General features: G+C 61.2%; 58 protein-coding genes (2 of these 58 running past the window's edge). 51 read left to right on the top strand and 7 right to left on the bottom strand.

Annotation, left to right across the window (positions count from 1 at the left end):
* From murB to N4Q37_RS18070, 5 genes are all read left to right on the top strand, one after another.
* Positions 1-869: the 3' portion of a UDP-N-acetylmuramate dehydrogenase gene (gene murB, locus N4Q37_RS18090; protein ID WP_260960881.1), read on the top strand. The gene continues 151 nt to the left of window position 1, outside the view; the window shows 869 of its 1,020 coding nt (coding positions 152-1,020); its start codon lies beyond the left edge, outside the window; its stop codon occupies positions 867-869.
* 262 nt (positions 870-1,131) lie between these two features.
* Positions 1,132-1,602, top strand: a complete 471-nt coding sequence (locus N4Q37_RS18085; protein ID WP_260960880.1) for a (2Fe-2S)-binding protein — start codon at positions 1,132-1,134, stop codon at positions 1,600-1,602.
* Positions 1,599-3,914, top strand: a complete 2,316-nt coding sequence (locus N4Q37_RS18080) for a xanthine dehydrogenase family protein molybdopterin-binding subunit (protein ID WP_260960879.1) — start codon at positions 1,599-1,601, stop codon at positions 3,912-3,914. The genes N4Q37_RS18085 and N4Q37_RS18080 overlap by 4 nt, the downstream gene beginning before the upstream one ends.
* Entirely contained in the window at positions 3,914-4,885 is a 972-nt protein-coding gene (locus tag N4Q37_RS18075; RefSeq protein ID WP_260960878.1) for an XdhC family protein, read from the top strand. The genes N4Q37_RS18080 and N4Q37_RS18075 overlap by 1 nt, the downstream gene beginning before the upstream one ends.
* Before the next feature lie 17 nt (positions 4,886-4,902).
* Entirely contained in the window at positions 4,903-5,493 is a 591-nt protein-coding gene (locus N4Q37_RS18070; RefSeq protein ID WP_260960877.1) for a nucleotidyltransferase family protein, read from the top strand.
* Positions 5,494-5,609: 116 nt separating this feature from the next.
* On the opposite strand, the gene rne is transcribed toward N4Q37_RS18070, so the two are convergent.
* A complete protein-coding gene (rne, locus tag N4Q37_RS18065; protein ID WP_260960876.1) occupies positions 5,610-8,777 on the bottom strand; it encodes a ribonuclease E in 3,168 nt (1,055 codons plus the stop codon).
* A gap of 699 nt (positions 8,778-9,476) precedes the next feature.
* On the opposite strand from rne, the gene rluC reads away from it, so the two are divergent.
* The 3 genes from rluC to N4Q37_RS18050 are packed head-to-tail and all read left to right on the top strand — an operon-like array spanning position 9,477 to position 12,095.
* Complete coding sequence (gene rluC / locus N4Q37_RS18060; protein ID WP_260960874.1) at positions 9,477-10,433, top strand: 23S rRNA pseudouridine(955/2504/2580) synthase RluC; 957 nt, start codon at positions 9,477-9,479, stop codon at positions 10,431-10,433.
* Positions 10,423-11,085: an HAD-IA family hydrolase gene (locus N4Q37_RS18055; RefSeq protein WP_260960873.1), complete on the top strand. Its 663-nt coding sequence runs from the start codon at positions 10,423-10,425 to the stop codon at positions 11,083-11,085. The genes rluC and N4Q37_RS18055 overlap by 11 nt, the downstream gene beginning before the upstream one ends.
* A gap of 20 nt (positions 11,086-11,105) precedes the next feature.
* On the top strand, positions 11,106-12,095 hold the full coding sequence (locus N4Q37_RS18050; RefSeq protein WP_260960872.1) for a S49 family peptidase: 990 nt from the start codon (positions 11,106-11,108) through the stop codon (positions 12,093-12,095).
* Positions 12,096-12,145: 50 nt separating this feature from the next.
* Here the strand turns inward: N4Q37_RS18050 and N4Q37_RS18045 are convergent, their stop codons facing one another.
* Entirely contained in the window at positions 12,146-12,724 is a 579-nt protein-coding gene (locus N4Q37_RS18045) for a Maf family protein (RefSeq protein ID WP_260960871.1), read from the bottom strand.
* Positions 12,725-12,829: 105 nt separating this feature from the next.
* Between N4Q37_RS18045 and N4Q37_RS18040 the strand changes: the two genes are divergently transcribed.
* The 23 genes from N4Q37_RS18040 to araH all read left to right on the top strand — a co-directional run bounded on the left by N4Q37_RS18040 (position 12,830) and on the right by araH (position 32,882).
* Positions 12,830-13,357, top strand: a complete 528-nt coding sequence (locus tag N4Q37_RS18040; RefSeq protein WP_260960870.1) for a YceD family protein — start codon at positions 12,830-12,832, stop codon at positions 13,355-13,357.
* Positions 13,358-13,370: 13 nt separating this feature from the next.
* Complete coding sequence (gene rpmF / locus N4Q37_RS18035) at positions 13,371-13,553, top strand: 50S ribosomal protein L32 (protein ID WP_003179396.1); 183 nt, start codon at positions 13,371-13,373, stop codon at positions 13,551-13,553.
* A gap of 3 nt (positions 13,554-13,556) precedes the next feature.
* Complete coding sequence (gene plsX, locus N4Q37_RS18030) at positions 13,557-14,567, top strand: phosphate acyltransferase PlsX (RefSeq protein WP_260960862.1); 1,011 nt, start codon at positions 13,557-13,559, stop codon at positions 14,565-14,567.
* Between the two features lie 123 nt (positions 14,568-14,690).
* Positions 14,691-15,629 carry an ACP S-malonyltransferase gene (gene fabD / locus N4Q37_RS18025; RefSeq protein ID WP_260960861.1) on the top strand — a complete coding sequence of 313 codons (939 nt, stop codon included), beginning with the start codon at positions 14,691-14,693 and terminating at the stop codon, positions 15,627-15,629.
* Between the two features lie 16 nt (positions 15,630-15,645).
* Positions 15,646-16,389, top strand: a complete 744-nt coding sequence (fabG, locus tag N4Q37_RS18020; protein WP_260960860.1) for a 3-oxoacyl-ACP reductase FabG — start codon at positions 15,646-15,648, stop codon at positions 16,387-16,389.
* Positions 16,390-16,580: 191 nt separating this feature from the next.
* Positions 16,581-16,817, top strand: a complete 237-nt coding sequence (acpP, locus tag N4Q37_RS18015) for an acyl carrier protein (RefSeq protein WP_260960859.1) — start codon at positions 16,581-16,583, stop codon at positions 16,815-16,817.
* Between the two features lie 109 nt (positions 16,818-16,926).
* A complete protein-coding gene (fabF, locus tag N4Q37_RS18010) occupies positions 16,927-18,171 on the top strand; it encodes a beta-ketoacyl-ACP synthase II (protein ID WP_260960858.1) in 1,245 nt (414 codons plus the stop codon).
* Complete coding sequence (gene pabC / locus N4Q37_RS18005; protein ID WP_260960857.1) at positions 18,171-18,986, top strand: aminodeoxychorismate lyase; 816 nt, start codon at positions 18,171-18,173, stop codon at positions 18,984-18,986. Before fabF ends, pabC begins: the two co-directional genes overlap by 1 nt.
* A 3-nt stretch (positions 18,987-18,989) precedes the next feature.
* Positions 18,990-20,120, top strand: a complete 1,131-nt coding sequence (gene mltG / locus N4Q37_RS18000; RefSeq protein ID WP_260960856.1) for an endolytic transglycosylase MltG — start codon at positions 18,990-18,992, stop codon at positions 20,118-20,120.
* Positions 20,121-20,139: 19 nt separating this feature from the next.
* A complete protein-coding gene (gene tmk, locus N4Q37_RS17995; RefSeq protein ID WP_260960855.1) occupies positions 20,140-20,772 on the top strand; it encodes a dTMP kinase in 633 nt (210 codons plus the stop codon).
* Positions 20,765-21,751, top strand: coding sequence for a DNA polymerase III subunit delta' (locus N4Q37_RS17990; protein ID WP_260960854.1), 987 nt, complete (start codon positions 20,765-20,767; stop codon positions 21,749-21,751). Before tmk ends, N4Q37_RS17990 begins: the two co-directional genes overlap by 8 nt.
* Before the next feature lie 53 nt (positions 21,752-21,804).
* Complete coding sequence (locus N4Q37_RS17985; RefSeq protein ID WP_260960853.1) at positions 21,805-22,161, top strand: PilZ domain-containing protein; 357 nt, start codon at positions 21,805-21,807, stop codon at positions 22,159-22,161.
* 11 nt (positions 22,162-22,172) lie between these two features.
* Complete coding sequence (locus tag N4Q37_RS17980; protein ID WP_260960852.1) at positions 22,173-22,967, top strand: TatD family hydrolase; 795 nt, start codon at positions 22,173-22,175, stop codon at positions 22,965-22,967.
* Between the two features lie 385 nt (positions 22,968-23,352).
* Complete coding sequence (locus N4Q37_RS17975) at positions 23,353-23,991, top strand: TetR/AcrR family transcriptional regulator (protein WP_003204240.1); 639 nt, start codon at positions 23,353-23,355, stop codon at positions 23,989-23,991.
* 137 nt (positions 23,992-24,128) lie between these two features.
* Complete coding sequence (locus N4Q37_RS17970) at positions 24,129-25,097, top strand: GTP 3',8-cyclase MoaA (protein WP_260960850.1); 969 nt, start codon at positions 24,129-24,131, stop codon at positions 25,095-25,097.
* Between the two features lie 173 nt (positions 25,098-25,270).
* Positions 25,271-25,876 (top strand): DUF4823 domain-containing protein, encoded by a 606-nt coding sequence (locus N4Q37_RS17965; protein ID WP_260960848.1) that lies wholly within the window; start codon positions 25,271-25,273, stop codon positions 25,874-25,876.
* A 13-nt stretch (positions 25,877-25,889) separates the two neighbouring features.
* On the top strand, positions 25,890-26,450 hold the full coding sequence (locus N4Q37_RS17960; RefSeq protein ID WP_260960847.1) for a DUF1285 domain-containing protein: 561 nt from the start codon (positions 25,890-25,892) through the stop codon (positions 26,448-26,450).
* A 94-nt stretch (positions 26,451-26,544) separates the two neighbouring features.
* Positions 26,545-27,291 (top strand): FadR/GntR family transcriptional regulator, encoded by a 747-nt coding sequence (locus N4Q37_RS17955; protein ID WP_260960846.1) that lies wholly within the window; start codon positions 26,545-26,547, stop codon positions 27,289-27,291.
* Positions 27,288-28,163 (top strand): SMP-30/gluconolactonase/LRE family protein, encoded by an 876-nt coding sequence (locus N4Q37_RS17950; RefSeq protein WP_260960845.1) that lies wholly within the window; start codon positions 27,288-27,290, stop codon positions 28,161-28,163. The genes N4Q37_RS17955 and N4Q37_RS17950 overlap by 4 nt, the downstream gene beginning before the upstream one ends.
* Before the next feature lie 112 nt (positions 28,164-28,275).
* Entirely contained in the window at positions 28,276-29,112 is an 837-nt protein-coding gene (locus N4Q37_RS17945) for an SDR family oxidoreductase (protein WP_260960844.1), read from the top strand.
* A 176-nt stretch (positions 29,113-29,288) separates the two neighbouring features.
* The gene (locus N4Q37_RS17940; protein WP_260960843.1) at positions 29,289-30,293 is read left to right on the top strand and encodes a substrate-binding domain-containing protein; all 1,005 of its coding nucleotides are present in this window, start codon (positions 29,289-29,291) and stop codon (positions 30,291-30,293) included.
* Positions 30,294-30,359: 66 nt separating this feature from the next.
* Positions 30,360-31,904 (top strand): L-arabinose ABC transporter ATP-binding protein AraG, encoded by a 1,545-nt coding sequence (gene araG, locus N4Q37_RS17935; protein WP_260960842.1) that lies wholly within the window; start codon positions 30,360-30,362, stop codon positions 31,902-31,904.
* A gap of 9 nt (positions 31,905-31,913) precedes the next feature.
* Complete coding sequence (araH, locus tag N4Q37_RS17930; RefSeq protein ID WP_260960841.1) at positions 31,914-32,882, top strand: L-arabinose ABC transporter permease AraH; 969 nt, start codon at positions 31,914-31,916, stop codon at positions 32,880-32,882.
* Between the two features lie 61 nt (positions 32,883-32,943).
* On the opposite strand, the gene N4Q37_RS17925 is transcribed toward araH, so the two are convergent.
* Together N4Q37_RS17925 and N4Q37_RS17920 are read right to left on the bottom strand one after the other, a co-directional pair.
* Complete coding sequence (locus tag N4Q37_RS17925; RefSeq protein WP_260960840.1) at positions 32,944-33,324, bottom strand: Rho termination factor N-terminal domain-containing protein; 381 nt, start codon at positions 33,322-33,324, stop codon at positions 32,944-32,946.
* A gap of 32 nt (positions 33,325-33,356) precedes the next feature.
* On the bottom strand, positions 33,357-33,701 hold the full coding sequence (locus N4Q37_RS17920) for a hypothetical protein (protein WP_260960839.1): 345 nt from the start codon (positions 33,699-33,701) through the stop codon (positions 33,357-33,359).
* A gap of 167 nt (positions 33,702-33,868) precedes the next feature.
* On the opposite strand from N4Q37_RS17920, the gene N4Q37_RS17915 reads away from it, so the two are divergent.
* Positions 33,869-34,351, top strand: a complete 483-nt coding sequence (locus N4Q37_RS17915) for a GNAT family N-acetyltransferase (RefSeq protein ID WP_260960837.1) — start codon at positions 33,869-33,871, stop codon at positions 34,349-34,351.
* 5 nt (positions 34,352-34,356) lie between these two features.
* Here N4Q37_RS17915 and N4Q37_RS17910 read toward each other — a convergent pair whose 3' ends face one another.
* Entirely contained in the window at positions 34,357-34,989 is a 633-nt protein-coding gene (locus N4Q37_RS17910) for a glutathione S-transferase family protein (protein ID WP_260960836.1), read from the bottom strand.
* A 217-nt stretch (positions 34,990-35,206) separates the two neighbouring features.
* Between N4Q37_RS17910 and N4Q37_RS17905 the strand changes: the two genes are divergently transcribed.
* The 5 genes from N4Q37_RS17905 to N4Q37_RS17885 all read left to right on the top strand — a co-directional run bounded on the left by N4Q37_RS17905 (position 35,207) and on the right by N4Q37_RS17885 (position 40,280).
* On the top strand, positions 35,207-36,190 hold the full coding sequence (locus tag N4Q37_RS17905) for a 2-dehydro-3-deoxygalactonokinase (protein ID WP_260960834.1): 984 nt from the start codon (positions 35,207-35,209) through the stop codon (positions 36,188-36,190).
* 17 nt (positions 36,191-36,207) lie between these two features.
* Entirely contained in the window at positions 36,208-36,828 is a 621-nt protein-coding gene (locus tag N4Q37_RS17900; protein ID WP_260960833.1) for a 2-dehydro-3-deoxy-6-phosphogalactonate aldolase, read from the top strand.
* A gap of 50 nt (positions 36,829-36,878) precedes the next feature.
* Complete coding sequence (gene dgoD, locus N4Q37_RS17895; protein WP_260960831.1) at positions 36,879-38,027, top strand: galactonate dehydratase; 1,149 nt, start codon at positions 36,879-36,881, stop codon at positions 38,025-38,027.
* A 79-nt stretch (positions 38,028-38,106) separates the two neighbouring features.
* Positions 38,107-39,417 (top strand): MFS transporter, encoded by a 1,311-nt coding sequence (locus tag N4Q37_RS17890; protein ID WP_260960829.1) that lies wholly within the window; start codon positions 38,107-38,109, stop codon positions 39,415-39,417.
* A 59-nt stretch (positions 39,418-39,476) separates the two neighbouring features.
* Positions 39,477-40,280 carry an IclR family transcriptional regulator gene (locus tag N4Q37_RS17885; protein WP_198797949.1) on the top strand — a complete coding sequence of 268 codons (804 nt, stop codon included), beginning with the start codon at positions 39,477-39,479 and terminating at the stop codon, positions 40,278-40,280.
* 92 nt (positions 40,281-40,372) lie between these two features.
* Here the strand turns inward: N4Q37_RS17885 and N4Q37_RS17880 are convergent, their stop codons facing one another.
* Positions 40,373-42,037, bottom strand: a complete 1,665-nt coding sequence (locus tag N4Q37_RS17880) for an electron transfer flavoprotein-ubiquinone oxidoreductase (RefSeq protein ID WP_260960828.1) — start codon at positions 42,035-42,037, stop codon at positions 40,373-40,375.
* Between the two features lie 543 nt (positions 42,038-42,580).
* Here N4Q37_RS17880 and N4Q37_RS17875 point away from each other — a divergent pair.
* From N4Q37_RS17875 to N4Q37_RS17820, 12 genes are all read left to right on the top strand, one after another.
* A complete protein-coding gene (locus N4Q37_RS17875; RefSeq protein ID WP_260960825.1) occupies positions 42,581-43,330 on the top strand; it encodes an electron transfer flavoprotein subunit beta/FixA family protein in 750 nt (249 codons plus the stop codon).
* Positions 43,331-43,332: 2 nt separating this feature from the next.
* Entirely contained in the window at positions 43,333-44,262 is a 930-nt protein-coding gene (locus N4Q37_RS17870) for an electron transfer flavoprotein subunit alpha/FixB family protein (RefSeq protein ID WP_260960824.1), read from the top strand.
* A gap of 90 nt (positions 44,263-44,352) precedes the next feature.
* Positions 44,353-45,177, top strand: coding sequence for a substrate-binding periplasmic protein (locus tag N4Q37_RS17865; RefSeq protein WP_260960822.1), 825 nt, complete (start codon positions 44,353-44,355; stop codon positions 45,175-45,177).
* Between the two features lie 9 nt (positions 45,178-45,186).
* Complete coding sequence (locus tag N4Q37_RS17860; protein ID WP_260960820.1) at positions 45,187-45,546, top strand: DUF4398 domain-containing protein; 360 nt, start codon at positions 45,187-45,189, stop codon at positions 45,544-45,546.
* Complete coding sequence (locus N4Q37_RS17855) at positions 45,543-46,352, top strand: OmpA family protein (protein WP_260960819.1); 810 nt, start codon at positions 45,543-45,545, stop codon at positions 46,350-46,352. The genes N4Q37_RS17860 and N4Q37_RS17855 overlap by 4 nt, the downstream gene beginning before the upstream one ends.
* Before the next feature lie 197 nt (positions 46,353-46,549).
* A complete protein-coding gene (locus tag N4Q37_RS17850; RefSeq protein WP_260960816.1) occupies positions 46,550-47,992 on the top strand; it encodes an aminotransferase-like domain-containing protein in 1,443 nt (480 codons plus the stop codon).
* An 86-nt stretch (positions 47,993-48,078) separates the two neighbouring features.
* Positions 48,079-48,552 (top strand): translation initiation factor 2, encoded by a 474-nt coding sequence (locus N4Q37_RS17845; RefSeq protein WP_260960814.1) that lies wholly within the window; start codon positions 48,079-48,081, stop codon positions 48,550-48,552.
* Positions 48,553-48,694: 142 nt separating this feature from the next.
* Positions 48,695-48,949 (top strand): YkgJ family cysteine cluster protein, encoded by a 255-nt coding sequence (locus N4Q37_RS17840; RefSeq protein WP_260960812.1) that lies wholly within the window; start codon positions 48,695-48,697, stop codon positions 48,947-48,949.
* Between the two features lie 53 nt (positions 48,950-49,002).
* Entirely contained in the window at positions 49,003-49,611 is a 609-nt protein-coding gene (locus N4Q37_RS17835) for an START domain-containing protein (RefSeq protein ID WP_260960810.1), read from the top strand.
* 135 nt (positions 49,612-49,746) lie between these two features.
* Complete coding sequence (locus N4Q37_RS17830; RefSeq protein WP_260960808.1) at positions 49,747-49,983, top strand: hypothetical protein; 237 nt, start codon at positions 49,747-49,749, stop codon at positions 49,981-49,983.
* A 202-nt stretch (positions 49,984-50,185) separates the two neighbouring features.
* Positions 50,186-50,530 (top strand): ribonuclease E inhibitor RraB, encoded by a 345-nt coding sequence (locus N4Q37_RS17825; protein ID WP_260960806.1) that lies wholly within the window; start codon positions 50,186-50,188, stop codon positions 50,528-50,530.
* 207 nt (positions 50,531-50,737) lie between these two features.
* On the top strand, positions 50,738-51,520 hold the full coding sequence (locus N4Q37_RS17820; protein ID WP_260960803.1) for a transglutaminase family protein: 783 nt from the start codon (positions 50,738-50,740) through the stop codon (positions 51,518-51,520).
* 111 nt (positions 51,521-51,631) lie between these two features.
* On the opposite strand, the gene N4Q37_RS17815 is transcribed toward N4Q37_RS17820, so the two are convergent.
* Entirely contained in the window at positions 51,632-52,444 is an 813-nt protein-coding gene (locus tag N4Q37_RS17815; protein ID WP_260960801.1) for a c-type cytochrome, read from the bottom strand.
* 596 nt (positions 52,445-53,040) lie between these two features.
* On the opposite strand from N4Q37_RS17815, the gene N4Q37_RS17810 reads away from it, so the two are divergent.
* Positions 53,041-54,246, top strand: a complete 1,206-nt coding sequence (locus tag N4Q37_RS17810; protein WP_260960799.1) for an acetyl-CoA C-acetyltransferase — start codon at positions 53,041-53,043, stop codon at positions 54,244-54,246.
* A gap of 27 nt (positions 54,247-54,273) precedes the next feature.
* Positions 54,274-55,645: the 5' portion of an enoyl-CoA hydratase-related protein gene (locus N4Q37_RS17805; protein WP_260960798.1), read on the top strand. 305 nt of this gene lie beyond the right edge of the window; 1,372 of the gene's 1,677 nt are visible here — the first part of the coding sequence; the start codon lies at positions 54,274-54,276; its stop codon lies beyond the right edge, outside the window.

The following is a 55,645-nucleotide window of genomic DNA, read 5'->3' as shown; positions in this document are numbered from 1 at the left end:
TGATCGGTGGCGGCAGTAATCTGCTGCTGACCGGCGACATCGATGCGTTGGTGCTGCGCATGGCCAGCCAGGGTATCCGCCTGCTCAGCGACGACGGCGAACGGGTGGTGATCGAAGCCGAGGCGGGGGAGCCGTGGCACCCGTTCGTCCAGTACACGCTGGCGCAAGGGTGGTCGGGCCTGGAAAACCTCAGCCTGATCCCCGGTACCGTCGGCGCGGCGCCGATGCAGAACATCGGTGCCTACGGCGTGGAGATCAAGGATGTCTTCGCCGGCCTCACCGCGCTGGATCGCCAGAGCGGCGAGCTGCGCGAGTTCAGCCTCGATGAGTGCCGTTTCGCCTATCGCGACAGCCTGTTCAAGCAGCAAGCGGGGCGCTGGCTGATCCTGCGGGTGCGTTTCGCCCTCAGTCGTGTTGCGCATCTGCACCTGGAGTACGGCCCGGTCCGCCAACGGTTGACCGAGCAAGGCATCGACCAGGCAACGCCCATGGACGTGAGCCGGGCGATTTGCAGCATCCGCAGCGAAAAACTCCCCGACCCGGCGGTGCTGGGCAACGCTGGCAGTTTCTTCAAGAACCCGCTGGTGCCGGCCAGCCACGTGGCGTACCTCAAGCAGCAATACCCCGACCTGGTGGCTTATCCACAGCCTGAAGGGCAGATGAAAATCGCCGCCGGCTGGCTGATCGAACGAGCCGGCTGGAAGGGCTTTCGCGAGGGGGATGCCGGGGTGCATAAGTTGCAGGCGTTGGTGCTGGTCAACTACGGCAGCGCCACCGGCCCGCAACTGCTGGACCTGGCCCTGCGCATCCAGAAAGACATTGCCGAACGTTTCCAGGTCGAGCTGGAAATGGAGCCGAATCGGTACTGAACCGCACTTCTTCGCCCGCCCCTGAAAAAGCGCCCTGCACAATCCTGCACACCTTCATTTGTGCAGGATTGTGCAGGGCGTTTTGCTTGAACCTGGGTTAATTTAGCTTCCTAACGATGCGACCATCGTCCTGAAGGCCCGGTGCAGACGCTTGCGTGTGCACAAGAGAGCCCGATCAGCCTGAGCCAGTCTGCGACACCGACCTGTCACCCAAACGGCAGATGGCTCGACCCCATCACTCGAACATTGTGCGGGCGTGCCCATGATTACCCTGAAACTCAATGGAAAAGACCATCAACTGGATGTGACCGAGGACATGCCGCTGCTCTGGGCGATCCGCGATGTGGCCGGTTACAACGGCACCAAATTCGGCTGTGGCATGGGGCTGTGCGGCGCGTGCACCATCCACATCGACGGCGCGCCGGCGCGCAGTTGCATCACGCCGATCGGTTCGGTGAAAGGGCAGGACATCCGCACCATCGACGCGCTTCACGCCGACCCGGTCGGGCAAGTCGTGCAGCAGGCCTGGCTCGATACGGCCGTGGCCCAGTGCGGTTACTGCCAGGGCGGGCAGATCATGTCGGCCACCGCCTTGCTCAAGAGCAATCCCAATCCGAGTGACGAGCAGATCGAGGAGGCGATGGTCGGCAACATTTGCCGCTGCGGCACCTACAACCGGATCAAGACCGCGATCCGCCAGGCCTCCACTCACCTGAAGGAGGCCAAGGCATGAGTCGTTTGCCCAATGATTTTGTACTGAGCAACCTCAGCCGTCGTGGCTTTCTCAAAGGCGCAAGCGCGACCGGTGTGCTGGTACTGGCCGCCAGTTGGGGGTTGCCGGATGCATTCGCCGAGGACAAGAAATTCGGTGCCGAGGGCATGCCCCACGGCGCGGTCGATGATCCGAAGGTCTATGTGAGCATTGCTGCCGATGGCAGCGTGACCGTGATTTGCAACCGTTCGGAAATGGGCCAGGGTGTGCGCACCAGCCTGAGCATGGTGGTGGCCGACGAGCTGGAAGCCGATTGGGCGCAGGTCAAGGTGCGCCAGGCGCCGGCCGACGAGGCGCGTTTCGGCAACCAGGACACCGACGGCTCGCGCAGCATGCGCCATTGGTACGAGCCGATGCGTCGTTGCGGCGCTGCCGCCCGGACCATGCTGGAACTGGCCGCCGCGGCACAGTGGAAGGTCCCGGTGAGTGAGTGCCGGGCGCAACTGCACAAAGTGCTGCACCAGCCTTCCGGTCGCGAGCTGGGCTACGGCGCGCTGGCCGCTGCCGCCGGCGCCTTGCCCGTGCCCGCGCGGGACAGCCTGCGGCTCAAGCAGCCTTCGGAGTTTCGCTACATTGGCAAGGAGGCGACACGGGCCATCGACGGTGCGGATATCGTCAACGGCCGCGCGGTGTTTGGCGCCGACGTGCATTTCGACGGTATGCTCTACGCCGTCGTGGCCCGTCCGCCGGTCTATGGCGGCAAGCTCAAGACCGTGGACAGCAGCGCGGCGTTGAAAGTACCGGGCGTGGTCAAGGTGGTGTCGATCGAAGGGCGCCCGCTGCCCTCCGAATTCCAACCGTTGGGTGGCGTTGCCGTGGTGGCGAAGAACACCTGGGCGGCGATCAAGGGCCGTGAAGCGCTGAAAATCGATTGGGACGATGGCCCGAATGCCGGCTATGACTCGGTCGCCTACCGCAAGGAACTGGAAGCGGCGGCCCTCAAGCCTGGAAAAATCGTGCGCAGCAGCGGCGATGTCGACGATGCCCTGGCCAAGGCCGAGTCGACCCTGGAGGCTTCGTATTACCTGCCGCACTTATCCCAATCACCCATGGAGCCGATGGTCGCCGTCGCCCGCTTCAAGGATGGCCAGTGCGAAGCCTGGGCGCCGAGCCAGGCACCGCAAGTGACTCGGGAACGCATCGCCGAACGCTTGGGCATTCCTTTCGACAAGGTCACGGTGAACATCACGCTGCTGGGGGGCGGTTTCGGACGCAAGTCCAAACCCGATTTCGTCCTCGAAGCGGCAGAGCTGGCCAAGGAGTTCCCGGGCCAGGCCGTGCGGGTGCAATGGACCCGTGAAGACGACATCCATCACTCGTATTTCCACACGGTATCGGCCGAATACCTCAAGGCCGGTCTGAACCAGGACGGTATGCCGTCCGGCTGGTTGCACCGCACCGTGGCCCCGAGCATCACCGCACTGTTTGCGCCGGGCATGACCCACGAGGCGCCGTTCGAAATAGGCATGGGTGTGACCAACATGGCTTACGCCATCCCGAACCTGCGCCTGGAGAATCCCGAAGCGGCGGCCCATGCCCGGGTGGGTTGGTATCGCTCGGTGTCGAACATCCCCCATGGTTTCGCGACCCAGAGTTTCATCGACGAATTGGCCCACAAGGCCGGCCAGGATCCGCTGAAGTACCAGATCAAATTGCTCGGGCCGGACCGTAAGATCGATCCGCGGACCTTGAGTGAAGAATGGAACTACGGCGAATCCCCCGAGCGTTATCCGATCGATACCGCACGGATCCGCACGGTGCTGGAAACCGCGGCGAAGGCCGCCGGTTGGGGCCGCGAGTTGCCCAAGGGGCGAGGGCTGGGGCTGGCGGTGCATTACAGTTTCGTGACTTACGTCGCCGCCGTGATCGAGGTCGAGGTCAAGGACGACGGTACGGTGATCGTGCACAAGGCGGACATCGCCGTGGATTGCGGTCCGCAGATCAACCCCGAGCGCATCCGCTCCCAGTTCGAAGGCGCCTGTGTCATGGGCCTGGGCAATGCGATGGTGGGGGAGATCAGCTTCAAGGACGGCAAGGTCCAGCAGGACAACTTCCACATGTACGAAGTGGCGCGTATGTCCCTGGCCCCCAAGGAGGTGGCGGTGCATCTGGTCACGCCGCCGGGCGAGGTGCCGTTGGGTGGCGTCGGCGAGCCGGGCGTGCCGCCGATTGCGCCGGCGCTGTGCAACGCGATTTTCGCCGCCACCGGCAAACGCATCCGTAACCTGCCCGTGCGCTATCAATTGCAAGACTGGCGGCAGGTCAAGGCTTGATGGACAGCGTCGACCTGAACGTCCTGCGCAGCGTGCTCGAATGGCGCCGCGCCGGGCAGCGTGTGGTGTTGTTCACCGTGGTCCAGACCTGGGGCACCGCGCCAAGGCCGCCAGGGGCGATGTTGGCCCTGCGTGAAGATGGCGTGGTGATCGGTTCGGTGTCGGGTGGTTGTGTCGAGGATGACCTGATCGCCCGGCTGCACGACGGTCGCATTCCAGCGGACGGTCCACCGGTGCAACTGATCACCTATGGCGTCACCCGCGAGGAGGCGGCGCGCTTCGGCCTGCCGTGTGGCGGCACCTTGCGCCTGACCGAAGAGCGCGTGGGCGATCCGCATTGGGTCGCTCAATTGCTGGAGCGCTGCGAAGCCCATGAGATCGTCGCCCGTGAACTGACGGTCGCCAATGGTGATGTGGTCCTGGCCCCGGCCAGCAAGACCGACGCCCTGGTGTTCGATGGACAGGTCTTGCGGGCGATTTACGGTCCACGCTGGCGGCTTCTGCTGATCGGCGCCGGGCAACTGTCGCGCTACGTGGCGCAAATGGCCCGGCTGCTGGACTTCGAAGTGTTGATCTGCGATCCGCGCAAGGAGTTTGTCTACGGTTGGGAAGCACAACATGGTCGCTTCGTCTCGGGCATGCCTGACGAAGCGGTGCTGAGCATCCAAACAGACGAGCGCACGGCGATTGTCGCCCTGACCCACGATCCGCGCCTGGACGACATGGCACTGCTCACCGCCCTGGACTCCAAGGCGTTCTATGTCGGGGCCCTGGGCTCTCGGGTCAACAGCCAGAAACGGCGGGATAACCTGGCTCAGCTAGGCTTGTCCGCAGACGTCATTGAACGCCTGCACGGGCCGATTGGCTTGCACATCGGCAGCCACACCCCGGCGGAGATCGCCTTATCGTTGCTGGCGGAGATCGTGGCGATCAAGAACGGCGTTGAACTGCGGCAGAAAAAACCGCTGTAGACGCGACAGGAGGGCATATGGCGAATTCGATAGGTGTGATCATCCTGGCGGCCGGTTCCGGTCGTCGCTTCCGTCAGGTGGCAGGCCCCGACAAGGATAAATTGCTGGCCGACTGCACGGGGCGTGATGGCGCCGTACGATCAGTGATCGAGCAGGTGCTGGTGAATTTGCCTGCCACCCTGGAAAAGCGCGTATTGGTGACGAGCACGGATCGACCCCAAGCCATTCGCATGGCCCAGGCTTACGGATGCGAGTTCGTGGAACTGGACTCGCCCGGGCTAGGCGACAGCATTGCCGCCGGTGTCCAGGCGTGTCCGGGCCTCGATGGCTGGCTGATGGTGCTGGGCGACATGCCATTTATCCTGCCGTCTAGCATCGAACGCGTCGTGGCAGGGATTCGTGAGGATGGCATCAGTGTGCCGGTGCTTGCCGGCGAATACGGGCATCCCGTGGGGTTTGGCCGTGGGTTTGGGCCGAAATTGATGGCGTTGACGGGGGACCGCGGCGCCAAGGTGTTGTTTGCCGGGGCGAGGGTGGTCGAAGTGGAAGTGGACGATCCCGGAGTCACTTGGGATATCGATGTGCCTGAGGCGCTCACGTTCAAATAGCTGCCGGAGCAAAGCCTCTGTGGCTGTCGGTGATGCTACAGGGCTGTGGATAACTTGAAGGCATGAAAAAGCCCCGCCTGGCATCACCAGGCGGGGCTTTTCATTGCGCGATGGAATCAGGCGTGAGGCTTGGACTCGTGCTCTTTTTCCACTACTTCAGCGTGACGCGGTGCGATTTCTTCAGCGGTGTGCTGAGGCTCATCGATCACCGGAGCCGATTCGCTCGGGGCTTCAGCGACCGGGGCAGGGGCTGGCTCGGCAGCAGGCGCTTGAGCTGCAGCGGCGGCTTGTTCGGCTTCCTTCTGCAGACGCTCAGCTTCACGCTTGCGACGACGCACTTCACGCGGATCGTTCGGCGCACGACCGTTCGGAGTCAGGGCGCTGACAGGGGCAGGCTCTTGCGCTGGGGCGGGTGCTTCGGCGACCACGGGGGCTTCGACCACGGGAGCTGGCGCGACCACTTCTGGTTCGACCGCTTTCACGGGCTCAGGAGTCGGCTCAGGCTCGACCACGGGGGCCGGTGCAGCTGGCTCCGCGGTCCAGTTGAACGCAGTCTGCTCCTCACGGACTGGCGCGGGTGCCTTTTCCTCGGCCGCTACTTCGGCAGCCGGCTCGGCGGCGACGACTGGCGCCTCGACGACCGGCGCAGGCTCGGCGGGGGCTTCGGCTTCAGGCTGGACGTCACGAACCGGTGCGAGTTCCACTTCTGGCGAGGTGGTGGCTTCTACCGGCGTCGTGGCTTCGACCACAGGCGCTTCGACCGGGGTGTTTTCCACAGCTGCGGTGGCGCGTTCGGCTTGCTCGTGAGCCTGGGCTTCGGCCGGGGCGCTGATCACGCTGCTGGCAACGGCCTCGGTCACGGCCAGGCCAGCGGCCAGGTCCGCAGCGCGTGGCGCTTCGGCGTTCTCGGTGGATTCGGATTCCTCCGAACCTTCGATCACATTGCCGTTGGCGTCACGTTGGCGCTCACGACGGTTGCTGCGACGACGCTGACCACGGGAGCGGCGGCGTGGACGATCGCCCTCGGCGTTCTCCTGACCGTCTTCCGGCAGTTGCTCCTCGGCATTGAGCACTTCTTCTTCGCTGGCAGCGGCAGCAGCCTGTTCGACGCGTGGTTGACGCTCTTCACGTGGTGGACGCGGTGCGCGCTCTTCACGAGGCGGGCGAGCTGGACGCTCTTCAGTGCCAGCAACAGTGGCAGCAACGGCTGGGGCGGCATCCAATGGCTCGCGCAGTTCGCGAACACGTTCTTCACGCTCGCCGCGAGGCTTGCGATCTTCACGCGGGGCACGAGGCTGGCGCTCTTCACGCGGCGGACGCGGTGCACGCTCTTCGCGGGCTACGGCTGGCGCTTCCTCGCGGGCTTCACGAGGCTGGCGTTCTTCACGCGGTTCACGCGGCGCACGTTCTTCACGTGGTGCGCGTTCCTCGCGAGGCTTACGCTCTTCGTCGCGACGACCGTTGCGGTTGCGGGTCTGCTGGCGACCGTTGCGGCGTTCTTCGTTGCGGGCCGGACGCTCGGTAGCGGCTGGCTTGGCGACGACGGCCGGTGCGGCAGGCTCTTCCTTGGTGGCGAACAGACTGACCAGGGACTTCACGAGGCCCTTGAACAGGCTCGGCTCAGGCGCGGCGACCGGTGCGGGTGCCGGCGGTGCGACGACCTCGGTCGGAACCGGAGCGCTGGCACGGGGAGGAGCCGTCTTGACCGCGGCTTCCTGGCGAACCAGGGTGCGGGTGGCGGCAGCCGGCTGGGCTTCTTCCACTTCGGCAGCGGCAGCGGCGATTTCGTAGCTGGACTGATTGTTGTGGGCTTCTGGATTGTCGTCGCGCAGGCGCTGCACTTCGAAGTGCGGCGTCTCCAGATGATCGTTCGGCAGGATGACGATACGGGCACGGGTGCGCAGTTCGATCTTGGTGATCGAGTTGCGTTTTTCGTTGAGCAGGAACGCAGCCACCGGGATCGGCACCTGGGCGCGGACTTCGGCGGTGCGGTCTTTCAGGGCTTCTTCTTCGATCAGGCGCAGGATCGCCAGGGACAGCGACTCGACGTCACGGATGATGCCGGTGCCGTTGCAACGCGGGCAGACGATGCCGCTGCTTTCACCCAGGGATGGGCGCAGGCGTTGACGAGACATTTCCAGCAGGCCGAAGCGCGAGATACGGCCAACTTGTACGCGGGCGCGGTCGGCTTCCAGGCATTCGCGGACCTTTTCTTCCACGGCGCGCTGGTTCTTGGCCGGGGTCATGTCGATGAAGTCGATGACGATCAGGCCGCCGATGTCGCGCAGGCGCAACTGACGGGCGATTTCCTCGGCCGCTTCAAGGTTGGTCTGCAGGGCGGTTTCTTCGATGTCGCTGCCTTTGGTGGCGCGGGCCGAGTTGATGTCGATGGACACCAGGGCTTCGGTCGGATCGATGACGATGGAACCGCCCGACGGCAGTTCGACGACGCGCTGGAAGGCGGTTTCGATCTGGCTTTCGATCTGGAAGCGGTTGAACAGCGGGACGCTGTCTTCGTAGAGCTTGATCTTGCTGGCGTACTGCGGCATCACCTGGCGAATGAAGGTCAGGGCTTCGTCCTGGGCTTCGACGCTGTCGATCAGCACTTCGCCGATGTCCTGGCGCAGGTAATCGCGGATGGCGCGGATGATCACGTTGCTTTCCTGGTAGATCAGGAACGGCGCGGAGCGATCCAGCGAGGCTTCCTTGATGGCGGTCCACAGCTGCAGCAGGTAGTCGAGGTCCCACTGCATCTCTTCGCTGCTGCGGCCCAGGCCGGCGGTGCGCACGATCAGGCCCATGTCGGCGGGGGCGACCAGGCCATTGAGGGCCTCGCGCAGTTCGTTGCGTTCTTCGCCTTCGATGCGGCGGGAGATACCACCGGCGCGCGGGTTGTTCGGCATCAGGACCAGGTAACGACCGGCCAGGCTGATGAAAGTGGTCAGGGCAGCGCCCTTGTTGCCACGTTCTTCTTTTTCGACCTGAACGATGACTTCCTGGCCTTCGCTCAGGACTTCCTTGATGTTGACGCGGCCTTCGGGGGCCTTCTTGAAGTACTCGCGGGAGATTTCCTTGAGGGGCAGGAAGCCGTGGCGCTCGGAGCCGAAGTCGACAAAGGCAGCCTCGAGGCTTGGTTCGATGCGAGTAATCCGGCCCTTATAGATATTGGCCTTCTTCTGTTCGCGTGCACCGGATTCGATATCCAGGTCGTAGAGGCGCTGGCCGTCTACCAGTGCAACACGCAACTCTTCGGGTTGAGTTGCGTTAATCAGCATTCTTTTCATGTAGTACCGTCGGTTTCCGGGCTGCCGGAAACGGCGTTCGGCACACACGACTTCTCACGGTCGGTGTCAGGTGCGTCATGGAAGTGGCCGGGCCATTCCAGTGTCCAGCGAGTTCGATCCAAGGATGGCGAAGTCGCGACGGACGCGTCCTGCTTGCTGGTACTCAAGCACTCAGTCAGGAGGAGGAATCAACCGGCGTCTGTGGACGAGATGAAGCGTCTAAATATAAGCCTAGTGCTACACAGTCCGACGGTTGTACATCTCCACCCTACACGTATCCCTGATAATTCGGGTGCTGCCGCGCGCAGAATCCGCAGCGGGTTGGCATTTACCGTGAGCTCCGCAAGGGGAGGTCACGCATCATGGCTAATTCGGGCGTTGTTTCCGAAGCTCTCACCCGGGTCGTTTGCAACTGACTGCACTTTGTGAACTGGCCGTGAATGTGGCACGCAAGGCGAGTCAGAACTCTGCTTTGCGGCGTATTTCAGGCCTCATGTCACCTGCGCTCGTTACACCTGCAAACTCTTCCCGAATCGTGGCAGAAGCCCCGTAGGACGGCCTTTCGTCCTCGTGAATTGCGTTGGTCAGGGCCGGTTTTTGACCGTTAGTCCGCTGTCCAGCCACTTTTGGCGGCGTTCGCGACTATAGCAGCAATGATTAAGTGCTTCAATTCCATAAAAAATTGTTATGATCGCCGCCATGACGACTACTGCCCCTTCGACCCCAGGCGTTCAAATGCTTGAGGTCTCGCCGGAATATGCCGGCCAACGCATCGATAATTTCCTCCTGGCCCGGCTCAAAGGCGTGCCCAAGACCTTGATCTACCGCATCTTGCGTAAAGGCGAAGTGCGGGTGAACAAAGGTCGGATCAAGCCCGAATACAAGCTCCAGGCGGGCGACCTCGTGCGCGTGCCGCCGGTTCGCGTGCCTGAGCGTGATGAGCCGGTACCCGTCGCCCAAGGCCTGTTGCAGCGCCTCGAAGCGTCGATTGTCTATGAAGACAAAGCCCTGATCGTGATCAACAAGCCCGCGGGCATTGCTGTTCATGGGGGCAGCGGCCTGAATTTTGGCGTGATCGAAGCCTTTCGTCAGTTGCGTCCGGAGGTCAAGGAGCTGGAACTGGTCCACCGCCTCGATCGCGACACTTCGGGCCTGCTGATGATCGCCAAGAAACGCAGCATGCTGCGCCATCTGCACGAGCAGTTGCGCGGCGATGGCGTCGACAAGCGCTACATGGCGCTGGTGCGCGGTCGCTGGGAAACCTCCGTCAAGCAAGTCCGTGCGCCGTTGCTCAAGAGCAACCTGCGTTCCGGTGAGCGCATGGTCGAGGTCAACGACGAAGGCAAGGATGCACTCACCGTGTTCAAGGTGCTGCGTCGTTTCGGTGATTTCGCCACCATGGTCGAAGCCAAGCCCGTGACCGGGCGTACCCACCAGATTCGTGTGCATACGCTACATGCCGGGCATTGCATCGCGGGTGACCCCAAATACGGGGACGACGATTTCACCCGGGAGATCCGGGATCTTGGCGGAAAGCGCCTGTTTCTCCATGCTTATATGCTCACCGTGCCGTTGCCTGACGGCGGAGAACTGAAGCTGCAGGCACCCGTGGATGACATGTGGGCCAAGACCGTGGAGCGGTTGAGTGCATCCTGACTACAGATTGTTGATTTTCGATTGGGACGGCACTCTGGCCAATTCCATTGGTCGGATCGTGGAGTCGATGCATATCGCATCCGATCGTATGGGTTTCGCCAGGTGTGATGACCTGGCCGTCAAAGGGATTATCGGGCTCGGGTTGCCAGAAGCGATTCGCAGCCTGTATCCAGAGATCGACGATGATGAGCTGGTCATTTTCCGGCAACATTACGCCGATCACTATATTGCGCTGGACGCCGAGCCTTCGCCGTTGTTCGACGGCGTGGTGCAGACGCTTGAGTGCCTGCGGGGCGAGGGGTACCACCTGGCCGTTGCGACGGGAAAGGCGCGTCGGGGGCTGGATCGGGTGTTGAAAGCCCATGGTTGGGAGGATTATTTCGACATTACCCGTGCCGCCGATGAAACCGCCAGTAAGCCGCATCCGCTGATGCTCGAGCAGATCCTGGTGCATTGCGAGGTGCGGCCAGAGCAGGCGCTGATGGTGGGGGACTCGTCGTTCGACCTGCAAATGGCGCGTAACGCCGGCATGGGGTCCGTGGCTGTCAGCTATGGCGCGCAAACGATCGAGGCGCTGCGGGCGTTCGAACCACGACTGGCGATTGATCATTTTCCTGAGTTGCACGCCTGGCTGAGCCGGCACACCGATTAAAGTCTGTTGAGGATGCATGTATGACCGATGAATGGAAGGCACCGGCCAAGGCGAGCGCTGACAACGGTGACGAAAAAAGCTGGAAACTGCTTGAAAAGACCTTGATGGCCAGTATCGAGGAGCAGCGCCGCGCCCGTCGCTGGGGTGTTTTCTTCAAGGCGCTGGTCTTTATCTATCTTTTTGCCGGGTTGACGCTGTTCTTCCAGGCAATCGACATGAAGAAGAACCCCGGTGGCGGTTCGGCCTACACGGCGGTGATCGACATCGAGGGCATGATCGCCGACAAGGAGGCCGCGAGCGCGGACAACGTCATCGGCAGCCTGCGGGCGGCGTTCGAGGATTCGAAGGTCAAGGGTGTGGTGCTGCGCATCAATAGCCCGGGTGGTAGTCCGGTGCAGGCAGGTTACGTCTATGACGAAATCGTGCGTTTGCGCGCGGCGCACCCGGACATCAAGGTCTATGCGGTGATTTCCGACCTGGGGGCCTCCGGTGCTTACTACATTGCCAGCGCGGCGGACCAGATCTACGCGGACAAGGCCAGTCTGGTAGGGTCCATCGGGGTGACAGCGGCCGGCTATGGCTTCGTTGAAACCCTGGATAAGCTCGGGGTGGAGCGCAGGGTCTATACCGCTGGCGAGCATAAGTCGTTCCTTGACCCATTCCAGCCGCAAAAGCCTGAGGAAACGGCGTTCTGGCAGGGCGTGCTCGACACCACTCACAAGCAGTTCATCGTCAGCGTCAAGAAAGGCCGGGGCGACCGGCTGAAGGACAAGGAGCATCCAGAGCTGTTTTCCGGGCTGGTCTGGTCTGGAGAGCAGGCGCTGTCCTTGGGGCTGATCGACGGGTTGGGCAGTGCCAGCTCGGTGGCGCGGGATGTGATTGGCGAGAAGGAACTGGTGGACTTTACCGTCGAAGAGTCGCCGATCGATCGTCTGTCCAAGAAGCTGGGGGCGAGCATTGCCGAGCACCTGGCAATGTGGATGGGCTTCCGTGGGCCGTCGTTGCGCTGAAACGCCTGTAATGGCACAAGAGGAGGCTTGCTGCGGCAGGCCTCTTGTCTTTAGGGAATCTGTACGCCCTCGGCCAGCAACATGTCCACAAGACGAATCAGCGGCAGGCCGATCAGGCTGGTAGCGTCGGGGCCTTCGGTGCTCTGGAACAGGCTCACGCCCAAGCCCTCGGCCTTGAAGCTGCCGGCGCAGTCGTAGGGTTGTTCTGCCCGCAGGTAGCGTTCGACGCGTTCGGGGTCCAGTGTGCGCATATTGACCGTGAACGGAACGCAATCGATCTGGCAGGCGCCGGTCTGGCTGTTGAGCAGGGCCAGGCCTGTCAGGAACGTGACTTTGGCGCCGCTGGCCGCCAGCAGTTGTTCACGGGCGTTCTCGAAGGTGTGAGGTTTGCCCAGGATTCGCTCGCCGAGCACGGCGACCTGGTCCGAGCCGATGATCAGATGCGCCGGATGGCTGTCGGCCAGCGCCAGGGCTTTCTCCCGGGCCAGGCGTTTTACCAGTTCCACGGGGGACTCTGCGCAGTGCCGGCTTTCGTCGATGTCGGGTGAGCTGCAGACGAACGGCAGTCTCAGGCGGGAGAGCAATTCCCGTCGATAGACTGAGCTTGAGGCAAGTAATAAAGGCAGCATGGGTATCTCCAACAGGCGGATGGGGATTCTATCGAGGCGTGCAAGTGACGGACAGGGCTGAATTTCCTTTGACATGGCCGGGGGCATCCCTATAATGCTGCGCCTATGTTGAATGACCCGATTCCACCTCACGTTGACCCGCGCAAATTGGCTGACCGTGGCGCCACCCTACAAGGTGAACTGCTGCTGGCCGATTTGAAGAGACTCTGCGACCCGCTTTCCGACGACGTCGGTACGGTCCAGGCCAAATTCGTTTTTGAACGAGATGAACGTAAATCTGTGGTGATCCACAGCTTTATCGACACTGAAGTCAAAATGGTTTGCCAGCGTTGTCTTGAGCTGGTCACCCTGCCGATCCACAGCGAATGCACTTACGCCGTGGTGAAGGAGGGTGCGAATACCCAGTCGTTGCCGAAAGGTTATGACGTGCTGGAACTGGGCGAGGATCCATTGGATCTGCAGTCACTGATCGAGGAAGAGCTTTTGCTCGCCTTGCCCATTGTGCCTGCTCATCATCCGGAAGAATGCCAGCAGCCGGCGGGAGCAGATGAGCCCGAGCCGAGCGAGGACGAGGTAACGCGGTCCAACCCGTTCAGTGTATTGGCGCAGTTAAAGCGTGACCCAAACGTTTAGGAGTTAATCAATTATGGCTGTTCAGCAGAACAAAAAATCCCGCTCTGCCCGTGACATGCGCCGTTCGCACGACGCTCTCGAGGCTAGCACCCTGTCCGTAGAAAAGACCACCGGTGAAGTTCACCTGCGTCACCACGTATCGCCAGAAGGCGTATACCGTGGTCGTAAAGTGATCGACAAGGGCGCTGACGAGTAATCCTTGTCCGCTCAAGTCATCGCGATTGACGCAATGGGCGGGGACTTTGGTCCCCGCAGCATTGTTCAGGCCAGCCTTGCTTGTCTGAATGCTACGCCCTCGCTGCACCTGACCCTTGTCGGTCAACCCTCCCTCCTGGAAGAAATGCTCAGCGGCCAATCGGCTGTGGATCGCGCGCGCCTGTCCATTACCCCGGCGTCCGAGGTCATTGCCATGGACGAAAAACCGGCCCAGGCCCTGCGCAGCAAGCCGGATGCCTCGATGCGAGTGGCCCTTGAGCTGCTGCGCGACGGCAAGGTCCAGGCCTGTGTCAGTGCGGGCAATACCGGTGCGTTGATGGCCTTGTCGCGCTATGTGCTCAAGACCTTGCCCGGTATCGATCGGCCGGCCATGGTGGCGGCGATCCCCACCCAGCGTGGTTTTTGCCAGTTGCTCGATCTGGGGGCCAATGTCGATTGCAGTGCCGAGCATTTGCTGCAATTCGCCGTGATGGGCTCGGTGGCGGCTGAAACCCTGGGTATCTCGCGCCCTCGTGTGGCGTTGCTGAACATTGGTACTGAAGACATCAAGGGCAACCAGCAGGTCAAGCTCGCGGCCACCCTGTTGCAGGGCGCTCGGGGGGTCAATTACATCGGCTTCGTCGAGGGTGATGGCCTTTATCGGGGCGAGGCGGACGTGGTGGTGTGCGACGGCTTTGTCGGCAATATCCTGCTCAAATCCAGTGAAGGTCTGGCGACCATGATCAGCGGTCGAATCGAAGCATTATTCAAACGCAGCCTGGCTTCGCGTGCGGTCGGTGCCCTGGCGTTGCCGTTGATGCGCAGGCTGCAGGCGGACCTGGCGCCGGCGCGGCATAACGGTGCGAGTTTTCTCGGGTTGCAGGGTATTGTGATCAAGAGTCATGGTTCGGCGGGCGTGCAGGGCTTTCAAAGCGCAATCAACCGGGCCGTGATCGAAATCCAGGAAAATCTGCCTCAGCGCCTCCATGGTCGCCTTGAAGATTTGTTAACTTAGGCGTTTTCGCCTGGCAGTGCTTAAATGTGACCGGTCGGTTCAAGCCGTCATCCAACTGTCAGTTTCCTAGCGCCCCCAGGGGCGTCACTTTCTGACGACAAGATCATTAGGGGCTTTGTTTTCATGTCTGCTTCCCTCGCATTCGTCTTTCCAGGACAGGGCTCGCAGTCCCTCGGCATGCTGGCCGAGCTGGGCGCGCAATACCCGCTGGTCCTCGAAACATTCAAAGAAGCTTCCGCTGCACTCGGCTATGACCTGTGGGCGCTGACCCAGCAGGGGCCGGAAGAGCAACTCAATCAAACCGACAAGACCCAGCCGGCCATCCTGACCGCCTCGATCGCGCTCTGGCGCCTGTGGCTGGCTGAAGGTGGCGCGCGCCCAGCGTTCGTTGCCGGCCATAGCCTGGGTGAATACAGTGCCCTCGTGGCCGCTGGCAGCTTGAGCCTGGGCGAGGCGGTGAAGTTGGTCGAGCGTCGTGGCCAGTTGATGCAGGAGGCCGTTCCGGCCGGGCAGGGCGGCATGGCCGCGATCCTGGGCCTGGAGGATGCCGATGTGTTGGCCGCTTGTGCCGAAGCCGCGCAAGGCGATGTGGTCAGCGCGGTGAACTTCAACTCGCCTGGCCAAGTGGTGATCGCTGGTGCAAAGGCTGCGGTCGAGCGTGCGATCGAAGGTTGCAAGGCGCGCGGCGCCAAGCGCGCGATGCCGTTGCCAGTCAGCGTGCCGTCGCACTGTGAGCTGATGCGTCCGGCGGCCGAGCGCTTTGCCGAGTCCATTGCCGCCATTGACTGGCAGGCGCCGCAGATCCCTGTGGTGCAGAACGTCAGCGCCAACGTCGCGCCAGACCTGCAGACCCTCAAGCGCGATCTGCTGGAGCAGCTCTACAAGCCGGTTCGCTGGGTCGAATCGGTGCAGACCCTGGCGGCCAAGGGCGCGACCGAGCTGGTCGAATGCGGTCCTGGCAAAGTGCTGGCCGGTCTGAACAAACGCTGCGCCGAAGGCGTGTCGACTTCCAATCTCAATACCCCAGACGCTTTCGCTGCCGCCCGTGCAGCGCAGGCCTGAAAAAGGAGAAGCTTGCATGAGTCTGCAAGGTAAAGTTGCACTGGTGACCGGTGCAAGTCGTGGCATCGGCCAGGCCATTGCCCTGGAACTGGGTCGTCAAGGCGCCATTGTCGTGGGTACCGCGACTTCTGCTTCGGGCGCCGAGCGTATTGCCGCGACCCTGAAGGAAAACGGCATCCAAGGCACTGGCCTTGAGCTGAACGTCACCAGCGACGAATCCGTTGCGGCGGTGTTGGCAAGCATTCAGGAGCAGTTCGGCGCGCCGGCGATCCTGGTCAATAATGCCGGTATCACCCGCGATAACCTGATGATGCGCATGAAAGACGACGAATGGTTCGATGTGGTCGATACCAACCTGAACAGCCTGTACCGGCTGTCCAAAGGCGTCTTGCGTGGCATGACCAAGGCTCGTTGGGGTCGAATCATCAGTATTGGTTCGGTTGTGGGTGCCATGGGCAACGCAGGCCAAGTAAACTATGCTGCGGCGAAGGCAGGTCTGGAAGGTTTCAGCCGCGCACTGGCGCGTGAAGTGGGTTCGCGCTCGATTACGGTCAACTCGGTAGCGCCGGGTTTCATCGACACCGACATGACCCGTGAACTGCCGGAAGCACAGCGCGAAGCGTTGCAAACACAAATTCCGCTGGGTCGTCTGGGGCAAGCTCAAGAAATTGCGTCCGTGGTTGCTTTCCTTGCATCGGACGGTGCGGCATACGTGACCGGGGCTACAATCCCGGTGAACGGCGGGATGTACATGAGTTGAATGTGACGGATTGCTTCAAAAAAATGTCATACGAGCTGTCTAAAATCCGTTATAAAGCTGCAATCAATTTATAGACGGTGGGCCACTGGGTTTGAGGAGCGAAGCTTTCGGTTGAAAAACCGAAAAGGTCTTCTATACACTTACCTTCCCGGCCAGCCGACTGAATTTATCCATTAGGAGTTAAAAAAGGTATGAGCGACATCGAATCGCGCGTCAAGAAAATCGTTGCCGAGCAACTGGGCGTGAAAGAGGAAGAAGTGAAGAAAGAGTCTTCCTTCGTTGAAGACCTGGGTGCCGACTCCCTTGACACCGTTGAGCTGGTGATGGCTCTGGAAGAGGAATTCGAGACCGAGATTCCTGACGAAGAAGCTGAGAAGATCACTACTGTTCAGCTCGCTATCGACTACATCAATAGCCAGCAGCACTAATTATTTTTAGTCGTCGCTAGCTGTCATGGAAAAACCGCACTGCCATCACGGCGTGCGGTTTTTTCTTTAAGCCTGATGCAAAGTCGTCATTTGAAAAAAGGAGAGTGCTGTGTCGCGTAGACGCGTCGTAGTCACCGGTATGGGTATGTTGTCGCCACTGGGCACGGATGTGCCGAGCAGTTGGCAGGGCATTCTGGCTGGCCGTAGTGGCATTGGTCTGATCGAACACACCGACCTTTCCGCCTATTCCACCCGTTTTGGCGGCTCGGTAAAGGGTTTCAATGTCGAGGAATATTTGTCGGTCAAGGAAGCCCGCAAGCTTGACCTGTTTATCCAATACGGCCTGGCAGCCGGATTCCAGGCCGTGCGCAATGCCGGGCTGGAGGTTACCGATGCCAACCGTGAGCGTATCGGCGTGGCCATGGGTTCGGGTATTGGCGGTCTGACCAACATCGAAGAAACCAGCCGCACGCTGCACGATTCGGGGCCGCGACGGATTTCTCCGTTCTTTGTGCCGGGCTCGATCATCAATATGATTTCCGGTTTCCTGTCCATTCACCTGGGTGCACAGGGACCTAACTACGCCATCGCTACGGCTTGCACCACCGGTACCCACTGTATCGGCATGGCGGCCCGCAACATCATGTACGACGAAGCCGACGTGATGATTGCCGGCGGTGCCGAGATGGCGGCTTGCGGCCTCGGCATGGGCGGCTTCGGCGCTTCCCGTGCGCTGTCGACCCGTAACGACGAACCGGCGCGTGCCAGCCGTCCATGGGACAAGGGGCGGGATGGCTTCGTGCTGTCCGACGGCGCCGGTGCGCTGGTGCTCGAGGAGCTGGAGCACGCCAAGGCGCGCGGTGCGACCATCTACGCCGAACTGATCGGCTTTGGTACCAGTGGCGATGCCTACCACATGACATCGCCACCGGCCGACGGTGCCGGTGCTGCCCGTTGCATCGCCAACGCCTTACGTGACGCGAAAATCAACGGCGAGCAGGTGCAATACATCAACGCCCATGGCACGTCGACCCCGGCCGGTGACCTGGCCGAGGCCCAGGCGATCAAGACGGTGTTCGGTGAGCACGCCTACAAGCTGGCGGTCAGTTCGACCAAGTCCATGACCGGCCACCTGTTGGGGGCCGCGGGTGCGGTGGAGGCGATCTTCAGCGTGCTGGCGATCAACAGCCAGGTTGCGCCGCCGACCATCAACCTCGATGAGCCGGATGAAGGCTGCGACCTGGATTTCGTGCCGCACACCCCCCGCGGCATGGACATCGACGTGGTGTTGTCCAACTCCTTCGGCTTCGGCGGGACCAACGGCTCGCTGGTGTTCCGTCGGTTCGCCGGTTGATGGAGAGCTGGGTCGACGGTCGGCCGGCTGACGTTCTGTCGCTGAAGGACCGCGGCCTGGCTTACGGCGATGGACTGTTTGAAACCATCGCCGTGCGCAAGGGCATCCCGGTCCTGTTGGAGCGTCATTTACAACGCCTGGAACTGGGTTGCCAACGACTGGTGCTCAAGCTCGATCGGACCGAACTGAGTGCGGAGCTGGAAGCCTACGCCCGACGCCTGGGCGATGGCGTGCTGAAATTGATCGTGACCCGCGGCGACAGCCTGCGCGGTTATGCCGCCGACCCCAGCGCCCCGGTCCGGCGCATCCTACAAGGAAACCCGCCAGCCGCCTATCCTGATGCCCATGCCGAGCAGGGTATCCGTCTGTTCCCCTGTACCACGCGCTTGTCCGAGCAGCCCTTGCTCGCGGGCCTCAAGCACCTCAATCGTCTGGAACAAGTGCTGGCCAGAGCCGAGTGGCGCGACGGGGATCACGCCGAAGGCTTGATGCTGGATATTTCCGGGCGAGTGATCGAAGGCGTATTCAGCAACTTGTTCCTGGTGCGTGATGGCGTGTTGTTCACAGCGGAGCTCAGCCGTTGTGGGGTGGCGGGGGTGATGCGCGCAGAATTATTGTTTCAGGCGGAGTCTCATGGCATCGCCACGCAAATCACGGACATCAGCCTCGAACAGCTGCACCAGGCCGACGAGGTCTTTGTCTGCAACAGTGTCTATGGCGTATGGCCAGTGCATGCATGTGGTTCGGCGCGCTGGTCGGTTGGGCCGCTCACCCGTAAACTGCAGACCCTTGCCCGCGCGCTATTGGATGTTTGAGACGTGAGACGTAAATGCTTGCTGTTGCTGGAAACCGGATTGGTTCTGGCAGGGCTGTTGTTGGGCGCTTCGGCCTGGAAGATTCATTCGGCGTTGCAACAGCCGCTGAACATTACCCAGGAAGAATTGCTGGACGTACCCAATGGAACCACGCCGACGGGAACCTTGAGGCGCCTCGAGGCCGACGGCCTGATCAAGGATGCTTTTTGGCTGCGGGTCTATTGGCGCTTCAATCTCGCCGAGCAGCCCTTGCACTCCGGTGAGTATCGGATGGTGCCCGGCATGACCATGGAAGGCCTGATTGGCCTCTGGAAACGTGGGGAAGTGGTGCAGTACAGCGTGACGCTGGTGGAGGGTTGGAATTTCCGTCAGGTACGTGCGGCGCTGGCCAAGGATGAAAAACTCCAGCAGACCCTCTCCGGCCTGAGCGACAGCCAGGCAATGGATCGGCTCGGCCATTCCGGGGTCTTTCCGGAAGGCCGGTTCTTTCCGGACACCTATCGCTTCGTGCGTGGTACGTCGGATGTCGATGTGCTGAAAAAGGCCTACGACCGGCTCGAAGGCGTGTTGGCCAAGGAATGGGAACAGCGGGCCGCCGATGTGCCTTACACCCAGCCCTATCAGGCGCTGATCATGGCGTCGCTGGTGGAAAAGGAAACCGGCGTGCCCCAGGAGCGCGAGCAGATCGCCGGCGTGTTCGTGCGACGCCTGCGCCTGGGCATGCTGCTGCAGACCGATCCCACGGTGATCTACGGTCTGGGTGAGCGCTACACTGGCAAACTCACCCGTGCGCACCTGAAGGAAGAAAACCCGTACAACACCTATATGGTCCCGGGCCTGCCACCGACCCCTATCGCCATGGTGGGCCGCGAGTCCATTCATGCCGCGTTGAACCCGGCGGCGGGCAGCAGCCTCTACTTCGTTGCACGCGGTGACGGCAGTCACGTGTTCTCCGACGACCTGGATTCGCACAACAGCGCGGTGCGTGAGTACCAATTCAAGCGCCGCGCCGATTATCGCTCCAGCCCGGCCCCGATTCCTGCTGCCTCGCCCGACACGGCCCCGGAAGCGGTGCCCCAGGAGCCGCTACAGGAATCGGCCCCGGATGCCAGCGAGCCGCCGAGCCCGCAATGACTTTGATTAAGGATCGCCCGTGACTGGCTTGTTTATAACGCTGGAAGGCCCTGAAGGCGCCGGCAAGAGCACCAACCGCGACTACCTGGCCGAACGCCTGCGCGCCGCCGGCCTTGAGGTGGTGCTGACCCGCGAGCCGGGCGGTACGCCATTGGCCGAGCGGATTCGCGAGGTGTTGCTGGCGCCCATCGAAGAAACCATGAACCCCGACACCGAGTTGCTGCTGGTGTTCGCCGCCCGGGCACAGCACCTGGCCGAGGTGATCCGTCCGGCGCTGGCCCGCGGTGCCGTGGTGCTCTGCGATCGTTTCACCGACTCGACCTATGCCTACCAAGGCGGTGGACGGGGCTTGCCGCTCGAGCGCATCGCCGCGCTGGAGAGCTTCGTCCTGGGCGACTTGCGGCCCGACCTGACCCTGGTGTTCGATCTGCCGGTGGACGTTGGCCTGGCCCGCGCCAGTGCGCGTGGCCGGCTGGACCGTTTCGAGCTGGAAGGCCAGGCCTTCTTCAATGCGGTACGCAGTGCTTTCCTGGCGCGGGCCAAGGCCGATCCGGCGCGTTACCTGCTGATCGATGCCGCCCAGCCGTTGAGCCAGGTCCAGCAGTCCCTGGACAGCCTGGTGCCGCGGTTGCTGGAGCGTGCCCGTGGCTGAAGCCTACCCCTGGCAGGACAGTCTCTGGCAGCAGATGGCCGGTCGTCCACGGCATGCCCATGCCTATCTGCTGCATGGTCCGGCGGGTATCGGCAAACGAGCGCTGGCCGAGCGATTGATGGCCAGTTTGCTGTGCCACAACCCCGGGAGCTTGAACGCCTGCGGCGAATGCAAATCCTGCCTGCTGCTCAAGGCGGGCAGTCATCCCGACAATTATGTATTGGAGCCGGAGGAGGCGGACAAGGCGATCAAGGTCGACCAGGTCCGGGACCTGGTCAGTTTCGTGGTCCAGACTTCGCAGATGGGCGGGCGCAAAGTGGTGCTGATCGAGCCGGTCGAGGCGATGAACATCAACGCCGCCAATGCCTTGCTCAAGAGTCTCGAAGAACCTTCCGGCGACACGGTGCTGTTGCTGGTCAGCCACCAGCCGAGCCGGTTGTTGCCGACCATCAAGAGCCGTTGTGTGCAACAGGCCTGTCCATTGCCGAGCGAGGCGATGAGCCTCGAGTGGCTGGCCCAGGCCTTGCCCGACTGCACTGACGAAGAGCGGGCCGAGTTGTTGACCCTCGCTGCCGGCTCGCCCCTGGCGGCGGTGAGCCTTCAGGTTCAGGGTGTGCGCGAGCAGCGGGCGTTGGTGGTGGATGGGGTGAAGAAACTGCTCAAGCAGCAGCAATCGCCCACGCAGTTGGCCGAAGCCTGGAACGCCATCCCCTTGCTGTTGCTGTTTGACTGGTTCTGCGACTGGTCGAACCTGATCCTGCGCTACCAGCTCACCGAGGATGAGGGGGGGCTTGGCCTGGCGGACATGCGCAAGGTGATCCAGTACCTGGCGCAAAAGGGCAGCCGCGACAAAATCTTGAACATCCAGGACTGGATTCTTGCCCAACGCCAGAAGGTGCTGAGCAAGGCGAACCTCAACCGCGTGCTGCTGCTCGAGGCGTTGTTGGTGCAATGGGCGAGTTTGCCTGGTCGAAACTGACAGACACTGCCTAAACTCAGCGCAATCGCAGTTTCATTGCAGCGGAGGTCTGTATGAACGAACCCGTCAGCCCCGGGCCACGCAACGGCATCCTGTCCCTGGCGATCAAGGACAAGTCCGTGCTGTACGCGGCCTACATGCCGTTCATCAAGAACGGCGGCCTGTTCATTCCCACCAACAAGAATTATCGTTTGGGCGATGAAGTGTTCATGCTGTTGAGCCTGATGGACGAGCCGGAGAAAATCCCGGTCGCCGGCAAGGTGATCTGGTTGACCCCAAAAGGCGCCCAGGGCAACCGGGCTGCCGGTGTCGGTGTGCAGTTCAACGACGGTGACAATTGCGCCCGCAATCAAATCGAAACCCACCTGGCCGGATCCCTGAAGTCCGACCGTTCCACCCATACGATGTAGCCCGGCCCTTTATGCTTGTAGATTCCCATTGCCATCTTGATCGTCTTGACCTGGCTGCCCATGGCGGCTCCCTCGATGCCGCGCTGGACGCCGCCCGCCAACGGGATGTTGGACATTTCCTGTGCATTGGCGTCAGCGCCGACAACGCAGCCGACGTCAAGGCGCTGGCCGAGCGCTATGAGGATGTCGACTGTTCGGTCGGCGTCCATCCGCTGGACGTCCAGCCCGATGCCGCACCGGCCCTGGACTGGCTGCTGCGCGAACTTGATCATCCACGGGTGGTTGCCATTGGTGAAACCGGCCTGGACTATCACTACGAGCCGGAGGCCGCCGAGGTGCAGCAGGCGTCGTTCCGACTGCACCTGGAAGCTGCACGGCAGACCGGCAAGCCGGTAATCATCCATACCCGCGGTGCGCGCGCCGACACCCTGGCGCTGCTGCGTGACGCGGCACTGCCCCAGGCCGGGGTGCTGCATTGTTTCACCGAGGACTGGGACATGGCCAAGGCAGCGCTGGACATGGGGTACTACATTTCCTTGTCCGGGATCGTCACCTTCCGCAATGCCGACGCCTTGCGCGACGTTGCCAGCAAAGTACCGGCCGATCGGCTGCTGGTGGAAACCGACTCACCGTACCTGGCACCTGTTCCCTATCGCGGCAAGTCGAACCTTCCGCAGTATGTAAGGGAAGTGGCGGAGTTCCTGGCGATGTTGCGCGGCGAGTCTTACGAGCGGTTTGCCGAGCAGACCACGAAAAACTTTAAGCAATTGTTTCCGCTGGCCCATGTCCGTGGGGATGAGGCCTGAATTGCGTGCAAAAAAAACCCGGGTTCTGGGGGGTGAATCCGGGTTAAGACCATTAGGAGTAAAACAAAGGCACGCGGTCCATTGGTACCTTTATCAGCGCGTCACTTGGGGGAGATGGCGCGCCGACAGTTCAAGTATTGATCAGTATGCGAACGCGTCCAGTCTGGCCGGGGGTGGTTTTTAAACAAATTTGGAATACGCTCGCTTCGGATAGGTTCTCATTGCCGGCAAAGCTCGCCCCAGGCTGCCCCGGCAGGAAAAAACAAAAAACCAGGTACGCTGGATATTCTGAAGAACGACCGCCATGGACGGATGATCCGTGCATTTTTGCGTAAGTTAGGCATAATACCCGGCTTCGAATTTTGACCCTTCAGACCTTTTTCTTATGCACAAAGAACCTCGTAAGGTCCGTGAGTTTCGTCGCCGCGAGCAGGAAATTCTCGACACCGCGCTCAAGCTGTTCCTCGATCAGGGTGAAGACAGTGTCACCGTCGAGATGATTGCGGATGCCGTGGGTATCGGCAAAGGCACGATCTATAAACATTTCAAATCCAAGGCAGAAATCTACCTGCGCCTGATGCTCGACTATGAGCGTGATTTGAACGAGCTGTTGCATTCGGCCGATGTGGACAAGGACAAGGAGGCCCTGTCGCGAGCCTACTTCGAGTTCCGCATGCGTGACCCGCAGCGTTACCGCTTGTTCGATCGCCTGGAAGAGAAGGTGGTCAAGGGCAACCAGGTACCGGAAATGGTCGAGGAGCTGCACAAGATCCGCGCCTCGAACTTCGAACGCCTGACACTGCTGATCAAGGGCCGCATCAGCGAAGGCAAGCTTGAAGATGTACCGCCGTATTTCCATTACTGCGCAGCCTGGGCCCTGGTGCACGGCGCGGTGGCGCTGTATCACTCGCCTTTCTGGAGCAACGTGCTGGAAGACCAGGAAGGTTTCTTCCAGTTCCTGATGGACATCGGTGTGCGCATGGGCAACAAGCGCAAGCGGGATACCGACGTTCCGAGCAGTTGAGGCATTCACCTACCTGATTGCGCCATGTCCGCTTACATGGCGTAGTGCCCCAGGAATATACTCAGGCTTGGGTCTTGCGAAAACTTGAATTCTAAGTCAAGTTTCGCGAGGCCGATTCTTCTTCGCCGGAGTGTTCCATGATCGTTGACCGTCAAGGCAGGCGTTTCCGAAATTTGCGAATCAGCCTGACTTCAGCTTGCAACTATGCCTGTACCTACTGCGTGCCGGACGGCAAGCGGCTGGTGGCTGCACAGGATGAGCTGTCGGCGGAGGCCATGGCACGGGGCGTGGCGTATCTGATCGAGGCTGCCGGTATCGAGCGCTTGCGTATCACCGGTGGCGAGCCGCTGGTCAGTCCCAAGCTAGAACGTTTCATGACGGCCGTGGGGCAGATGGGCCTGGAAGACATCAGCCTGACCACCAATGGTCAGTTGCTGGCGAAAAAACTGCCATTGCTGGTGGATGCCGGCCTGCGTCGCATCAACGTTTCCCTCGACACCCTGGATCCCGGCGCGTTTCGTAGTATTGCCCGCGGAGGCGACCTGGCGACCGTGCTCGATGGCATGGAGCAGGCGCGGGCGGCGGGCATGAAGATCAAGGTCAACATGGTGCCGCTGCGCGGGCAGAACCTGGACCAGGTGATGCCGTTGCTCGAGTACTGCCTGGAGCGTGGCTATGAACTGCGCTTCATCGAACTGATGCGCATGGGTCACCTGGCCCGCGATTCGAATGCGTTCCTGCAGCAATTTGTCAGTCTTCAGCAACTGCTTGGCCTGATTGGTGAGCAGTACGAGTATTTGCAGGCTGACGCACCGGTGGACGCCACGGCTGTGCGTTACGAAATCCCGGGACACGGGTACTTCGGCGTGATCGCCAACGAAAGTGTGCCGTTCTGCCGCACGTGCTCGCGGTTGCGTTTGTCGTCCACGGGTTGGTTGCACGGCTGCCTGTCGTCGAGTAACCGTCACTTTGTCGGCGATCTGTTGGACAAGCCCCGTCACCAGGCATTGCCAGCGCTTCAACGCTTGTTGGTCAAGGCGCTGGGGGACAAGCAGGAAGTGGCGTTCTCCGGCGGCGCAACCATCATGAAAATCATCGGCGGCTGATCCCACGCAAATCGCGGGTAAGCCTTGCTCCCACAGGTACGGCGTTTACCCTGTGGGAGCAAGGCTTGCCCGCGATTACATTGTTCCGGTCAATCCATTCTCATTGAGCTGGCGCAAAAGCTGCATCCCGAGGCCATTCGCCGGTTTTCCGACACCGGCCTCTGGAGGGTAGGATGCGTAGCCTGGTTTTGCTGCTGGCCGTTTTGGCGCTCGGTGGCTGCATGAATGTCAGCGATATGGGTGAGGGTGTTCGCTATCACATGAGCGACGCCGGGCTGCTGGACCATAGCGACAGCCGTCGTGTGAATAATCTGCGTATCCAGCCGGATTCGTTCATCTACATCGCCCAAGGAGCCTTCGCTCCGCCCGGCGGTGCCTATCCACGCCCCAACGTCGTGGCCGAAGAAGCCTTCAACGGTTTCATCGAATATTTCCCCATGGTCCGTCGCGCCCGGGTACCCGAAGGCCTCGACCAGGCCATGGGAGAAGCCCGTGCCGCGGGTGCCCATTACCTGCTGTACACCCGCTTCGCCAAGGCCGATAACCGCATCGGCAATACCGACGAATGGCAGGACGAAGAAGCCTTGGATCGTCTGGGCGTCGACACCAGCGTTATCCAAATCATGTTGATCGAGACCAGCACCCAGTATTTGATTGATACTGCACGGATCAAGAGTCGTGGCGGCCTGTTGACGCTGCACGACAAACAGCCGCAAGACCTCATCGCCACGCCATTGCGTGAGTACGCCCGCAGCCTGCTGGGGATGAGCGACGAATAGATAAGGAGTCACCATGAGTGGAGCGCAAAAAGCCAATGATTTGCTGGGGCAGATCCCCAAGACCAAAGGCCTGCCACCGGTCCACTTGTGGAACCCCGACTTCTGCGGCGACATCGACATGCGTATCGCCCGTGACGGCACCTGGTACTACCTGGGCACGCCCATCGGGCGCAAGCCGATGGTCAAGCTGTTCTCCACCATCATCCGCCGCGACGGCGATGATTATTTCCTGGTCACCCCTGTGGAAAAAGTCGGCATCAAGGTCGACGATGCGCCGTTCGTGGCCGTTACCCTGGACGTCGAGGGACAGGGGGAAGGGCAGTTGTTGCGCTTTACCACCAATGTCGAGGAGACCACCGAAGCCGGTGCCGAGCATCCGCTGCGCGTGATGATCGATCCCCAGACCCAGGAGCCTGCGCCCTATGTCCATGTGCGCAGCAATCTCGAAGCGCTGATTCATCGCAATGTGTTCTACCAACTGGTGGAGTTGGCAGTCAGCCGCGAGATCGACGGCCTGCGTTGGTTGGGAGTGTGGAGCGGCGGTGAATTTTTCCCTATAGGCCTGGAGCCGTAAGCCTGTCCCCCACAAGAGAGGCAAAATTCAAATTGACACCCAATCATATGATGATTAGCGTGAGCCTCCATCGAGACCAGCTCATGGGGTGTTCATGTCCAGCAGTTTTCACGCATCGACCGTCGATTGGCTGGGTGGCTGGATCGCCGCGGGCCAGGTCAAGCCTGGGCAGACCATCAAGGTCGAGGCGGATCTGGGCGAGCAATTGGGCGTCAGTCGCACGGTGATTCGCGAGGCGATCAAGACCCTGGTGGCCAAGGGCATGCTGGAGGTCGGGCCGAAAGTCGGTACGCGGGTGTTGCCGGTGCGGCGCTGGAACCTGTTCGATCCCCAGGTGGTTGGCTGGTTGTCGCGTAGCGGTTTGCCGGAAAACTTTGTCGATGACCTGCTGGACTTGCGCCGGACCATCGAGCCGATGGCGGTGCGCTGGGCCTGCGAGCGGGCCACGACTGAGCAAGTGCAAGCGATCCGCCTGGCTTACCATGCGTTGGAACGGGCCGTGGACAGCGGCGCCGATTACAACCGCGCCGATCAGTTTTTCCATGAGTGCGTCCTCGCCGCCAGCCATAATCAATTCATCGAGCAGATGGTCCCGGCGCTGGGGGCGCTGCTGGCGGTGTCGTTCGAGGTGTCGGCCGCCGACCCGGACGAACTGCGCCGCACCTTGCCTATCCACAAGGACATTGCCGACGCCATCGCCGCCCGTGACGTGACGCGGGGCGTGTGGGCTTGCATGACCTTGATCGACAATGCCGACCTGGTCATAAAACGCTTTTACCCCGATGTCATGGCCGGCCGAACAGACGCCGCCGGCCAGACCGGGAACGGGAGAATGCAATGAAGTGGACTGCTGTGACGGAACACCGGGCTAAATTGGGCGAAGGACCGTTCTGGGATGAGCCGACCCAGGCGCTGTATTGGGTCGATATCGCCGGCAAACAGGCTCTGCGGCTGATCGGCGCCAATGTGCAGATCTGGCAGATGCCTGAACATGTGTCCGCCTTCATCCCGACCCAGCAGGGCGATGCGCTGGTGACCTTGAGCAGCGGGGTCTACCGGTTGGACCTTGACTCGCCAGGGTTGGAACCTCGCCTGACGTTGCTGTGCATGGCCGATCCCCAACCGGGCAACCGCCCCAACGAAGCCCGTTGCGATGCGTTGGGCCAGCTTTGGCTCGGCACCATGCAGAACAACATCGGCGAGGCGGGCGAAGACTTGCCTGTCGAGCGCCGATCCGGTGGCCTGTTTCGTGTGGGCGGCGATGGTCGAGTCATGCCGCTGCTACGGGGGTTGGGTATCCCCAATACCTTGCTGTGGAGCCCCGACGGCACCACGGTGTATTTCGGTGAAAGCCTCGATGGCACGCTGTACCGCCATTTTATCTATCCGGAAGGCAACCTGGCGCCCGCCGAGGTCTGGTTCGGCCCTCATCCGCGGGGCGGGCCGGACGGCTCGGCGATGGATGCCCGGGGTTATATCTGGAACGCCCGCTGGGACGGCAGTTGCCTGCTGCGGTTGAACCCCGAGGGCCAGGTCGATCGGGTGATCGAACTGCCGGTCAGTCGCCCCACCAGTTGCGTGTTCGGTGGTGAGGACCTCAAGACGTTGTACATCACCAGTGCGGCGAGCCCGTTGGGTCATCCGCTGGACGGTGCGGTGCTGTCGATGCGGGTCGACATACCCGGTGTGGCGTGTACGCGGTTTGCGGGTTAAATCCCTAAATGTGGGATGTAAATATATATATTGAGATTATTTGGTGGTCGGGTTTATAGTCGGCTCCATCAGCAACATGCACTCACACTAAAAAAACAAGACAGGTGAAGTGATGCAGCGATCTTCCCTCGGGGCCCAGCCGCTTTCCTTGCCGCCGGTGCCCGAGCCCCCGAAAGGCGAACGACTGAAAAACAAGGTGGTCTTGCTCACCGGTGCCGCCCAAGGCATTGGCGAGGCCATCGTCGCCGCGTTCGCCTGCCAGCAGGCGCGGCTGGTGATCAGCGATATCCAGGCCGACAAGGTCGAAAGCGTCGCCGCCCATTGGCGTGAACGTGGCGCCGATGTGCAGGCGCTGGCAGTCGATGTGGCGCAGCAGCGGGACTTGCACACCATGGCCCGTCGTGCCGTCGAATTGCACGGTCGCATCGACGTGCTGGTGAACTGCGCGGGTGTCAATGTTTTCCGCGATCCGCTGGAAATGACCGAGGAGGATTGGCGCCGTTGCTTCGCCATCGACCTGGACGGCGCCTGGTACGGCTGCAAGGCGGTGTTGCCGCAAATGCTCGAGCAGGGCGTGGGCAGCATCATCAACATTGCCTCGACCCATTCATCCCACATCATTCCCGGCTGTTTCCCTTATCCGGTGGCCAAGCACGGCCTGCTCGGGCTGACCCGAGCGCTGGGCATCGAGTACGCCCCCAAGGGGATACGCGTCAACGCCATTGCGCCGGGTTATATCGAAACCCAACTGAACATCGACTACTGGAATGGTTTTGCCGATCCACAGGCCGAGCGCCAGCGTGCGCTGGATCTGCATCCGCCACGGCGCATCGGTCAGCCGATTGAAGTGGCCATGACGGCCGTGTTCCTGGCCAGCGATGAAGCGCCTTTCATCAACGCCGCTTGCATCACCCTCGATGGAGGACGCTCGGTCATGTATCACGACTGAATGTTCGCGGATTGCAGTGTGAAACTTTGCCTGCAATTCAATCATCATACGATATGACTATTTAGGCCTATGCTGTGTAGCAACTTGATTTGAACGCTCATCCTGCCCATCTCCATTGGTGGTGGAGCAGGGCCCTGGTCGTTTTGGCTTTCAATAAAAAAAACAAGGAGTCAACTATGAATCATCGTCGTGGGATCCGTTCCCTGTGCCGCGCTGCCCTGGCGGTTACCGCAGTCAGCCTCAGTTGCAGCGTGCTGGCGGCTGAAGAAGTGAAGATCGGTTTCCTGGTCAAGCAGGCCGAGGAGCCCTGGTTCCAGACCGAGTGGGCGTTTGCCGAGAAAGCGGGCAAGGACAAAGGCTTCAAGGTGATCAAAATCGCCGTGCCCGATGGCGAGAAGACCCTCTCGGCCATCGACAGCCTCGCCGCTAACGGTGCCAAGGGGTTCGTGATCTGCCCGCCGGACGTATCCCTCGGCCCAGCCATCGTCGCCAAGGCCAAGCTCAACGATATGAAAGTGATCGCCGTCGATGATCGTTTCGTCGGTTCCGATGGCAAGTTCATGGAAGACGTGCCGTACCTGGGCATGGCCGCGTTCGAAGTGGGCCAGAAGCAAGGCGCCGCCATGGCCACGGAAGCGAAAAAACGTGGCTGGGACTGGAAAGACACCTACGCGGTGATCAACACCTACAACGAACTGGACACCGGCAAGAAGCGCACCGACGGGTCGGTCGACGCCCTCAAGAAAGCCGGTTTCCCGAATGACCATATCCTTTACACCGCGCTCAAGACCCTCGACGTACCCGGCAGCATGGACGCTACCAACTCGGCCCTGGTGAAACTGCCGAGTGCTGCGAAGAACCTGATCATCGGCGGCATGAACGACAACACCGTACTGGGCGGCGTGCGCGCCACAGAAGCGGCCGGGTTCAAGGCAGCCAACGTGATCGGCATCGGCATCAACGGCACCGACGCCATTGGCGAATTGAAGAAACCGGACAGCGGCTTCTTCGGTTCGATGCTGCCAAGCCCGCACATCGAAGGCTACAAGACCGCCGAGATGATGTACGAGTGGGTCACCACCGGCAAGGAGCCGCCCAAGTACACCGCCATGGACGAGGTGACACTGATCACCCGGGAGAACTTCAAGCAAGAGCTGGAAAAGATCGGCTTGTGGAACTGACGGCCGGTTGATTCAGAAGCGGCCCTGGCAACGGGGTCGCTTGATCTCTGTAAGTTCGAGGTGGTTATGCAAGCGCAGACAGCGACACAACAGCACAACATCGGCGGCAGCTTGCGGTTCAACGGGATCGGTAAATCCTTTCCCGGTGTGCAGGCGCTGGCCAATATCAGTTTCGTTGCGCATCCGGGGCAGGTCCATGCCCTGATGGGCGAGAACGGCGCGGGCAAGTCCACGTTGTTGAAGATCCTCGGGGGCGCGTACATCCCGAGCAGTGGTGAGTTGCAGATCGGCGAGCGGACGATGGATTTCAAATCCACCGCCGACAGCATCGCCAGCGGTGTGGCGGTGATTCACCAGGAACTGCACCTGGTGCCGGAAATGACCGTCGCCGAGAACCTGTTTCTCGGCCATTTGCCGGCGCGTTTCGGCTTGGTCAACCGTGGGCTGTTGCGCCAGCAGGCGTTGACGCTGCTCAAAGGCCTGGCTGACGAAATCGATCCACTGGAAAAGGTCGGCCGCCTGTCCTTGGGCCAACGCCAACTGGTGGAGATCGCCAAGGCCTTGTCCCGTGGCGCCCATGTCATTGCTTTCGACGAGCCGACCAGCAGCCTTTCGGCCAGGGAAATCGACCGTTTGATGGCGATCATCGCCCGCCTGCGAGACGAGGGCAAAGTGGTGCTGTACGTCAGTCATCGCATGGAGGAGGTATTCCGCATCTGCAATGCGGTGACGGTGTTCAAGGACGGCCGCTATATCCGCACTTTTGAAGACATGGATGAACTGACCCACGATCAACTCGTCACCTGCATGGTCGGTCGCGATATCGAGGACATCTACGACTACCGTGCCCGCGAGCGTGGCGAAGTGGCGTTGCAGGTGGAGCGCCTGCTGGGCCCGGGCTTGCGCGAGCCGGTGAGTTTCCAGGTGCATAAAGGCGAAGTCCTGGGGTTGTTCGGGCTGGTCGGCGCCGGTCGTACCGAGTTGCTGCGCCTGCTCAGTGGCCTGGAGCGCCAGACTGACGGACGCCTGGTCCTGCACGGCGAGGAGCTGAAATTGCGTTCGCCGCGCGATGCCATCGCCGCCGGCGTGCTGCTCTGCCCGGAGGATCGCAAGAAAGAAGGCATCATGCCCCTGGCCAGCGTGGGCGAGAACATCAACATCAGCGCCCGTGGCAGACATTCCACCCTCGGCTGCCTGTTGCGCGGCGATTGGGAGCGGGGCAACGCCTACAAACAGATCAAGGCGCTGAAGGTGAAGACCCCGACGGCGGGCCAGAAAATCATGTACCTGTCCGGTGGCAATCAGCAGAAGGCGATTCTCGGTCGCTGGCTGTCGATGCCGATGAAAGTCCTGTTGCTGGATGAGCCGACCCGCGGTATCGACATCGGTGCCAAGGCCGAGATCTACCAGATCATCCACAACCTGGCGGCCGATGGCATCGCGGTGATCGTGGTGTCCAGCGACCTGATGGAAGTGATGGGCATTTCCGACCGGATCCTGGTGCTGTGTGAAGGGGCCATGCGTGGCGAGTTGCCACGCGACCAGGCCAATGAATCCAACCTGCTGCAACTGGCGCTGCCGCGCCAACGCGTTGCCGACGCGGCGAACTGAGAGGTAATCATGACCATTCAAAACAATGCACTGCCAACGGCACGCAAACCCCTGGACCTGCGCCGCTTCCTCGATGACTGGGTCATGCTGCTGGCGGCCATCGGCATCTTCGTGCTCTGCACCCTGATGATCGACAACTTCCTCTCACCGCTGAACATGCGCGGCCTGGGCCTGGCGATTTCCACCACCGGCATCGCCGCCTGCACCATGTTGTATTGCCTGGCGTCCGGGCACTTCGACTTGTCCGTGGGCTCGGTGATTGCCTGTGCCGGCGTGGTCGCGGCAGTGGTGATGCGTGACACCAACAGCGTGTTCCTGGGTATCAGCGCGGCGCTGGTGATGGGGCTGATCGTCGGCCTCATCAATGGCATCGTCATCGCCAAGCTGCGAGTCAATGCGTTGATCACCACGCTGGCAACGATGCAGATCGTCCGTGGCCTGGCCTACATCTTCGCCAACGGCAAAGCGGTGGGCGTGTCCCAGGAGTCGTTCTTCGTTTACGGCAACGGTCAACTGTTCGGTGTGCCGGTGCCAATCCTGATTACCATTGCCTGCTTCCTGTTTTTCGGCTGGCTGCTGAACTACACCACCTATGGGCGCAACACCATGGCCATCGGCGGCAACCAGGAAGCGGCGCTGCTGGCGGGGGTGAACGTCGATCGCACCAAGATCATCATCTTTGCCGTGCATGGCGTGATCGGCGCCTTGGCCGGGGTCATCCTGGCGTCGCGCATGACCTCGGGCCAACCGATGATCGGCCAGGGCTTCGAGCTGACCGTGATCTCGGCTTGCGTGCTGGGCGGGGTGTCGTTGAGCGGTGGTATCGGCATGATCCGGCATGTGATCGCGGGCGTGCTGATCCTGGCGATCATCGAAAACGCGATGAATCTGAAGAACATCGACACCTTCTACCAGTACGTCATCCGCGGTTCGATCCTGCTGCTGGCGGTGGTGATCGACCGCTTGAAACAACGCTGAACCCAACGGCAAGCGAACCGCCCGACATCGCTCGCGATGGCGGTTTCCCAGAGGTTGACGGTCATCCGGCCTTGCGCAACGTCTCCACCAGTTCCTGCTTGCGCATCTTCGAACGCCCGGGAATGTTCTTCGCCCGGGCTTCTTTCATCAGGCTGTCCACGGTCTGGGCTTCATGGGAGGCCTTGCTGCTGCGCGGATGCCCTTCACGGGTCTTGGCGGCGCGGCGGGCGGATTCCTTGCGGTCGGTTTTCTTCGCTGCTGCCGGTTTGTCCTTGCCTGAACCGCCGGAACGTTCACCGCCACCGGACTGCTTGTTGACGGTCGCCCAGGCCCGCGCCTCGGCTTCGTTCTCGGATACGCCTTTTTTCTCGTAGCTTTCTTCGATGTGTTCGGCCTTGCGCTTTTGCTTGTCGGTGTACTTGTCTTTGCTTCCACGAGGCATGGGGTATTCCTCCTCAACTGTCCGGGCCGTGGCTACTGACTGGCTGCGCCCCCTTCGGAGCCCGAGCCCCCGGTGGTGGTTTTCGAGCCCACACCGGTCTCGGCGTTATCGGGCGCTGTCGAGTCCGGCGTGTTCATTCCACCCTGACGCCCCATGTCGTTGCCCTTTACCCGCGGATCGGTGCCGGTGGCGGGAGGTTGGCCATTGTTCAGCGTACCGCCGGTGCCGTCGGTGTTCAGCTTGGGCATGCCTTGGGTGGCGGGGGAATTGGGCGCCTCCACCGGATCGGTCGGCCCGGTGCCCGAGGTGGAGGCCGCAAAGGCCGCCGAAGACAGCAGCGTGGCGAAGGTGAATGCAGTCAGCCTTGGAATGCTCATGGTGTCGCCTCCATTTTTTGAGCGCTTGTCTGGATTTGGGCTGCGCTGCGTGGAGGTTCGTGCCGCAGGCGCGACGAATGGCGCTTTGCAGGGGAAGCGGATTGAAATGTGACGAGCGCCCCGTAGCGGCTTAGTATGGCGCTTTCATTTGGCTACAAGGCCCGTTCATGTCGATCGAGATCCGTCCTGCGCAACCCAGCGATGCGCCTCAAATCCTTGCCTTCATCACCGAACTGGCCGATTACGAAAAGGCCCGCCACGAAGTCATCGCCAGTGTCGCCGACATCGAGCGCAGCCTGTTCAGCGAAGGGGCGACCGCCCACGGGCTGATCTGCCTGCGGGACGGTGTGCCCATTGGCTTCGCGGTGTTTTTCTTCAGCTATTCCACCTGGCTGGGCAGCAACTGCCTGTACCTCGAAGATTTGTACATCACCCCGGAACAGCGTGGCGGCGGGGCGGGGAAGACGCTGTTGCGCCACTTGGCGAAGATCGCCTGTGACAACGACTGCGGCCGCTTCGAATGGAGCGTGTTGGAGTGGAACACCCCGGCCATCGAGTTCTACAAATCCCTCGGTGCGCAGCCCCAGGAAGAGTGGGTGCGCTACCGAATGGACGGCAAGGTGCTACGGGATTTCGCCAGCGGCAATTGACCGGATCACGAGTGTGCGTCGGACGCGTACTCGGCGAACCCTGGTCGTTGCGCGAGCCGCTCGCAATAGGCGGCCACCGCTGGGTAGTCCGCACGCTCCATGGGCGCCTGGCGCCAGCGGTGCACGGACAAGCCAATGAGCACGTCCGCCAAGGAAAACGCCTGGCCGGCCACGTAGGCTCCGGTGCGATTCAATTGCTGCTCCAGCAATCCCATCTTCTCATTCCAGCCCTTTACGCCGGCCGCGATGCGTTGTGGGTCCTGGAAGTCCGGATTCTTGCGCACCAGCGCATGGAACGCATAACCCCATGACGGGTTGAGTTCGGTCGCCTGCCAATCCATCCACTGTTCGACCCGCGCCCGGGCGGCCGGCTCGACAGGCAGCAGATCGCTGCGCCCCTGTTTGCCCACCAGATAACGGCAAATAGTGTTCGACTCCCAGAGCACGCCGTTCTCATCGATGATCACCGGTACCTGGGCGTTGGGGTTGAGCGCCAGGAACGCCGGCTCATGGGTCGAGTTGAAACCGATGCCCCAGTCTTCCCGCTCGTAAGCGATCTCCAGTTCCTGACAGGTCCACAGCACTTTTCTGACGTTGATTGAAGAAGTACGACCGAGGATTTTCAGCAGTTGTCCCATCGCGATTTCCCTGAGTTTTTAGGAGTGAGTTCTTAGGAGTGAGTTCTGAAGCGTCCCACGGGAAACGTAGCAGGGTCGTGGGGTCAATGGCGATTGGCTTTTGGGTTATCCATCAAATCCCAATATGTGGGAGTGATATTTATATATTGAGATTTTGCTGCGCCCAGGTTTATAGTTCGCCCCACTCACTGCCCAATAATCAGAACAGGTGAAGCGGATGCAGGCGCAATTGATCGCGCTCGATTGGGGGACCACCTCTCTACGGGCTTACAAACTCGCCGCCGCAGGCGAGGTGCTTGAACAGCGCTCGCTGTCGTCGGGGATCATGCAGTTGCCATCGGCGCCGCGCGCGGTGGCGGGGCAGGTTTGTAGCGATGGTTTCGAACTGGCCTTCGACGAGGCGTGCGGCGACTGGCTTGACGCGCAGCCAGGCTTGCCGGTCATCGCCTGCGGCATGGTCGGCAGCGCCCAGGGCTGGCGCGAAGCGCCTTACTGCGACACGCCTGCCAACGTCGCCAATCTCGGACATTCCCTAAAAACCGTTCGCAGCCTTCGTGGGGTCGAGGTGCATATCGTGCCGGGCGTGATCCAGCGTTCACGCTTGCCCAACGTCATGCGCGGCGAAGAAACCCAAGTGCTTGGCGCCTTGCCCAGCCTGCCCAACGAAGCCGTACTGATCGGCCTGCCCGGCAGCCACTCGAAATGGGTGGAAGTGGCCGACGGCTGCATCGTGCATTTCGACACCTTCATGACCGGCGAGATTTTCGCCGTGCTCAGCGACCACAGCATTCTGGGGCGCACTCAACAACGTGGCGTGGCCTTCGATGGGCAAGCCTTTGATCGTGGTGTGCAGGTGGCGTTGTCGGCAGACGGCCAGGTCGGTCCGTTGTCCACGGTGTTCAGTGCCCGCAGCCTGGGCTTGACCGGCGAACTCGCTGCCAGCGCGCAAGCGGACTATCTCTCCGGCCTGTTGATCGGCCACGAACTGGCGGCGCTGGCCGCAGTGCAGCGTCATCGCCGCAACAGCGTCCACCTGCCGACGGTGGTGCTGATCGGCAACTCGCAACTCTGTGCCCGTTACCAACGGGCCCTCGACGCCTGTGGTTTCGCCCGGGTGATCCTGGCCGAACAGGCCACCGAACGTGGTTTGTGGCAACTGGCCGTGGCGGCCGGGCTGCTCGCTTGCACCGCATCGCGTTAACCGATTGGAGGTCTGACATGCTCACACAAGCCCTGGCGCACAACGGGTTGATCGCGATCCTGCGCGGCCTGCGTCCCAACGAGGCTGCGGCCATCGGCGAAGTCCTGTACAGCGCCGGATTTCGCGTCATCGAGGTGCCGCTCAATTCCCCGGAACCGTACGAAAGCATCCACATCCTGCGCAGTACTTTGCCTGCCGATTGCCTGATCGGTGCCGGTACCGTGCTGACGCCGGAACAGGTGGAGCAGGTGAAAGCGGCGGGCGGCCAGGTGATCGTCATGCCCCACAGCGACCCGAAGGTGCTGCGTGCGGCAAAAGCGGCGGGCTTGTACCTGTCGCCCGGCGTTGCCACGCCCACTGAGGCCTTTGCCGCGCTGGCCGAAGGCGCCCATGTATTGAAGATGTTTCCCGCCGAGCAAATGGGCCCGGCGGTGGTCAAGGCCTGGCTCGCGGTACTGCCGGCCGGGACCGTGCTGGTGCCGGTGGGCGGGATTACGCCGGACAACATGGCGGCGTTCGTCGAGGCCGGCGTCAAGGGCTTTGGCCTTGGCTCAGGGCTGTTCAAGCCGGGCCTGACAGCGGTTGAAGTGGCGGTGCGCGCCAAGGCCTACGTGGCCGCATGGAATGCCCTGAACTGAAGACTTTTCCGAGCGCCCCGTGCGCTGCATCTGACAAGAGAGACAACAAGATGAAAATCACCAAACTGACCACCTTCATCGTTCCGCCACGCTGGTGTTTCCTCAAGGTCGAGACCGACGAGGGCGTGACCGGTTGGGGGGAACCTGTGGTCGAAGGCCGCGCCCATACGGTGGCGGCTGCCGTCGAGGAATTGTCCGACTACCTGATCGGCAAAGACCCACGCAACATCGAAGACATCTGGACGGTGCTGTATCGCGGCGGTTTCTACCGTGGTGGCGCCGTGCACATGAGCGCCCTGGCCGGCATCGACCAGGCGCTGTGGGACATCAAGGGCAAGGCCTTGGGCGTCTCGGTCAGCGATCTGCTGGGTGGCCAGGTGCGCGACAAGATCCGTGTTTACTCGTGGATCGGCGGTGACCGGCCGGCAGACACCGCCCGTGCGGCGAAAGAAGCGGTAGGGCGAGGCTTCACGGCGGTGAAGATGAACGGCACGGAAGAACTGCAGTTCCTCGACACGTTCGAAAAAGTCGACCTGGCCCTGGCCAACGTCGCCGCCGTGCGCGATGCCGTCGGGCCGAGCGTCGGCATTGGCGTGGACTTCCACGGCCGAGTCCACAAACCGATGGCCAAGGTGCTGATGAAGGAACTTGACCCGTACAAGCTGATGTTCATCGAAGAGCCGGTGCTCAGCGAAAACTACGAAGCCCTCAAGGAATTGGCGCCGCTGACCAGCACCCCGATTGCCCTGGGCGAGCGGTTGTTCTCGCGCTGGGACTTCAAGCGCGTGCTCAGCGAAGGCTACGTGGACATCATCCAGCCGGACGCGTCCCACGCCGGCGGCATCACCGAAACCCGCAAGATCGCCAACATGGCCGAGGCCTACGACGTGGCGCTGGCGCTGCATTGTCCGCTGGGCCCCATTGCCCTCGCGGCATGCCTGCAACTGGACGCGGCCTGCTACAACGCGTTCATCCAGGAGCAGAGCCTGGGCATTCATTACAACGAGAGCAACGACCTGCTGGATTACATCAAGGACCCGCAGGTGTTCGATTACGACAAAGGTTTCGTGAAGATCCCCAACGGCCCGGGCCTGGGCATCGAGATCAACGAGGAATACGTCATCGAACGCGCGGCCATCGGCCACCGCTGGCGCAACCCGATCTGGCGCCATGCCGATGGCAGCTTTGCTGAGTGGTGAGTCCCACCTTGCAAGCCTCTCCCACAGGGGCTTGCTCCAGCTTTGCCCTATTCGACAAATATAAAAAGAGGCACCTCACATGCAAGCGCACACCCTGAGCGCGCAGGCGTCGTTGGTGACGCCCAGCCGCAAGCGTTTTTTCATCATGGTCCTGCTGTTCATCACCGTGGTGATCAACTATCTGGATCGCAGCAATCTTTCGATCGCCGCCCCCGCGCTGACCAGTGACCTGGGCATCGACCCCATTCACGTCGGGCTGATTTTCTCGGCGTTCGGCTGGACCTACGCCGCCATGCAGATCCCCGGTGGCTGGCTGGTGGACCGGGTACCGCCGCGCATTCTCTACAGCGTTGCGCTGCTGCTATGGTCGGCGGCCACAGTGATGCTCGGTTTCGCCGCCAGTTTCATCGCGCTGTTCGTGCTGCGCATGGCGGTCGGAGCCCTCGAAGCGCCGGCCTATCCGATCAACAGCCGCGTGGTCACCACCTGGTTTCCCGAGCGCGAGCGGGCCACGGCCATCGGCTTCTACACCTCCGGGCAGTTCGTCGGGTTGGCCTTCCTGACGCCGGTGTTGGCCTGGCTGCAACACGCGTTCGGTTGGCACATGGTGTTTGTCGCCACAGGCGCGGTGGGCATTGTCTGGGCGGCGATCTGGTATGCGGTGTATCGCGAGCCGCGGGATTTCAAAGGCGCCAACGCGGCTGAAATCGAATTGATCCGCGAGGGCGGCGGGCTGGTCGACATCCAGGCCGATACCGCCAAGGCCAAGGCGAAATTCAGCTGGACCGACCTCGGCATTGTCCTGACCCAACGCAAGTTGTGGGGCATTTACCTGGGGCAGTTCTGCCTCAATTCCACGCTGTGGTTTTTTCTGACGTGGTTCCCGACCTACCTGGTGAAATATCGCGGCATGGATTTCATCAAGTCCGGCCTGCTGGCGTCGTTGCCGTTCCTGGCGGCGTTTGTCGGCGTGCTGTGTTCCGGGTTCTTCTCCGACTGGTTGATCCGACGCGGCGCCACGGTGGGCTTCGCCCGCAAGCTGCCGATCATTGGCGGATTGTTGATTTCCACCTCGATCATCGGTGCCAATTTCGTCGAATCGACGCCGCTGGTCATCGCCTTCCTGGCCCTGGCGTTCTTCGGCAATGGGCTGGCGTCGATCACCTGGTCACTGGTCTCCACCCTGGCACCGGCACGGCTACTCGGATTGACCGGCGGCGTGTTCAATTTCATCGGCAACCTGGCGGCCATAGCCACGCCGATCGTCATTGGCTTCCTCGCCAGTGGCGCTTCGTTTGCACCGGCCATTACCTACATCTCGGTCCTGGCATTGGTGGGCGCGTTGTCCTACATCCTGCTGGTCGGCAAGGTCGAGCGCATCGAGTTGTAGTCCGATGGGGCGGGCGACCATAATGCCGCCCGTTCCCCGCTCACTGTTGAAGGCCGGATATGCAGCAAGACGATCCAAAAATCATCAAGGACGCCGCGCCGACGGGCACGCAGACATTGCTGCGCGGGTTGGGCGTGGTCCAGGCGGTCGCCAGCGGCGCCCGTGACTTGAAGGAAATTGCCCGGCTGATCGGCACCACCCGCAGCACCACCCATCGCCTGGCCAGTTGCCTGGTGGATGAACGTTACCTGCGGGTGGTGCCGCAAGTGGGCTACCTGCTGGGGCCGAAATTGATCGAGCTGGGCTTTCAGGCCCGGGAAGAGTTGCCACTGGTGAGCCTGGCGGGGCCGTACCTGGACGAGCTGTCGGCGCTCACCGGGGACACCGTGCACTTGGCGATTCGTGAAGGCGATGAAGTCTTGTACCTGCTGAAAAACCCAGGGCGCAACGGCCCGGAAATGCGCTCGCGTGTAGGCCATCGCATGCCGTTGGCGCGCACCGGGATCGGCAAGGCGCTGATGCTCGATGACTCGCAGGAACAATGGAAACGGCTGTATGAAATCAGCTTGCCGGCCGGTGGGAAGAATCAGTTCTGGCCCCAGCATCAGGAGCAATCCTGGGAACAGTTCCAGCAACGGATGGTGGAATACGTGGCGGGGGGCTATGCCTTCGACCTGGAAGACAACGAACCGTCGATTCGCTGCGTGGCAGCGCCGATCCGTGACGCCGGTAAACGCATTGTCGCCGGTATCAGCATCGCCAGCACCGTGCCGTATATGCCGCTGGAGAAAATGGCCGAGCTGATTCCGTTGGTCAAAGGGGTGACGGCGCGGTTGTCGGCGGAGCTTGGGGCGAAGGTCTGAGCTGAATGGCCCGCACACATTGGTTTGTGTGCTTGTTGGGATTGCAGGCAACAAGAAGGCCCCCATTGCGGGAGCCTTCCTAGCGAATCGGCTTACATGTTCGGGTAAGTCGGCCCACCGGAGCCTTCCGGCGTCACCCAGGTGATGTTCTGCGCAGGGTCCTTGATGTCGCAGGTCTTGCAGTGCACGCAGTTCTGGGCGTTGATCTGGAAGCGCTTCTCGCCGTCTTCCTGGGTCACCACCTCATACACGCCGGCCGGGCAGTAGCGTTGGGCCGGTTCGTCGTACAGCGGCAGGTTCTTGCCGAGCGGGATGCTTGGGTCGGTCAGCTTCAGGTGGCAAGGTTGTTCTTCTTCATGGTTGGTACCGGAGATGAACACCGAGCTGAGTTTGTCGAAGCTGATCTTGCCGTCCGGTTTCGGGTAATCGATTTTCTTGCAATCGGCGGCGAGCTTCAGGCAGGCGTAGTCCGGTTTGTTGTCATGCAGGGTGAACGGCAGCTTGCCAGCGAAAATGTTCTGGTCGATCCAGTTGAAACCGCCGCCGACGATCGCGCCGTATTTGTGGATCGCTGCACCGAAGTTGCGGCTGGCGAACAGCTCTTCGTACAACCAGCTGTTCTTGAAACTGTCGACGTAGGCGGTCAGTTCATCACCACCTTCGGACTCGGCGAACAGGCGATCGGCCACGGCTTCGGCTGCGAGCATGCCGGATTTCATGGCGGTATGGCTGCCCTTGATCTTGGCGAAGTTCAAGGTGCCGAGGTCGCAACCGATCAGCGCACCGCCCTTGAAGACCATTTTCGGCAGCGAGTTCAGGCCGCCCTTGCAGATGGCACGGGCGCCGTAGCTGACGCGCTTGCCACCTTCCAGGTACTGCTTGAGCACCGGGTGATGCTTGAGGCGCTGGAATTCGTCGAACGGCGACAGGAAGGTGTTGCTGTAGGACAGGTCGACGATCAGGCCGACCACCACCTGGTTGTTTTCCAGGTGATAAAGGAAGGAACCGCCGGTGTTCTCGGTGCCCATGATGTCCAGCGGCCAGCCGGCGGTGTGCACCACCAGGCCAGGTTGATGCTTGGCCGGGTCGATCTCCCAGATTTCCTTCAGGCCGATGCCGTAGTGCTGGGCGTCCGCGTCGCTGTCCAGGTTGAAGCGCTTGATCAGTTGCTTGCCGATGTGGCCACGGCAGCCTTCGGCGAACAGCGTGTATTTGCCACGCAGTTCCATGCCTGGCGTGTACAGGCCTTCCTTCGGATTGCCTTCACGGTCGACACCCAGGTCGCCGGTGATGATCCCGCGCACCACGCCGTTCTCGTCGAACAGCGCCTCTTGGGCGGCGAAGCCCGGGTAGATTTCCACGCCCAGGTTTTCGGCCTGCTGGGCCAGCCAGCGGCACAGGTTGCCCAGGGAAATAATATAGTTGCCTTCGTTGTGCATGGTCTTGGGCACGAAGAAGTCAGGTATTTTGCTCGCGGCCTCGGCGTTTCTCAGGACATAAATGTCATCACGCGCGACCGGCGTGTTCAACGGTGCACCGAGTTCTTTCCAGTCCGGGAACAGTTCGTTCAGGGCTCGTGGTTCGAACACCGCGCCGGAGAGAATGTGCGCACCGACTTCCGAGCCTTTTTCAACCACGCAGACGCTGATTTCCTTACCGGCTTCGGCGGCCTTCTGTTTCAGGCGACAGGCGGCAGACAGGCCAGCGGGGCCGGCACCGACGATGACCACGTCGAATTCCATGTATTCGCGTTCCACAGGGCTATCTCCTACTCAAGGCTCACGGTTTTTCTAATTGGAGGGTGACGTTGCATCCGTTGTTTCCTTAGCAAAAAGCACCGAAAGCAACAATGGATGACCCGCGTTCTCTCTTGGCGGCGCATTATATCTACACCACTCTCAGGGTCCAATACAAACGTTTGTTTGAAATAGCCGCAGCCCAGATAAATCACTGACGTACGGCTTATGACTGGCCATTTTGCCGTATTGACCGGAATAGGTGTTCCGGTCAAGATACGGGCGGTTTTGCGCTCGCCGTAGGCTGACTGTCGGTTCCAAGAGCACCTCTAAAGGCAGGGCGAAGGCGCCCAGGAAATGACGTATTGCGCGGTTCGGATGCGCAGTTTACACGCCGCGATAATGAATGACTCATCGGTCATCCGTGACAAATGGTCTTCACGCCGTGAGCAAGGTCATGTGTGGTTCATGCCGGCGTTTTTAGAGGTGCCCTTGCACCCACGAGCATCAACCGCCAGGTTCGCCTAGGCGACTTTCTTTTCACCGGAGAGTAACGAGGAATCCATGAAGGTTCTTGTAGCTGTCAAACGAGTGGTCGACTATAACGTCAAGGTTCGCGTCAAGGCGGACAACTCCGGCGTCGACCTCGCCAACGTCAAGATGTCGATGAACCCTTTCTGCGAAATCGCCGTAGAAGAGGCCGTACGTCTGAAGGAAAAAGGCGTGGCGACTGAGATCGTCGTCGTGTCCATCGGCCCGACCACCGCCCAGGAACAACTGCGCACCGCGCTGGCACTGGGTGCCGACCGCGCCATCCTCGTCGAATCCGCTGAAGATCTGACTTCCCTGGCCGTGGCCAAACTGCTCAAGGCGGTGGTCGACAAGGAACAGCCGCAGTTGGTGATCCTTGGCAAACAAGCCATCGACAGCGACAACAACCAGACTGGCCAGATGCTCGCGGCATTGAGCGGCTACGGTCAGGGCACCTTCGCCTCGAAAGTCGAAGTCAGCGGCGACAAGGTTGCCGTGACCCGCGAAATCGACGGCGGCGCGCAGACGGTTTCCCTGAAACTGCCGGCCATCGTCACCACCGACCTGCGTTTGAACGAGCCGCGCTACGCGTCCCTGCCAAACATCATGAAAGCCAAGAAGAAGCCTCTCGAAGTGCTGACTCCAGATGCTTTGGGCGTTTCCACCGCCTCCACCAACAAGACCGTGAAAGTCGAAGCGCCAGCGGCACGCAGCGCGGGTATCAAGGTCAAGTCGGTGGCTGAACTGGTCGAGAAACTGAAAAACGAAGCGAAGGTGATCTGATCATGACTATCCTCGTAATCGCCGAACACGATAACAAGGCGCTGGCCCCGGCCACGCTGAACACTGTTGCTGCCGCTGCCAAGATCGGTGGCGATATCCACGTATTGGTGGCCGGGCAGGGCGCTGGCGCCGTGGCCGAAGCTGCAGCGAAAATCGCTGGCGTCAGCAAGGTCCTGAACGCGGACAATGCCGCCTACGCGCACCAGCTTCCTGAGAACGTCGCGCCACTGGCAGTCGAGCTGGGCAAGGGCTACAGCCACATCCTGGCCGCCGCCACCTCCAACGGCAAGAACATCCTGCCGCGCGTGGCCGCTGCATTGGATGTCGACCAGATCTCCGAGATCATCTCGGTAGTGAGCGCCGACACCTTCACCCGTCCGATCTACGCCGGTAACGCCATCGCTACCGTGCAATCGACTGCTGCGATCAAGGTCATCACCGTGCGCGCCACCGGTTTCGACCCGGTTGCCGCCGAAGGTGGCTCGGCTGCCATCGAAGCCGTGGGCGCTGCCCATGACGCCGGCATTTCCAGCTTCGTCAACGAAGAACTGGCCAAGTCCGACCGTCCTGAGCTGACCGCTGCCAAGATCGTCGTTTCCGGCGGTCGTGGCATGCAGAACGGCGACAACTTCAAGCACCTGTACGCCCTGGCCGACAAGCTGGGCGCTGCCGTCGGCGCTTCCCGCGCGGCGGTCGACGCAGGTTTCGTACCCAACGACATGCAGGTCGGGCAGACCGGCAAGATCGTGGCGCCACAGCTGTACATCGCCGTCGGTATCTCCGGCGCGATCCAGCACCTGGCCGGCATGAAAGACTCCAAGGTGATCGTGGCGATCAACAAGGACGAAGAAGCGCCGATCTTCCAGGTGGCTGACTATGGCCTGGTAGCGGACCTGTTCGAAGCCGTCCCTGAGCTGGAGAAGCTGGTCTAATCCGGCCTCTTCACTTATAACGTCTTCATTTATAAAGAGCCCGGCCCTTTGGTCGGGTTTTTTATTTCTGTATCAGAGGAGCATATCGCCATGGATCTGCGCCGTTTGGCAGGTGGGTCGTTGTTATGCGCTTTGGCGCTCGTGCCGGACCTGTCAGCCGCGGCCGGCAAGTGTGAGCGACTGATCGCCACCGGCAGCCCGGATGCGCCACCCTACCTTTGGCAAGACCCGCAAGACCCCAAGCACCTGATCGGCGCCAGTGCCGACCTGCTCACGCAAGTGGCGCAGGAGCTGGGGATCAAGATCGAACTGCTCTACGCCGGCAAGCGCGCCCAGGCACTGGATGAAGTGCGCAGCGGCCGCATGGACCTGCTCGCCGACGTGCCGTTGACTACGACGGAACTTGAAACCCTGGACTACATTCATCCACCGTTGCTGGAAAACGACTATCTGGTCTGGACCCGCAAGGATTCGACCCTGGCCTTCAACCAGCCCGGCGACCTTCATGGCCATCGCGGCGCCTTGTCGGAAAAGTCTCGCATGACCCAGGGATTTGGCGTTTTTGCCGAGCAGCAATTGTCCCTGACCCGCACGCCAAACCTGACCCAGGCCTTTCAGAAATTGCTGTTGGGAGAGGTGGAATATGTACTGGCGGGACGCTACTCGGGCCTGGCAATGGCTCAGACACTGGGCATGGCGAACGATCTTCAGGCCGCACCGCAAGCGGTGGATAAACCGGGACTGTTTGTGGCGGTTTCCCACAACTCCGCCTGCAATGACCCATGGTTGCGCGGACAGCTGGCGCAAAAGATGACAGAATTGGCCGCGTCCGGCCTGACGGAGGCTGTGTTGCAGCGCAATCTGGAGCGTTGGAACACACAGTTGCAGCCATCTGTCAGTGCCCCCAAACAGTAGGGAACATTAGTGACTATTCGACCTCTTTCCGCTGCCCTGGCCGTTCTGGCTCTGGCGGGCTGCGCAGCCGATCCGGCGCCGAATGAACAGATCCGCCTGACTGAACAGGCACTTGAGCAGGCCCGTGCCGTAGGCGCCACTGCCGACGAAGTACCCGAGTTGAAACTGGCTGAAGAAAAATTTGCCCGAGCCAAATCCAACATGGCCGACGAATCGTACAAGAAGGCCCGCATGCGCTCCGAACAGGCCGAACTGGACGCACGCCTGGCCGAGGCGAAGGTGCTGACCCTCAAGAGCCAGGAGCAATTGAACGTGCTCGACACCCGCATCAAGCGTTTGCGCAAGCAGTTGCGGGAGGACGCCCAATGAAGCACTCCCACGTATTCGGCGGCTTGCTTCTGGCGGGCCTGGCCAGTTTGTATGGTTGCGCCGGCCAGCGTAGCGAGGCCGCGCTTGATCAGGCCAGTGCCGACTTCCAGAAGGTCAAGGAAGACGCCAACGTGCTGCGTGCTGCGCCCAAGGACGTCATCCGCGCCGGCGAATCCCTGGCCCGTGCCGATCGTTTGTCCAGCTACTGGGGCAGCGGCGAGGATGTGCAGCATTACGCCTACCTGAGCCAGCGCTACAGTGCGATCGCCCGCGAGCACAGCAACAAGTTGCTCAACGAAGAGCGCGCGGCGAAGCTCGAACTGGAGCGCCAGCGCCTGCAATTGGCCTTGCGCGAATCCAAGTTGTTGAGTGTCCAGCAGCAGGGCAAGTGGCTCGAAGAACAGATCATGGCGATGGCGACCACCGAGACCGATCGCGGCTTGGTGATGACCCTTGGCGATGTGCTGTTCGACGCCGGTGAAGCCGAACTGAAAAACTCGGCCAATCGGGTTGTGCTCAAGATCGTCCAGTTCATGCAGCTCAATCCCAAGCGTGTGGTGCGTATCGAGGGTTATACCGACAGCACGGGGGGTAAACAGGAGAACCTGAAGTTGTCGCGTGATCGCGCACAGGCGGTGGCCGATGTGCTGGTGGACCTGGGGATCGACGAAAAACGCATCCAGGTCGAAGGCTACGGTGACGAGTACCCGGTGGACGTCAACGCTTCGGAGCGGGGCAGGGCGCAGAACCGTCGCGTCGAGATCGTGTTCTCCGACGAGAAAGGCCAGCTCGGCGCCGCCCGCTGAGGGCTGCGTCACTGGAAAACCCGGCCCCTTTAGAAGGCGCCGGGTTTTTTTGAGCCTGCGCTCATGCGATTAGTACAGTTGGGGCTGTCACCCCACTGTACTGTCGAGTAATCTGGCAACTGTCCCAGTACACTTCTAAACTGTTCCGGTATCGTTTCCCACAAGAATAAAATGCCCGTGAAATCGAGTGCTGCGTCATGACCAACCTTCTGCTCTATCAACGTATTGCTCAACAGCTGGCTGAAGACATCCGGCGCGGTGTGTACCAGCCGGGTGAGCGCGTACCGTCGGTGCGCAAGATGAGCTCGCAACTCAACGTCAGCCATGCCACGGTGTTGCAGGCCTACGCCAATCTTGAAGACCAGGGGTTGATCCGCGCGCGGCCACAATCGGGTTACTACGTGCACCAGACGCCAGCCTTGACGGCGTCGACCCCGGACATTGCCCGGGTCGAACGTCCGGGGCTGGTGACGCGCAGCAGCATCATCCAGCAGGTGTTGGTGGAGTCGCGTCGCGAGGGCGTGTTTCCGCTGGGGGCGGCGGTGCCGAGCGTCGACTACCTGCCTGTTCGGGCATTGCACCAGCAATTGGCGAAGGTCACGCGTTTCCATAGCCCGCGGGCATTCAGCTACATGTTCAGCCCGGGCTTCGAACCGCTGCGTCGCCAGGTGGCCATCCGCATGCGTGACGCCGGTGTCGTGGTGGACCCTTCCGAGGTAGTGATCACTCACGGCTGTGTCGACGCGTTGCAAATGTCCCTGCGGGTGCTGACCCGGCCCGGGGACCTGATTGCCGCCGAGTCACCCACCTACTACGGCTTGTTGCAGCTGGCGGACTTGCTGGGGCTCAAGGTCATCGAGATCCCCAGTGACCCGGTGACCGGCATGAGCCTGGAAGCCTTGCAACTGGCGGCAAACCAGTGGTCGATCAAAGCGCTGGTGCTGACCACGCGCCTGAGCAATCCCCTCGGCGGCACCATGCCCGAGGAGCGGCAGAAGCAATTGCTGCGCCTGGCGTCGGACTTCGACATCCAGATCGTCGAGGACGATATCTACGGCGAACTGATGTTCGAGCAAGGCCGCACCAAGGCCCTCAAAGCCTACGATCGGCTGGACCGGGTCATTTATTGCTCGAGTTTTTCCAAGACTTTGTCGCCGGGCGTGCGCATCGGCTGGATGATCGCCGGCAAGTTCCAGCAGGAAATCCAGCGCTTGCAGACCTTCAGCACCCATTCGGCGTGCAGCGTCACGCAGATGGGGATCGCGGCGTATCTTGAGAACGGCGGTTATGACCGACACCTGCGCTATATCCGCCAGGAGTACCGCAAGAACCTGAGTGCTTTCCAGTTGGCGGTGCAGCAGCACTTCCCCGAGGGCACGCAAATGAGTCGTCCCACCGGAGGCTTCATCCTGTGGGTCAGCCTGCCGGGGCGGGTCAACACCCAGGAACTGCATGTGCAAGCCTTGCAGCAAGGTATCAGTATTGCGCCAGGGCTGATTTTCAGTAATACCGAGCAGTTCAACCACTGTATTCGCCTGAACTGTGGTATCCCCTGGAACCGCGAGGCAGAGCGGGCGTTGATGACGCTGGGGCTGTTGGCGAAGCAATTATGCCAAGAGACGGCCAACGGATTTCTTTAGGCGCCAGCGGCATCATCCGACGCACTTGTCAGCGCCCTGTTATCAGGCGAGCATGGGCACCTGTGTCGCCAGTGTCGTGATGTTTTATGAAAGCCATTTTTCCTGCCGCGTGGGTCTTGATCGGCCTGTTGACTGCCTTCCATGCAGGGGGTGTCGTGGCGGCTTCGGCATCGGAGAAGCCGTCGGCCCAGGTCACGAAAAAAGCACCTGGAAAGCCGGCGGTCGTTAAAAAGACACCGGCCAAGAAAGCCGCTGCCACGGCGAAGAAACGAGCGCCGATTGCGTCCAAGAGCCAATCTGCCCATGAGATCGCCCAGACGCCTCTACCACCGGCCAAGCTGGATCTGAGCTTGCCCCGGGACATGGTCGAACAACTCCAGCCCCCCGGCAAAGTGTCGATGTCCAAGCGCGAACCTTTATTGCCGTCGATGTTCGGGGAGAAGCCCGGGCCGTTCCAACTCAATGGCCGTTTGCTGAGCAACGAAATGCAACTGCCATTGCGTAACCAGGAGCGTTATGAAGTGGAAGGCGCGGCGCTGGACATCGAGTTCAAGCAGTAAGCCAGGGGATGTTGTTCGTCGCTGACTGTTCAGTCATCCGATCGTGGGGAAAAAACACGCCGACGGTAATTTAAAACAACTGTTTTAGCCGTTACTCTGTGTCCCGTTACCAACCATTACCTGCCGTGAGGATGTTGTCGTCATGAAATGCCGTGAAGGCTGTGGCGCGTGTTGCATTGCCCCTTCCATCAGCTCGTCCATTCCGGGAATGCCCCAAGGCAAGCCTGCGGGCGAACGTTGCGTGCAGTTGTCGGTCGATAACCTGTGCCAGATCTTTGGCCAGCCAGAACGCCCGGCGGTGTGCTCGGGTTTCCAGGCCGACATCGAGGTCTGCGGCAACAGCAGCGAAGAGGCCATCCGGCTGATCGGTTGGTGGGAGCAAATCACGGCTGCGTAATGGCGCAATGAACGGCATTCAAATGAACGAACTTGGACAATAAGGAAAAGACTATGGGTTCGCTGCATCGTATGGCTGTGCTGTGTGGGTTGACTGCCTTGTTGGCCACGGCCGCTGCCCAGGCCGAAGACTGGCAAGTCGCCAAGGAACAGGATGGTATCAAGGTGTCCCTCAGTGAAGTGGCCGGCTCCAAATACAAGGCCTACCGAGGCGTGACCGTCATGAAAACCAGCTTGGAAAAGCTGCGGGCGCTGCAGGAAGACGTTCCCGGAGCCTGCGCCTGGATTCATGAGTGCAGGAGCCAGAAGCTGCTCAAGCATGAAACCAACAAGAGCTGGACCTACACCCAGTTCAACACACCATGGCCGGTCACTTCCCGTGACTCGGTGTTGGAGGTCACCACGGAAGAAGGCGCCGATGGCAGTCTGACTCGGCACCTCAAGGGTGTGCCGACTTACCTGCCCGAGGAAAAGGGTTTTGTGCGCGTGACCCAGGTCGACGGGTTCTGGAAGTTCACTCCCAAGGGCGCGGGCCAGGTCGAAGTGGTCTACCAGGTCCACACTGAGCCGGGTGGTGATGTTCCATCCTGGCTGGCCAACAAATTCGTGGTGGATGCGCCGTTCAATACCCTGAAGTCCTTGAGGGAGCGCGCCGAGAAGTAATCGACGACTGTATGAAAAGACCGCCCGCGAGGCGGTTTTTTCATAAGGGCGCCCAACGACTCAGCGGAACGATTATTCAGCCTGCAATGTCGAGATAGAGGTAAGCCAGGTTCTGAATCGATCGAGGAGACAGCGATGCAAAAGTGGGAAATCACTTTCGTTGATGATCACGGCGAGACCCTCGCCGAGCAGTTCGACTATGAACAGGAGCCCACGATGGAACAGGCTGCACAATGGATTCGCGAAAGGCTGCTTCCAGTGCCCGCGCAACTGGATCTCAACGACCTGGAAGGTCGCACCCCGGAGCCGACCGTCAAGAACCTCAAGTCCCAGCACAGCATCGAAATCATCAGCATTACGCCGATTTCATGAAGTCGGTGTCTGGCCCCGCTTGGCAGTGGTGACGACTTGAGGCTACTCTGCAACTGAGATCAGCGAAAGGATCGCTCAGGTCCGGTCTTGTCAGCTACATGCTTGTGTCCCAACGGTTATTCATGCCGTATCGCGTCCAGCCTGCGGGTTGCTCGCGCGGGAAGACGGAAAGTCTATCCATTGGTTTTCAGGAGGACGTTTCATGAGCACAGCCTATCAAGAAGACATCAGCACCAGCGTGCTGCGCCGCATGAAAGAAGGCGGTTTCGATTTTTCCCGATTTCATCCCATCGAGTTCTACGCCATTTTCCCCGACGAGGAGCGGGCGCGTAGGGCGGCAGGCCATTTTCTTCGGGGCGAATCGCTCAATGCCCAGATCAGTGCACGAGATGACGGTGCCTGGTCGTTGGAACTGAGTCGGGTGATGTACGCCACATACGATGATATTGGCGATTTCGAACAAGATTTCGAGGCGGTGGTCGAGCCCTTGGGCGGCGTTATCGAAGGCTGGGGCGTCAAGCAGGAGATCCGGCGCCTGCAAGCCTGATACCCTTCACGCAACCGCAGCGACGGCCGACCTTAGTGTCGGCCGTTTTCATGTTCGGGCCGACGATCCGGCTGACCCATCGCCATCGCGAGCAAGCTTTGCTCCCACAAGTGATTTGCGGGAGTACGGACTCAGCTCAGAAGCTGTGGGAGCAAAGCTTGCTCGCGATAGCGGCCCCGCTATCCACGAGTCCTGCCAGGAGGTCATATGAGACTTACGATCAGTCACGAAACGGCCTACCACTATGCCGGCCAGGTTCAAGCCAGTATCCAGTACCTGCGCCTGACGCCCCGCGACAGCGAGCGCCAACAGGTGTTGAGCTGGCAACTCGACCTGCCGCGGCCGGTGCGGGCGCAGTTGGATCCGTTCGGCAATATCCTGCATGTACTGACCCTGGACGAACCCCACGAGACGATCATCATCGGCGCCCGTGGCCAGGTGGACATCGACCCGCTGTGCGAAGCCGAGCATGAAAGTCAGTCGGCGCTGCCGTTCTTGCGATTCACCCGGTTAACCGAGGCGGACGAGCCCCTTCGAGCCTTTACCGCGCAACAATGCAAGCAGCGTCGCAATCGCACGGCACTGATCGACCTGATGCACGGGCTGAACCAGCACATGACCTACACCCCTGGCGTCACGACAATCGAGACCCGCGCGGCCCAGGCCTTTGCCGGTCGTAGCGGGGTTTGCCAGGACCATGCCCATGCATTCCTGGCCTGTGCTCGCAGCCTGGGCATTCCAGCGCGGTATGTGTCGGGGTATCTGTTCAGCGAGCAGAGCGCCCACTTGACGAGCCATGCCTGGGCTGAGGCCTGGTTCGACGGCGCCTGGTACAGCTTCGACGTCACTCACCAACTGGCCCGCCCGGAGCGGCACCTGAAACTGGCCGTGGGCCTGGATTACCTGGACGCCTGCCCGGTGCGTGGGTTGCAGCGCGGTGGCGGTTGCGAACAGATACACGCCAAGCTGGTCGAGACACCGCAGCAATAGCGGCGCCGCATTCAACGTGGCGAGGGGATCAATCTGTGGCGAGGCTTGCCCGCGTGCAGGCGACGCGGTCTTTCCGGGTGTAGAAGCCCATCGCAAGCAAGCCAAGCGAACTTATGGCTTCAACGGCTGCTTGCGTCCCGCCATATGCTTCAAATACCCCACCAGCAAATCCAGCTCCGAATCCGGCAGCACCGCCGCCGAGAACCCCGGCATCTTGCCTTGTGGCCAGTGACGCAGGCCCTGTGGGTCGCGGATGTAGCGCTTGAGGAAACCTGCCGAGAAGTATTCGGTCGGGTTGAAGGGGACGTTCAGGTCCGGGCCGAACTGTGCATCACCCGCGCCGTTGAGCCGATGGCACGCCAGCCAGTTTTTCTGGAACAGCTCGAACCCTTTGTTGACCGGATCGTCCTTGGCCAGGTTGGGCGCCGGCAGCAAGGCCGGGAAACGGTCAGCCACGGCTGACAGACGCTTGATCGTCGCCACCGCGTACGGCCATTGTTCCGGGCTGATATGGCTGGCCTGCGGATCCGTCCAGACCAGATAGAACGGCCCGGCACTGTGCTTGCCTTCACCCAACGGTGGCCATGGCTTGGCAGGATCCTCGATGGCCAGCCAGGCCCGGGCGCCGCGGGTGTTGAGCAGTGGCGCCGCAGGCATTTCGGCGGCGAAGCCGTCCGAGGCGACGGCTTGCAGATGATCGTCCGGCTTAATGCCTGTCAGCAACGCCGTCAACGGTACGGCGCGATAACTCATCGGCTTCTTGTAGGAAACGTCTTCAGGAATCTCGACCGTCCGGGCTTCCGGATGCTTGAGCAATTCTTCGGTTTGCCAGGTGCGCGTCGTCGAGCCGAGCTCCATCACCAGTTGCGCGGCATACAGGGGCGTGCTGAGCAGCAACGCCCCGAACACTATGAGAGTTTTCAACTGAATCGCCATCCATGTCGAGAGGGGGGCGCAAAGATTGGCACAGCCACCACGGCTCGAACAACGCGACCGTCAGGTTTTTTGAGGGCGCAGGTGCTGGCGCACGGGCCTCAGCCGATCATCTTGGGGATATTCGGCAAAATCAACAGCAGTGTCGTGGCGAAGAGAATGAGTCCGGCTTGACGAACTTTCGAATGCTTGAACATGGCTGACCCGCCTTTTTTGTTATTTCCTGAAGGCCAACCTGCATATCTCCATGACGGCTGGCGTTGCACTTCCTGTCTGACAAGTGTCTCGGCAAAACCCGACGACTCGCTTGTACAAGGATTACATTAGGGGGCCCGGAGGCCTTGGTTTAGATCCAATTTGTATGAGCTTGACGCTTTTTGCTATCAGAACGGTATGAGGCCTATTGCCACCTTCTTGCCGGCCCTTTTGCTAGACAGCTCGCTCTCCTGAATCGGTTAACCCGATAGCTCGCTACCGTTCGTCTGAGCGTGGTCGTCAACCCCGTTGAGCGCTGTGGTCATTGAATCCCGCGCCGCGGGGCTTATGGTTGGAGGCATCGCAATGCCCCCGGTTTTGGCGAGGAATTCATGACCGAAGCTTTGATTTTCGACGCGTTACGTACCCCACGTGGCAAAGGCAAGGCCGATGGCGCCTTGCACAGTGTCAAGCCGATCACCTTGCTGGCTGGCTTGCTCGACGCCTTTCAGCAACGCATGAGCCTGGACACCCGCCAGGTCGACGACATTGTGCTCGGATGCGTGACCCCGATCGGCGAGCAGGGCGCCGATATCGCCAAGACTGCGGCGCTGCTGGCCGATTGGGACGTCAGCGTGCCGGGCGTGCAACTCAACCGGTTTTGCGCCTCGGGCCTGGAGGCGGTCAACCTGGCCGCCATGAAAGTGCGCTCCGGGTTCGAAGACCTGGTGGTGGCCGGTGGCGTCGAGTCCATGTCGCGGGTGCCCATGGGCAGCGATGGCGGTGCGTGGGCGCTGGACCCGCAAGCCAACCTGCACGGGCATTACATCCCCCAAGGCATCGGCGCCGACCTGATCGCCACGTTGGAAGGCTTCAGCCGCGAGGACGTCGATCGCTATGCGCTGCATTCCCAGCAGAAAGCGGCACGCGCCCGGGCCGATGGCTCGTTCGATAGATCCCTGGTGCCGGTGCGGGACCAGAACGGCATTGTCCTGCTGGACCACGACGAATTCATCCGTGCCGACTCCACGCTCGAAGGCCTGGGCAAGCTCAAGCCGAGTTTCGCGACCATGGGCCAGATGGGCTTCGACGGCACGGCGCTGCGGGTCTATAGCCAGCTCGAGCGAGTCGACCATGTGCACACGCCGGGCAACAGTTCCGGCATCGTCGACGGAGCCGCCCTGATGTTGATCGGTTCCGAAGCCAAGGGGCTTGCCCTGGGTTTGCAGCCTCGGGCGCGAATCGTCGCCACGGCCGTCATCAGCACCGACCCGACCATCATGCTCACCGGCCCGGCGCCGGCCACTCGCAAGGCGTTGGCCAAGGCTGGGTTGCGGGTGCAGGACATCGACCTGTTCGAAGTCAACGAAGCCTTCGCCAGCGTGGTGCTCAAGTTCATCAAGGACATGGCCATCGACCCCGCCAAGGTCAACGTCAATGGCGGCTCCATCGCACTGGGGCATCCCTTGGGTGCTACCGGGTGCGCCATCCTTGGCACGTTGCTCGACGAATTGGAGGCGCGGCGTCTGCGCTATGGCCTGGCGACCCTCTGTGTCGGTGGCGGCATGGGCATTGCCACCGTCATCGAACGCCTCTGAGCCCCGACTTCAAGGAATGCTTTTTTCATGACCGATGCCATCCGCTACGAAACCGGCCCGGACCGGATCGTCGTCCTGACCCTGGATTCACCGGGCCAGAGCGCTAATACCATGAACGCCCTGTACCGCCAGGCCATGGCCGCCTGTGTCGAGCGTTTGCTGGCTGAAAAGAATTCGATTGCCGGAGTGATCATCACCTCGGCCAAGCGCACCTTCTCAGCGGGTTGCGATTTCAACGAACTGATCAACGTCGACAAAACCAGAGCCCAGGTTTTCTACGACGCAGTCCTGGAACTCAAGACGCAATTGCGCGCCTTGGAAACCCTGGGCAAGCCCGTGGTGGCGGCCATCAACGGCGCCGCCCTCGGCGGTGGTTGGGAAATCTGCCTGGCCTGCCATCATCGCGTGGCGCTGGACCAGCCGTCGGTGCAGATCGGCCTGCCGGAAGTCACCTTCGGCTTGCTCCCAGGTGGCGGCGGGGTGGTACGGATGGTGCGCCTGCTCGGCCTGGAAAAGGCCTTGCCGTATCTGCTCGAAGGTCAGAAGGTCAGTGCTCGACAAGCGCAGCAGGCCGGTTTGATCGAGGATTTGGCAGAAGATCGCGAGCAATTGCTCGCCAAGGCCCGCACCTGGATTCTTGCTAACCCCTGCGTGGCTCAGCCATGGGACGTGAAGGGCTATCGGATTCCAGGCGGCACGCCGTCCGACCCTGGCGTCGCGTCCATGCTGGCGATCGCGCCCTCAATCCTGCGTAACAAGACCCAGGGGTGCCTGCCGGCACCGGAGAAAATCCTCTGTGCCGCAGTGGAAGGAGCCCAGGTGGATTTCGACATCGCCCACCTGATCGAAACCCGCTATTTCACCGAGCTTGCGACTAGCCAGGTGGCGAAGAACCTGATGGGCACCTTCTGGTTCCAGCTCAACGAGATCAAGGCAGGCGGTGCTCACTCACAGGGTCTTGCGTCTTGGGAAATCATCAAGGGCGCCGGCACCAACGAAGCGAGCGATTCTGTTCTGCAGATCAACGAGACGCCGATTGTGCTCAACGACCGACCGGGCTCCTTCAGCTCCCGGGTACTCGGCGCCTATACCCATGAAGGCATCGCCATGCTCGGCGAAGGCGTGAGTGCGCCGATGATCGAGACCGAAGCGCGCAAGGCCGGGATGCGGGGCGGGCCGTTGGCGATTTCTGACGAAATTTCCCTCAGCCTGATGAGCCATATCCGCGCGCAAACTGCCAAGGACCTTCAAGTAGAAGGGAAAACACCGATCGAACATCCGGCATTCACCGTGATCGACTGGCTCCTTGAGTGCCAGCGACCGGGCAAGGCCGCCGGTGGCGGATTCTATGAATACCTGGCCGACGGGCAGAAGCACCTTTGGCCGCCGCTCAGGCGCC

The organism is Pseudomonas citri, from assembly GCF_025336485.1.
Taxonomy (GTDB): domain Bacteria; phylum Pseudomonadota; class Gammaproteobacteria; order Pseudomonadales; family Pseudomonadaceae; genus Aquipseudomonas; species Aquipseudomonas citri.
The sequence above is the reverse complement of the archived record's forward strand: the minus strand, read 5'-3'. Positions and strand labels throughout refer to the sequence as shown.

Excerpts from the sequence above, each read along its gene's own strand:
- N4Q37_RS18085 (WP_260960880.1), top strand. The coding sequence starts at position 1,132 with ATGATTACCCTGAAACTCAATGGAAAAGACCATCAACTGGATGTGACC.
- N4Q37_RS18080 (WP_260960879.1), top strand. The coding sequence starts at position 1,599 with ATGAGTCGTTTGCCCAATGATTTTGTACTGAGCAACCTCAGCCGTCGT.
- N4Q37_RS18075 (WP_260960878.1), top strand. The coding sequence starts at position 3,914 with ATGGACAGCGTCGACCTGAACGTCCTGCGCAGCGTGCTCGAATGGCGC.
- N4Q37_RS18070 (WP_260960877.1), top strand. The coding sequence starts at position 4,903 with ATGGCGAATTCGATAGGTGTGATCATCCTGGCGGCCGGTTCCGGTCGT.
- rne (WP_260960876.1), bottom strand. The coding sequence starts at position 8,777 with ATGAAAAGAATGCTGATTAACGCAACTCAACCCGAAGAGTTGCGTGTT.
- rluC (WP_260960874.1), top strand. The coding sequence starts at position 9,477 with ATGACGACTACTGCCCCTTCGACCCCAGGCGTTCAAATGCTTGAGGTC.
- N4Q37_RS18050 (WP_260960872.1), top strand. The coding sequence starts at position 11,106 with ATGACCGATGAATGGAAGGCACCGGCCAAGGCGAGCGCTGACAACGGT.
- N4Q37_RS18045 (WP_260960871.1), bottom strand. The coding sequence starts at position 12,724 with ATGCTGCCTTTATTACTTGCCTCAAGCTCAGTCTATCGACGGGAATTG.
- N4Q37_RS18040 (WP_260960870.1), top strand. The coding sequence starts at position 12,830 with ATGTTGAATGACCCGATTCCACCTCACGTTGACCCGCGCAAATTGGCT.
- rpmF (WP_003179396.1), top strand. The coding sequence starts at position 13,371 with ATGGCTGTTCAGCAGAACAAAAAATCCCGCTCTGCCCGTGACATGCGC.
- fabD (WP_260960861.1), top strand. The coding sequence starts at position 14,691 with ATGTCTGCTTCCCTCGCATTCGTCTTTCCAGGACAGGGCTCGCAGTCC.
- fabG (WP_260960860.1), top strand. The coding sequence starts at position 15,646 with ATGAGTCTGCAAGGTAAAGTTGCACTGGTGACCGGTGCAAGTCGTGGC.
- acpP (WP_260960859.1), top strand. The coding sequence starts at position 16,581 with ATGAGCGACATCGAATCGCGCGTCAAGAAAATCGTTGCCGAGCAACTG.
- pabC (WP_260960857.1), top strand. The coding sequence starts at position 18,171 with ATGGAGAGCTGGGTCGACGGTCGGCCGGCTGACGTTCTGTCGCTGAAG.
- N4Q37_RS17985 (WP_260960853.1), top strand. The coding sequence starts at position 21,805 with ATGAACGAACCCGTCAGCCCCGGGCCACGCAACGGCATCCTGTCCCTG.
- N4Q37_RS17980 (WP_260960852.1), top strand. The coding sequence starts at position 22,173 with ATGCTTGTAGATTCCCATTGCCATCTTGATCGTCTTGACCTGGCTGCC.
- N4Q37_RS17975 (WP_003204240.1), top strand. The coding sequence starts at position 23,353 with ATGCACAAAGAACCTCGTAAGGTCCGTGAGTTTCGTCGCCGCGAGCAG.
- N4Q37_RS17970 (WP_260960850.1), top strand. The coding sequence starts at position 24,129 with ATGATCGTTGACCGTCAAGGCAGGCGTTTCCGAAATTTGCGAATCAGC.
- N4Q37_RS17965 (WP_260960848.1), top strand. The coding sequence starts at position 25,271 with ATGCGTAGCCTGGTTTTGCTGCTGGCCGTTTTGGCGCTCGGTGGCTGC.
- N4Q37_RS17960 (WP_260960847.1), top strand. The coding sequence starts at position 25,890 with ATGAGTGGAGCGCAAAAAGCCAATGATTTGCTGGGGCAGATCCCCAAG.
- N4Q37_RS17955 (WP_260960846.1), top strand. The coding sequence starts at position 26,545 with ATGTCCAGCAGTTTTCACGCATCGACCGTCGATTGGCTGGGTGGCTGG.
- N4Q37_RS17950 (WP_260960845.1), top strand. The coding sequence starts at position 27,288 with ATGAAGTGGACTGCTGTGACGGAACACCGGGCTAAATTGGGCGAAGGA.
- N4Q37_RS17945 (WP_260960844.1), top strand. The coding sequence starts at position 28,276 with ATGCAGCGATCTTCCCTCGGGGCCCAGCCGCTTTCCTTGCCGCCGGTG.
- N4Q37_RS17940 (WP_260960843.1), top strand. The coding sequence starts at position 29,289 with ATGAATCATCGTCGTGGGATCCGTTCCCTGTGCCGCGCTGCCCTGGCG.
- araG (WP_260960842.1), top strand. The coding sequence starts at position 30,360 with ATGCAAGCGCAGACAGCGACACAACAGCACAACATCGGCGGCAGCTTG.
- araH (WP_260960841.1), top strand. The coding sequence starts at position 31,914 with ATGACCATTCAAAACAATGCACTGCCAACGGCACGCAAACCCCTGGAC.
- N4Q37_RS17925 (WP_260960840.1), bottom strand. The coding sequence starts at position 33,324 with ATGCCTCGTGGAAGCAAAGACAAGTACACCGACAAGCAAAAGCGCAAG.
- N4Q37_RS17920 (WP_260960839.1), bottom strand. The coding sequence starts at position 33,701 with ATGAGCATTCCAAGGCTGACTGCATTCACCTTCGCCACGCTGCTGTCT.
- N4Q37_RS17915 (WP_260960837.1), top strand. The coding sequence starts at position 33,869 with ATGTCGATCGAGATCCGTCCTGCGCAACCCAGCGATGCGCCTCAAATC.
- N4Q37_RS17910 (WP_260960836.1), bottom strand. The coding sequence starts at position 34,989 with ATGGGACAACTGCTGAAAATCCTCGGTCGTACTTCTTCAATCAACGTC.
- N4Q37_RS17905 (WP_260960834.1), top strand. The coding sequence starts at position 35,207 with ATGCAGGCGCAATTGATCGCGCTCGATTGGGGGACCACCTCTCTACGG.
- N4Q37_RS17900 (WP_260960833.1), top strand. The coding sequence starts at position 36,208 with ATGCTCACACAAGCCCTGGCGCACAACGGGTTGATCGCGATCCTGCGC.
- dgoD (WP_260960831.1), top strand. The coding sequence starts at position 36,879 with ATGAAAATCACCAAACTGACCACCTTCATCGTTCCGCCACGCTGGTGT.
- N4Q37_RS17890 (WP_260960829.1), top strand. The coding sequence starts at position 38,107 with ATGCAAGCGCACACCCTGAGCGCGCAGGCGTCGTTGGTGACGCCCAGC.
- N4Q37_RS17885 (WP_198797949.1), top strand. The coding sequence starts at position 39,477 with ATGCAGCAAGACGATCCAAAAATCATCAAGGACGCCGCGCCGACGGGC.
- N4Q37_RS17875 (WP_260960825.1), top strand. The coding sequence starts at position 42,581 with ATGAAGGTTCTTGTAGCTGTCAAACGAGTGGTCGACTATAACGTCAAG.
- N4Q37_RS17870 (WP_260960824.1), top strand. The coding sequence starts at position 43,333 with ATGACTATCCTCGTAATCGCCGAACACGATAACAAGGCGCTGGCCCCG.
- N4Q37_RS17865 (WP_260960822.1), top strand. The coding sequence starts at position 44,353 with ATGGATCTGCGCCGTTTGGCAGGTGGGTCGTTGTTATGCGCTTTGGCG.
- N4Q37_RS17855 (WP_260960819.1), top strand. The coding sequence starts at position 45,543 with ATGAAGCACTCCCACGTATTCGGCGGCTTGCTTCTGGCGGGCCTGGCC.
- N4Q37_RS17850 (WP_260960816.1), top strand. The coding sequence starts at position 46,550 with ATGACCAACCTTCTGCTCTATCAACGTATTGCTCAACAGCTGGCTGAA.
- N4Q37_RS17845 (WP_260960814.1), top strand. The coding sequence starts at position 48,079 with ATGAAAGCCATTTTTCCTGCCGCGTGGGTCTTGATCGGCCTGTTGACT.
- N4Q37_RS17840 (WP_260960812.1), top strand. The coding sequence starts at position 48,695 with ATGAAATGCCGTGAAGGCTGTGGCGCGTGTTGCATTGCCCCTTCCATC.
- N4Q37_RS17835 (WP_260960810.1), top strand. The coding sequence starts at position 49,003 with ATGGGTTCGCTGCATCGTATGGCTGTGCTGTGTGGGTTGACTGCCTTG.
- N4Q37_RS17830 (WP_260960808.1), top strand. The coding sequence starts at position 49,747 with ATGCAAAAGTGGGAAATCACTTTCGTTGATGATCACGGCGAGACCCTC.
- N4Q37_RS17825 (WP_260960806.1), top strand. The coding sequence starts at position 50,186 with ATGAGCACAGCCTATCAAGAAGACATCAGCACCAGCGTGCTGCGCCGC.
- N4Q37_RS17820 (WP_260960803.1), top strand. The coding sequence starts at position 50,738 with ATGAGACTTACGATCAGTCACGAAACGGCCTACCACTATGCCGGCCAG.
- N4Q37_RS17810 (WP_260960799.1), top strand. The coding sequence starts at position 53,041 with ATGACCGAAGCTTTGATTTTCGACGCGTTACGTACCCCACGTGGCAAA.